57 protein-coding genes (2 of these 57 running past the window's edge) are annotated in these 55,317 nt (G+C 71.8%); 38 read left to right on the top strand and 19 right to left on the bottom strand.

Translation table 11 applies throughout. The features are described 5' to 3' along the window. Positions 1-467, bottom strand: the 5' portion of a protein-coding gene (locus ACH4T9_RS25860; protein WP_396673935.1) for a response regulator transcription factor. The gene continues 196 nt to the left of window position 1, outside the view; only the first 467 of its 663 coding nucleotides appear in the window; the start codon lies at positions 465-467; its stop codon lies off the left edge, out of view. A 132-nt stretch (positions 468-599) separates the two neighbouring features. On the opposite strand from ACH4T9_RS25860, the gene ACH4T9_RS25855 reads away from it, so the two are divergent. The 4 genes from ACH4T9_RS25855 to ACH4T9_RS25840 all read left to right on the top strand — a co-directional run bounded on the left by ACH4T9_RS25855 (position 600) and on the right by ACH4T9_RS25840 (position 4,221). Next, positions 600-1,256 carry a hypothetical protein gene (locus tag ACH4T9_RS25855; protein ID WP_396673934.1) on the top strand — a complete coding sequence of 219 codons (657 nt, stop codon included), beginning with the start codon at positions 600-602 and terminating at the stop codon, positions 1,254-1,256. A 126-nt stretch (positions 1,257-1,382) separates the two neighbouring features. Further along, positions 1,383-2,306 carry a peptidoglycan-binding protein gene (locus ACH4T9_RS25850; RefSeq protein ID WP_396673933.1) on the top strand — a complete coding sequence of 308 codons (924 nt, stop codon included), beginning with the start codon at positions 1,383-1,385 and terminating at the stop codon, positions 2,304-2,306. Continuing rightward, the gene (locus tag ACH4T9_RS25845) at positions 2,303-2,995 is read left to right on the top strand and encodes an ABC transporter ATP-binding protein (protein WP_396673932.1); all 693 of its coding nucleotides are present in this window, start codon (positions 2,303-2,305) and stop codon (positions 2,993-2,995) included. The genes ACH4T9_RS25850 and ACH4T9_RS25845 overlap by 4 nt, the downstream gene beginning before the upstream one ends. Then, the gene (locus tag ACH4T9_RS25840; RefSeq protein ID WP_396673931.1) at positions 2,992-4,221 is read left to right on the top strand and encodes an ABC transporter permease; all 1,230 of its coding nucleotides are present in this window, start codon (positions 2,992-2,994) and stop codon (positions 4,219-4,221) included. Before ACH4T9_RS25845 ends, ACH4T9_RS25840 begins: the two co-directional genes overlap by 4 nt. A 64-nt stretch (positions 4,222-4,285) precedes the next feature. On the opposite strand, the gene ACH4T9_RS25835 is transcribed toward ACH4T9_RS25840, so the two are convergent. The 3 genes from ACH4T9_RS25835 to ACH4T9_RS25825 form a co-directional block, all read right to left on the bottom strand. Then, complete coding sequence (locus ACH4T9_RS25835) at positions 4,286-4,789, bottom strand: hypothetical protein (protein ID WP_396673930.1); 504 nt, start codon at positions 4,787-4,789, stop codon at positions 4,286-4,288. Positions 4,790-4,863: 74 nt separating this feature from the next. After that, positions 4,864-6,495 carry a RecQ family ATP-dependent DNA helicase gene (locus ACH4T9_RS25830; RefSeq protein ID WP_396673929.1) on the bottom strand — a complete coding sequence of 544 codons (1,632 nt, stop codon included), beginning with the start codon at positions 6,493-6,495 and terminating at the stop codon, positions 4,864-4,866. 90 nt (positions 6,496-6,585) lie between these two features. Continuing rightward, positions 6,586-6,711: a hypothetical protein gene (locus tag ACH4T9_RS25825; protein ID WP_256371533.1), complete on the bottom strand. Its 126-nt coding sequence runs from the start codon at positions 6,709-6,711 to the stop codon at positions 6,586-6,588. 148 nt (positions 6,712-6,859) lie between these two features. Here ACH4T9_RS25825 and ACH4T9_RS25820 point away from each other — a divergent pair, with 148 nt between their 5' ends. Further along, the gene (locus tag ACH4T9_RS25820) at positions 6,860-8,401 is read left to right on the top strand and encodes a glycoside hydrolase family 3 protein (protein ID WP_396673928.1); all 1,542 of its coding nucleotides are present in this window, start codon (positions 6,860-6,862) and stop codon (positions 8,399-8,401) included. Positions 8,402-8,511: 110 nt separating this feature from the next. On the opposite strand, the gene ACH4T9_RS25815 is transcribed toward ACH4T9_RS25820, so the two are convergent. Next, positions 8,512-8,796, bottom strand: coding sequence for a GNAT family N-acetyltransferase (locus ACH4T9_RS25815; RefSeq protein ID WP_396673927.1), 285 nt, complete (start codon positions 8,794-8,796; stop codon positions 8,512-8,514). 149 nt (positions 8,797-8,945) lie between these two features. Between ACH4T9_RS25815 and ACH4T9_RS25810 the strand changes: the two genes are divergently transcribed. The 7 genes from ACH4T9_RS25810 to ACH4T9_RS25780 all read left to right on the top strand — a co-directional run bounded on the left by ACH4T9_RS25810 (position 8,946) and on the right by ACH4T9_RS25780 (position 13,222). After that, on the top strand, positions 8,946-9,311 hold the full coding sequence (locus ACH4T9_RS25810) for a hypothetical protein (RefSeq protein ID WP_350882315.1): 366 nt from the start codon (positions 8,946-8,948) through the stop codon (positions 9,309-9,311). Between the two features lie 59 nt (positions 9,312-9,370). Then, positions 9,371-10,195, top strand: coding sequence for a DUF1206 domain-containing protein (locus tag ACH4T9_RS25805; RefSeq protein WP_396673926.1), 825 nt, complete (start codon positions 9,371-9,373; stop codon positions 10,193-10,195). A gap of 80 nt (positions 10,196-10,275) precedes the next feature. After that, complete coding sequence (locus ACH4T9_RS25800; RefSeq protein WP_396673925.1) at positions 10,276-11,478, top strand: mechanosensitive ion channel family protein; 1,203 nt, start codon at positions 10,276-10,278, stop codon at positions 11,476-11,478. A gap of 209 nt (positions 11,479-11,687) precedes the next feature. After that, a complete protein-coding gene (locus ACH4T9_RS25795; RefSeq protein ID WP_396673924.1) occupies positions 11,688-12,122 on the top strand; it encodes a phage holin family protein in 435 nt (144 codons plus the stop codon). Further along, entirely contained in the window at positions 12,119-12,457 is a 339-nt protein-coding gene (locus ACH4T9_RS25790) for a DUF3618 domain-containing protein (protein WP_396673923.1), read from the top strand. Before ACH4T9_RS25795 ends, ACH4T9_RS25790 begins: the two co-directional genes overlap by 4 nt. Beyond that, positions 12,454-12,726 carry a DUF4235 domain-containing protein gene (locus ACH4T9_RS25785; RefSeq protein WP_161691336.1) on the top strand — a complete coding sequence of 91 codons (273 nt, stop codon included), beginning with the start codon at positions 12,454-12,456 and terminating at the stop codon, positions 12,724-12,726. The genes ACH4T9_RS25790 and ACH4T9_RS25785 overlap by 4 nt, the downstream gene beginning before the upstream one ends. A gap of 292 nt (positions 12,727-13,018) precedes the next feature. Continuing rightward, on the top strand, positions 13,019-13,222 hold the full coding sequence (locus ACH4T9_RS25780) for a cold-shock protein (RefSeq protein ID WP_088962828.1): 204 nt from the start codon (positions 13,019-13,021) through the stop codon (positions 13,220-13,222). A gap of 124 nt (positions 13,223-13,346) precedes the next feature. Here ACH4T9_RS25780 and ACH4T9_RS25775 read toward each other — a convergent pair whose 3' ends face one another. Next, positions 13,347-13,541, bottom strand: a complete 195-nt coding sequence (locus ACH4T9_RS25775) for a hypothetical protein (RefSeq protein WP_396673922.1) — start codon at positions 13,539-13,541, stop codon at positions 13,347-13,349. Positions 13,542-13,712: 171 nt separating this feature from the next. Here ACH4T9_RS25775 and ACH4T9_RS25770 point away from each other — a divergent pair, with 171 nt between their 5' ends. Both ACH4T9_RS25770 and ACH4T9_RS25765 read left to right on the top strand, forming a co-directional pair. Then, positions 13,713-14,507: a trans-aconitate 2-methyltransferase gene (locus ACH4T9_RS25770; protein ID WP_396673921.1), complete on the top strand. Its 795-nt coding sequence runs from the start codon at positions 13,713-13,715 to the stop codon at positions 14,505-14,507. Beyond that, positions 14,504-15,529, top strand: coding sequence for an adenosine deaminase (locus tag ACH4T9_RS25765; protein ID WP_396673920.1), 1,026 nt, complete (start codon positions 14,504-14,506; stop codon positions 15,527-15,529). The genes ACH4T9_RS25770 and ACH4T9_RS25765 overlap by 4 nt, the downstream gene beginning before the upstream one ends. Before the next feature lie 246 nt (positions 15,530-15,775). Here the strand turns inward: ACH4T9_RS25765 and ACH4T9_RS25760 are convergent, their stop codons facing one another. Both ACH4T9_RS25760 and ACH4T9_RS25755 read right to left on the bottom strand, forming a co-directional pair. Beyond that, positions 15,776-17,179 carry an ATP-binding protein gene (locus tag ACH4T9_RS25760; protein ID WP_396673919.1) on the bottom strand — a complete coding sequence of 468 codons (1,404 nt, stop codon included), beginning with the start codon at positions 17,177-17,179 and terminating at the stop codon, positions 15,776-15,778. 29 nt (positions 17,180-17,208) lie between these two features. After that, complete coding sequence (locus tag ACH4T9_RS25755) at positions 17,209-17,898, bottom strand: response regulator transcription factor (protein WP_396673918.1); 690 nt, start codon at positions 17,896-17,898, stop codon at positions 17,209-17,211. Positions 17,899-17,970: 72 nt separating this feature from the next. On the opposite strand from ACH4T9_RS25755, the gene ACH4T9_RS25750 reads away from it, so the two are divergent. Further along, positions 17,971-18,891, top strand: coding sequence for an ADP-ribosylglycohydrolase family protein (locus ACH4T9_RS25750; RefSeq protein WP_396673917.1), 921 nt, complete (start codon positions 17,971-17,973; stop codon positions 18,889-18,891). A 218-nt stretch (positions 18,892-19,109) separates the two neighbouring features. Then, a complete protein-coding gene (gene thrS / locus ACH4T9_RS25745; RefSeq protein WP_396673916.1) occupies positions 19,110-21,119 on the top strand; it encodes a threonine--tRNA ligase in 2,010 nt (669 codons plus the stop codon). A 78-nt stretch (positions 21,120-21,197) separates the two neighbouring features. Here the strand turns inward: thrS and ACH4T9_RS25740 are convergent, their stop codons facing one another. Next, positions 21,198-21,935, bottom strand: coding sequence for a D-Ala-D-Ala carboxypeptidase family metallohydrolase (locus tag ACH4T9_RS25740; protein ID WP_396673915.1), 738 nt, complete (start codon positions 21,933-21,935; stop codon positions 21,198-21,200). Positions 21,936-22,156: 221 nt separating this feature from the next. Here ACH4T9_RS25740 and ACH4T9_RS25735 point away from each other — a divergent pair, with 221 nt between their 5' ends. Together ACH4T9_RS25735 and ACH4T9_RS25730 are read left to right on the top strand one after the other, a co-directional pair. Then, entirely contained in the window at positions 22,157-22,669 is a 513-nt protein-coding gene (locus ACH4T9_RS25735) for an HIT family protein (protein ID WP_396674066.1), read from the top strand. 73 nt (positions 22,670-22,742) lie between these two features. Then, positions 22,743-23,801, top strand: coding sequence for an aldo/keto reductase (locus ACH4T9_RS25730; RefSeq protein ID WP_396673914.1), 1,059 nt, complete (start codon positions 22,743-22,745; stop codon positions 23,799-23,801). Positions 23,802-23,948: 147 nt separating this feature from the next. Here the strand turns inward: ACH4T9_RS25730 and ACH4T9_RS25725 are convergent, their stop codons facing one another. Then, positions 23,949-26,111 (bottom strand): elongation factor G-like protein EF-G2, encoded by a 2,163-nt coding sequence (locus tag ACH4T9_RS25725; RefSeq protein ID WP_396673913.1) that lies wholly within the window; start codon positions 26,109-26,111, stop codon positions 23,949-23,951. A 251-nt stretch (positions 26,112-26,362) separates the two neighbouring features. On the opposite strand from ACH4T9_RS25725, the gene pgsA reads away from it, so the two are divergent. The 6 genes from pgsA (at position 26,363) to pdxT (ending at position 31,462) form a co-directional block, all read left to right on the top strand. Then, a complete protein-coding gene (gene pgsA / locus ACH4T9_RS25720) occupies positions 26,363-26,995 on the top strand; it encodes a phosphatidylinositol phosphate synthase (RefSeq protein ID WP_396673912.1) in 633 nt (210 codons plus the stop codon). Next, complete coding sequence (locus ACH4T9_RS25715; protein WP_396673911.1) at positions 26,992-27,942, top strand: phosphatidylinositol mannoside acyltransferase; 951 nt, start codon at positions 26,992-26,994, stop codon at positions 27,940-27,942. The genes pgsA and ACH4T9_RS25715 overlap by 4 nt, the downstream gene beginning before the upstream one ends. 16 nt (positions 27,943-27,958) lie before the next feature. Continuing rightward, positions 27,959-29,119, top strand: coding sequence for a glycosyltransferase family 4 protein (locus ACH4T9_RS25710; RefSeq protein ID WP_396673910.1), 1,161 nt, complete (start codon positions 27,959-27,961; stop codon positions 29,117-29,119). A gap of 82 nt (positions 29,120-29,201) precedes the next feature. After that, positions 29,202-29,702: a hypothetical protein gene (locus ACH4T9_RS25705; RefSeq protein WP_396673909.1), complete on the top strand. Its 501-nt coding sequence runs from the start codon at positions 29,202-29,204 to the stop codon at positions 29,700-29,702. A 162-nt stretch (positions 29,703-29,864) separates the two neighbouring features. Continuing rightward, positions 29,865-30,782: a pyridoxal 5'-phosphate synthase lyase subunit PdxS gene (gene pdxS, locus ACH4T9_RS25700; protein ID WP_396673908.1), complete on the top strand. Its 918-nt coding sequence runs from the start codon at positions 29,865-29,867 to the stop codon at positions 30,780-30,782. Positions 30,783-30,856: 74 nt separating this feature from the next. After that, the gene (gene pdxT, locus ACH4T9_RS25695) at positions 30,857-31,462 is read left to right on the top strand and encodes a pyridoxal 5'-phosphate synthase glutaminase subunit PdxT (RefSeq protein WP_396673907.1); all 606 of its coding nucleotides are present in this window, start codon (positions 30,857-30,859) and stop codon (positions 31,460-31,462) included. A 98-nt stretch (positions 31,463-31,560) separates the two neighbouring features. Here pdxT and ACH4T9_RS25690 read toward each other — a convergent pair whose 3' ends face one another. The 3 genes from ACH4T9_RS25690 to ACH4T9_RS25680 are packed head-to-tail and all read right to left on the bottom strand — an operon-like array spanning position 31,561 to position 34,395. Continuing rightward, on the bottom strand, positions 31,561-32,922 hold the full coding sequence (locus tag ACH4T9_RS25690) for a type IV secretory system conjugative DNA transfer family protein (RefSeq protein WP_396673906.1): 1,362 nt from the start codon (positions 32,920-32,922) through the stop codon (positions 31,561-31,563). Positions 32,923-32,932: 10 nt separating this feature from the next. After that, entirely contained in the window at positions 32,933-33,472 is a 540-nt protein-coding gene (locus tag ACH4T9_RS25685) for a hypothetical protein (protein WP_396673905.1), read from the bottom strand. After that, complete coding sequence (locus ACH4T9_RS25680) at positions 33,469-34,395, bottom strand: hypothetical protein (protein WP_396673904.1); 927 nt, start codon at positions 34,393-34,395, stop codon at positions 33,469-33,471. The genes ACH4T9_RS25685 and ACH4T9_RS25680 overlap by 4 nt, the downstream gene beginning before the upstream one ends. Before the next feature lie 473 nt (positions 34,396-34,868). On the opposite strand from ACH4T9_RS25680, the gene ACH4T9_RS25675 reads away from it, so the two are divergent. Further along, entirely contained in the window at positions 34,869-35,618 is a 750-nt protein-coding gene (locus tag ACH4T9_RS25675) for a YebC/PmpR family DNA-binding transcriptional regulator (RefSeq protein WP_396673903.1), read from the top strand. A gap of 3 nt (positions 35,619-35,621) precedes the next feature. Continuing rightward, positions 35,622-36,245 carry a DUF402 domain-containing protein gene (locus tag ACH4T9_RS25670; protein ID WP_396673902.1) on the top strand — a complete coding sequence of 208 codons (624 nt, stop codon included), beginning with the start codon at positions 35,622-35,624 and terminating at the stop codon, positions 36,243-36,245. 107 nt (positions 36,246-36,352) lie between these two features. Here the strand turns inward: ACH4T9_RS25670 and ACH4T9_RS25665 are convergent, their stop codons facing one another. Genes ACH4T9_RS25665 through ACH4T9_RS25655 form a run of 3 tightly spaced genes read right to left on the bottom strand, consistent with a single transcriptional unit; the run spans position 36,353 to position 38,018 of the window. Further along, positions 36,353-37,300 carry a permease prefix domain 1-containing protein gene (locus ACH4T9_RS25665; protein ID WP_396673901.1) on the bottom strand — a complete coding sequence of 316 codons (948 nt, stop codon included), beginning with the start codon at positions 37,298-37,300 and terminating at the stop codon, positions 36,353-36,355. Then, on the bottom strand, positions 37,297-37,638 hold the full coding sequence (locus ACH4T9_RS25660; RefSeq protein WP_396673900.1) for a PadR family transcriptional regulator: 342 nt from the start codon (positions 37,636-37,638) through the stop codon (positions 37,297-37,299). The genes ACH4T9_RS25665 and ACH4T9_RS25660 overlap by 4 nt, the downstream gene beginning before the upstream one ends. After that, positions 37,632-38,018, bottom strand: coding sequence for a hypothetical protein (locus ACH4T9_RS25655; protein WP_396686862.1), 387 nt, complete (start codon positions 38,016-38,018; stop codon positions 37,632-37,634). The genes ACH4T9_RS25660 and ACH4T9_RS25655 overlap by 7 nt, the downstream gene beginning before the upstream one ends. A 491-nt stretch (positions 38,019-38,509) precedes the next feature. On the opposite strand from ACH4T9_RS25655, the gene dnaE reads away from it, so the two are divergent. Next, the gene (gene dnaE, locus ACH4T9_RS25650) at positions 38,510-42,043 is read left to right on the top strand and encodes a DNA polymerase III subunit alpha (protein WP_396673899.1); all 3,534 of its coding nucleotides are present in this window, start codon (positions 38,510-38,512) and stop codon (positions 42,041-42,043) included. 121 nt (positions 42,044-42,164) lie between these two features. Here the strand turns inward: dnaE and ACH4T9_RS25645 are convergent, their stop codons facing one another. Beyond that, the gene (locus ACH4T9_RS25645) at positions 42,165-42,443 is read right to left on the bottom strand and encodes a hypothetical protein (RefSeq protein ID WP_396673898.1); all 279 of its coding nucleotides are present in this window, start codon (positions 42,441-42,443) and stop codon (positions 42,165-42,167) included. Here ACH4T9_RS25645 and ACH4T9_RS25640 point away from each other — a divergent pair. From ACH4T9_RS25640 to ACH4T9_RS25630, 3 genes are all read left to right on the top strand, one after another. Beyond that, positions 42,442-42,576, top strand: coding sequence for a hypothetical protein (locus tag ACH4T9_RS25640; protein ID WP_396673897.1), 135 nt, complete (start codon positions 42,442-42,444; stop codon positions 42,574-42,576). The two genes, ACH4T9_RS25645 and ACH4T9_RS25640, sit on opposite strands and share 2 nt — an antisense overlap. A gap of 44 nt (positions 42,577-42,620) precedes the next feature. Beyond that, positions 42,621-43,415 (top strand): RNA polymerase sigma factor, encoded by a 795-nt coding sequence (locus tag ACH4T9_RS25635; RefSeq protein WP_396673896.1) that lies wholly within the window; start codon positions 42,621-42,623, stop codon positions 43,413-43,415. Positions 43,416-43,755: 340 nt separating this feature from the next. Next, a complete protein-coding gene (locus tag ACH4T9_RS25630; protein ID WP_396673895.1) occupies positions 43,756-44,793 on the top strand; it encodes an aminotransferase class V-fold PLP-dependent enzyme in 1,038 nt (345 codons plus the stop codon). A gap of 29 nt (positions 44,794-44,822) precedes the next feature. On the opposite strand, the gene ACH4T9_RS25625 is transcribed toward ACH4T9_RS25630, so the two are convergent. Together ACH4T9_RS25625 and ACH4T9_RS25620 are read right to left on the bottom strand one after the other, a co-directional pair. Continuing rightward, positions 44,823-45,683, bottom strand: a complete 861-nt coding sequence (locus tag ACH4T9_RS25625; RefSeq protein ID WP_396673894.1) for an SPFH domain-containing protein — start codon at positions 45,681-45,683, stop codon at positions 44,823-44,825. A 283-nt stretch (positions 45,684-45,966) separates the two neighbouring features. Continuing rightward, on the bottom strand, positions 45,967-46,563 hold the full coding sequence (locus tag ACH4T9_RS25620) for a hypothetical protein (protein WP_396673893.1): 597 nt from the start codon (positions 46,561-46,563) through the stop codon (positions 45,967-45,969). 558 nt (positions 46,564-47,121) lie between these two features. Between ACH4T9_RS25620 and ACH4T9_RS25615 the strand changes: the two genes are divergently transcribed. The 8 genes from ACH4T9_RS25615 to secF all read left to right on the top strand — a co-directional run. Further along, the gene (locus ACH4T9_RS25615; RefSeq protein WP_396673892.1) at positions 47,122-48,693 is read left to right on the top strand and encodes an MFS transporter; all 1,572 of its coding nucleotides are present in this window, start codon (positions 47,122-47,124) and stop codon (positions 48,691-48,693) included. A gap of 11 nt (positions 48,694-48,704) precedes the next feature. Then, the gene (locus ACH4T9_RS25610) at positions 48,705-49,316 is read left to right on the top strand and encodes a TetR/AcrR family transcriptional regulator (RefSeq protein ID WP_396673891.1); all 612 of its coding nucleotides are present in this window, start codon (positions 48,705-48,707) and stop codon (positions 49,314-49,316) included. A 229-nt stretch (positions 49,317-49,545) separates the two neighbouring features. Continuing rightward, complete coding sequence (gene ruvC, locus ACH4T9_RS25605) at positions 49,546-50,073, top strand: crossover junction endodeoxyribonuclease RuvC (RefSeq protein ID WP_396673890.1); 528 nt, start codon at positions 49,546-49,548, stop codon at positions 50,071-50,073. Then, positions 50,070-50,672, top strand: coding sequence for a Holliday junction branch migration protein RuvA (gene ruvA / locus ACH4T9_RS25600; protein ID WP_396673889.1), 603 nt, complete (start codon positions 50,070-50,072; stop codon positions 50,670-50,672). The genes ruvC and ruvA overlap by 4 nt, the downstream gene beginning before the upstream one ends. Beyond that, positions 50,669-51,739 (top strand): Holliday junction branch migration DNA helicase RuvB, encoded by a 1,071-nt coding sequence (gene ruvB / locus ACH4T9_RS25595; RefSeq protein ID WP_396673888.1) that lies wholly within the window; start codon positions 50,669-50,671, stop codon positions 51,737-51,739. The genes ruvA and ruvB overlap by 4 nt, the downstream gene beginning before the upstream one ends. A 140-nt stretch (positions 51,740-51,879) precedes the next feature. Further along, entirely contained in the window at positions 51,880-52,227 is a 348-nt protein-coding gene (yajC, locus tag ACH4T9_RS25590) for a preprotein translocase subunit YajC (RefSeq protein ID WP_396673887.1), read from the top strand. 220 nt (positions 52,228-52,447) lie between these two features. Then, positions 52,448-54,361: a protein translocase subunit SecD gene (secD, locus tag ACH4T9_RS25585; RefSeq protein WP_396673886.1), complete on the top strand. Its 1,914-nt coding sequence runs from the start codon at positions 52,448-52,450 to the stop codon at positions 54,359-54,361. Between the two features lies 1 nt (position 54,362). Continuing rightward, positions 54,363-55,317, top strand: partial view of a protein translocase subunit SecF gene (gene secF / locus ACH4T9_RS25580; RefSeq protein ID WP_396673885.1) — the 5' portion only. Its footprint extends 236 nt past the window's final position; 955 of the gene's 1,191 nt are visible here — the first part of the coding sequence; it begins with the start codon at positions 54,363-54,365; the stop codon falls past the right edge of the window.

The following is a 55,317-nucleotide window of genomic DNA, read 5'->3' as shown; positions in this document are numbered from 1 at the left end:
ACCGCATACTCCTTGGTGCTGAGGCGCACCGGTATTCCACGCCGGGTCACCTTCTGCCCAGCAGTGTCCACGATGAGGTCCGCAACGCTGCGGGAGGTGTCGCCGGGGTCGAGCCGGCGGGCGAGGGCGTTGATGCGGGCGGTCAGCTCACGGTAGGCGAAGGGTTTCGTCAGGTAGTCGTCCGCCCCGAGGTCCAGGCCTTCGACGCGGTCGTCAAGTCCGGCGGCGGCGGTCAGCATGAGAATGCGTACGGGGTGGCGCATGGCCGACAGGGTCCGGCAGACGGTGTCACCGTCGAGGATGGGCAGGTTGCGGTCCAGCACCATCACCTCCGGATCGCTGAGCTGAATCCGGCTGAGCGCGGTCGCGCCGTCGTGAGCGACGTCGACCGTGTACCCATCGGCGCGTAGCCCCTCGGCCAGGCTCGTGGCGAGGTCGATCTCGTCTTCCACGATCAGCACTCTCATCACCCCATTGTCCGGCCGGACGGTAAGGAAACGGTCAGGAACGCGCTGACCGTTCGCTGACCGCCGACCGTCTAGAACTTCTCCTGACCGATCCCGCGACACCGGGATGCAACCCGTCAGTGAGGACGAACCATGTTCAGCAACGACCACCGGCCAGCCATGACGAGGCTGTTCGTCGTGGGCGCCGCGCTTGCCGCGGCTCTCACCCTTGCCGGCTGCACGTCCACGCCCGAGGTGCCTTCCGCCGGCGACGTACCCGTGGGTAAGGGTGATGCGAAGGCGGCGGCGGAAGCGTACGCGGACTGTTTGCGCGCCGAAGGGGTGCAGAACGTGATGGTCGGACCGGACGGCTATGTCGGACCCGGTATCTCGATTGATTCCGCTCAGGGAAACAGCAGCCCCGGCGCGGTCAAGTTTGACGCGGCAGCGGCCGAACTCTCCGCGGCCGCCGAGAAGGTCTGCCGTGCGAAGGTGCCCCAGTACGAGCCGCCACGGAACGGCGACGGGACCGATCCGGCCCTGGCGGAGGCGTCTCGTGCGTTCGCGAAGTGCGCCAGGGAGAACGGCATCGCGTCCTTTCCGGACCCGGAAGGCGCGTCCGCGGAGATGGCAGTGCCGGCCGGGACGACGAAGGAACAGTTCTTCGCCATGTTCGCGGCATGCAAGAGGACGATCGTGCCGGCCGGCGACAAGAAGGGTACGTTCGTTGCCCCGAACTTCACGGGCGCGTTCGACGCAGCCTGGAGCGAGGAACTGTACTCCCGCATCATCGATGGCGCGAACTCCTAGGCGGGGCGAGCAGTGCGAAGCCGTACCCGCGTCGTCGCCGCAGCCGTCGCCCTGGTGCTCGGTGCTGTGGCTGCCGCCTACGTATGGCAACCCTGGCGCAGGGACGCCGCCGTACCGGGCCCGAAGGTGAACACCCAGACGATAGTGCGAGAGGCACTGACGTCGAACACGGTCCTGAATGCACAGCTCAGCTACGGCGACCCGGACACTCTCATCGGTGGCGGCGGTGGCATCCTCACGGTGCTGCCGCCCCCCGGGAGGGTGGTCAAGGTCGGTCAACGCGTCTACGAGACGGACGGGCGACCCGTCGTGCTCCTGAAAGGCGCCCGGCCATTCTGGCGCGAGCTCAGGACCGGAGTTACCCCGGGCGAGGACGTGCGCCAACTCGAACGGAATCTCGTCAAGCTGGGCTTCAGCGTGGGCCTCACCGTGGACGACACGTTCACCCAGTCCACTGCCCTGGCGATCAAACGCTGGCAGGACTCCCTCCGCATGAAACGCACCGGTGTGCTCGCCCCAGGCGATGCCGTCGTCACCCGGGCGAATGCGATCCGTGTCGAGACCGTTCACGTGAAGCTCGGGGCGTCCGCTAACGGCGACATCCTCGACTACACCGACACCACCGTCCACGCAGTCGCCAACCTCAGCACCGCGCAGGCCGGATCGTTGATGCCCGGGAAACCGGTGACCGTAGTCCTGCCCGATGGGTCGACCATCGGCGCTCAGATCACCCAGATCCAGAAGAACCGCGGGTCCGACAAGGACGGAAAACGATTGCCGGACCGTGCGGTCATCGAATTCGCCGACCAGTCCTCGGTCTCAAGGATCGGCCTCTCCGCAGTGCGGGTCACCATCCCCAGTGACACCGTCGATGGAGCCCTCGTCGTACCGGTCACCGCGCTCCTCGCCCTGGCCGACGGTGGGTACGGCGTCGAAGTGCTCCGGAGCGGAAAGCGGGTCCTCGTACCCGTGAAGGTGGGACTGGTCGCCGATTCCCGGCTACAGATCACCGGGGACATCAAGGAAGGGGAGGAGGTGGTGGCTCCATGACCGATTTCGTCCTCACCGTCGAGGAGGTGTCCAAGACATATCCGACAGACCCGCCGACGCACGCAATCAGCGCAGCCACCCTGACGGTGCGTGCCGGGGAGTTGGTCGCGATCGTGGGACCGTCCGGGTCGGGCAAGTCCACTCTGCTCTCGATCATGGGCACCCTTGAGGACCCCACCAGCGGAACGGTGCGTCTGCGGGACTACCCGGTCGCTCGACTCGGCGATGCGCAGCGTGCGGCACTGCGGGCACGACACATCGGTTTTGTCTTCCAACAGTTCCACCTCATCCCCACCCTCACGGCCGAGAAGAATGTCGCGACCGGGCTGCTCTACACCGGCGCCGGACACGCCGAACGCCTCCGTCAGGCCCGAGACGCTCTCGAAGCCGTCGGGCTGGCCCACCGAACCCGGTATCGGCCCGGACAGCTTTCCGGAGGTGAGAAACAGCGCGTCGCGATTGCCCGCGCACTCGTCAAGCGACCGAGCATCGTGTTCGCCGACGAACCCACCGGTGCCCTCGACACGGCCACCGGGGGGAACATCATCCGTCTCCTCAGTGAGATTGCCGGTTCCGGAACGGCGGTCATCGTCATCACCCATGACCACGCCATTGCCGACACAATGCCGCGCCGTGTCCGAATCCTCGACGGCCGCATCACCACCGACACCGGGGTGCCCACCGCATGAGCAACTCTGATCTTCATCCGATCCGGATTCGCATCCGCGACCTCCTCGACGACGCCACCGCCGGAACCTGGGCAAGGCCGCTGCGCACCGTCCTGTCGTCCATCGGGATTGCGATCGGCATCGCCGCACTCGTCGCCATCACCGGCGTCGCCGGCTCCAACAAGGCCCAGTATCTGAACGAACTCGATGGCATGGGCGCGAACCTGCTCACCGTCGAGCCCGGGAAGGACACGGACGACAAGACCGTACCGTTGCCCGCCACGGCGCTGGAGATGATCGAACGCATCGCCCCCGTCACGAATGCCGCTGCGGTATATGCCGTACCCGAGACGGTGCGCGCCTATCGCACCGATCGCGTCCCGATCAACCAGACCAGGGGGCTGCTCGTCCAGGCCGCAGGCCCCGGTCTCCCGGCAGCGATCGACGCCGACCTGGCCTGGGGGCAGTGGTTCAGCAACGCCAGCCGCACCCTCCCGGCCGTCGTGCTCGGATCGCAAGCCGCCACGACGCTGGGCATCGCCTACCCCGGACAGCGCATCTGGGTCGCCGACCAATGGCACTCTGTCATCGGTGTTCTGCGCCCGGTCGTCCTTGCAGACGGCATCGACCACGCTGTCTTCCTCGGCGATGACTGGACCGAAGACGCCATCTGGCCACAATTCACCGACACGACCGGCGCTACACCGGGCAGCATCGCGATGATCTACGTCAACACCCACCCCGGCACCGCCGCTCAGGTGCGTCCCGTGCTCGCCGGTACCGCCAATCCCGCCGCACCCCAGTACGTCGGAGTGTCCCAGCTCTCCGACTATGCCGACATGCGCGAACTTGCCGACACCAGCCTCAGCAACCTTGCCACGGCCCTTGCCGCAATCGCGCTCCTGATCGGTGGGGTCGGCATCGCCAACACCATGATCGTCGCCGTCATCGAACGTCGCGGTGAGATCGGACTCCGGCTCGCCCTCGGAGCGCGACGCACACATATCGCCGCTCAATTCATCTTCGAAGCGCTTACTCTCGCCGCCATCGGCGCGGCCATCGGCATCAGCACCGGCATCCTGGTCACCATCGGCTACGCCGCAGTCAACGCGCAAGCCGCAGCTCTTCCCATCGCCGCGATCGTCGCGGCACCCGCACTCGCTCTCACGGTCGGGATCATCGCCGGGGCCTACCCCGCCTGGCGGGCCACCCGGCTTGCACCCAACGAAGCACTCCGCACCGCCTGACGGGGCGTGAGCGGGCCAGTTCGGCCGCCCCCGGTGCGGGGACGGCCGTCGTGACGCCTCAGGTTCAGTCGTTGAGAACCTGGGAGAGCCGGTCGCGGAACCGCCGCTCGGAGTCGCTCACCTGGTCGCCGCCGAGGCCGAGGATGCCGCCGCTGGACGCCGCACCCACCACGTGCTCGGTGATCTTCATCAGCCAGTGCTTGTAGGCGCCGGCCTCGCCCTCGTCGACCTTGGTGGCCAGCAGTCGGGCCGCCGAGGCTGCCCGGTTCAGCACGTCCTCGATCATCGCCCGCGGGTCGGCCGGCACGATCACCGGCAGCTCCTCGCCGGCCTCCGGGTCGCCCACCCGGGACACGATCTCACCGGCCACGGCGGCGACCAGGGGACTGGCCGACTCCCGGCCGGTGGCGATGGTCTCCAGGCCCGCGGCGTTCTCGGCCATGGTGCGACGGGCGCTGTCGTGCTCGGCGACGCTCGCCGCGGCGAGGACCGCCTGCGGCAGGCCGGCCAGCAGCCCCCACTCCTCGTCGGAGAAACCGAACCCGGTGTACGCCGGCTGCTCGATCACGTCCACGCTCCTCTCATCCTGGTCTCACTCGGCTCGACTGCCACCGCGCCCCGGTCGCCGGGGCCCGGCTCAGGCTAGTCGAGGGTCAACAGCCCTTGTTCGGACACCACGCGCACCGACAGCGTCTTGTAGCCGACCTCTTCGAAGAGCACCGTCATCCGGTCGTCCTCGTAACTGAGCACCATGCCCGGCCCCCACTCCGGGTGCCGCACCTGGCTGTGCACCGGGAACGGCCCGCTGGCACCGTCGTCGGCGACGCTCGTGCCGGCCAGGCAGTTGTCGCAGTGCCCGCACACCTTCGTCATCTGCTCGCCGAAGTACGCCAGCAGCGTCTGCCCCCGGCAGCCGGTGGTCTCGGCGAAGGCCCGCATCATGTCGGTCCGGGACCGGGTCACGGTCTGCTGGCGTTCCGCCTCGGCCCGCGCGGCCTCGCCGGCCTCGGCCGGCGTGGGGGAGTACCGGGGCGCGCCGATCCGCTGCTTGGACCGCGGCTCGGCGGCGCCGATCTGCTCCAGCAGGGCGAGGTACTGCCCGAGCTTGCGCGGCCCCAGGCCGGTCAGCTCCCGCAGCTCCTTCTTCGTGGCCGGCTTCTTGCGCAGCAGGGCGGCCAGGTCGCGCAGCTCGGTGGCGTCCGGCAGGCCGCCGGAGAAGAAGCGTTGCAGGCCGACGTCCTCGGCCTGCCAGAGCAGCAGCACCCGGGCCGGCTCCCCATCACGTCCGGCCCGGCCGATCTCCTGGAAGTAGCTGTCCGGCGAGTCGGGCAGGGCCATGTGCACCACCCAGGCGATGTTGGGCTTGTCGATGCCCATGCCGAATGCGGAGGTGGCCACCATGATCGGCACCTGGTCGGCGAGGAACGCCGTGTGCAGCTCGCCGCGCGCCCCGGCGGGCATGCCGCCGTGGTAGTACTGCGACGGGTAGCCGGCATCCGTGAGTCGGCCGGCCAGCTCCTCGGCCGCGCGCCGGGTCGGCACGTAGATGATCCCGGGGCGCTGGTCCTCGTTCAGCAGCGCGATGAGCCGCCGCCACCGGTAGTCCTCGGTGGGGCAGTGCGCCACCTCGAGGAAGAGGTTCGGCCGGTCCAGCCCGGAGACCACCACCTCGGCGTCGCGCAGCCGCAGCCGGGCGATGATGTCGTCGCGGACCGGCGGCGAGGCGGTGGCGGTCAGCGCGACCACCGGCGGCCGGCCGATGCCGTCGATGAGGTGGCCCAGCGCCAGGTAGTCGGGCCGGAAGTCGTGCCCCCACGCCGAGATGCAGTGCGCCTCGTCGATCGCCACGAGCGCCGGCTTGAGTGACTTCACCTCCGCCATCCGGTCCGGGTTGGCGAGCTGCTCCGGGGTGATGAACAGGAACTCCGCCCGGCCCTCGCGGATCTCGGCGATCGCCTCCGCCTGCTGGGCAGCGGTCTCGTCGGAGCTGATCCGTACCGCCCGTAGCTCCGGGCGTCGGCGCTCGTTGAGTGCCGCGATCTGGTCCTGCTGGAGGGCGAGCAGCGGGGAGATCACCACGGTCGGGCCGGGGATCAGACTGGCCGGGATCTGGTAGATCGCCGACTTGCCGGCACCGGTGGGCAGCACCACCAGGGCGTCGCGTCGCTTCATCACCGCGCGCATGGCGGCGAGCTGGTTGGGCCGCAGGGCGGTCCAACCGAACAGGCTGCGCGCCGCGCGGCGCAGCGTCATCGAGTGCGTTGACAGTTTCATCGAGGGCCGGAGGTACCCGACGCGATCAGCGGCGAAACCCCACGGCATTAGGGTGTCGGCCCGTAGGGCTACGACCGGCGACCGCGGGGGTCAGCGCCGGCGGAACATCGCCCGGATGGCGGCGAGCAGGAGCAGGCCGCCGACGACCAGGCCGAGCAGCCGAACACCGGGTACGTCGGCCGCGCTGGTCGCGTCGGCGAGGGGCGGCAGTGGCATGTGGGAACTCTCCCACGTAGGGCGGCTCCGCGCCACGGATTAACAGTAAGGTTTATTGACTATTAGTGGTGCCCGGTGTGACCATGGCAAGCACCGCCGCAGCCCGCGGCCGGGTCCGAATCGGGAATGACGGGGGTACCGCAGCCGCATGAGCAGCACACCGACGGGAAAACTGGCGAGCCTGGCGGCCGCTGTCCTGCAACCGGGATTCGTCGGCACCACCCCACCGCCCTGGGTCTGCCGGTGGCTCGGCGAAGGGCTCGGCTCGGTGGTCCTCTTCGCCCGCAACATCGTCGACCTCGACCAGGTCGCCGCCCTCACCGCGGCTCTGCGCGCGGAGCGGCCCGACGTGGTGGTCGGCATCGACGAGGAGGCCGGCGACGTCACCCGGATCGAGTCCGGACGGGGCAGCTCCCGCCCCGGCAACTTCGCCCTCGGCGCGGTCGACGACCCGGAGCTGACCCACGAGGTTGCCCGCGACCTCGGCCGCGAGCTGGCGTCGGTCGGCGTCACCCTCAACTACGCCCCGGACGCCGACGTCAACTCCAACCCGGCCAACCCGGTCATCGGGGTCCGTGCCTTCGGGGCCGATCCGGCCCTGGTCGCCCGGCACACCTCCGCCTGGATCCGGGGGTTGCAGTCCAGCGGGGTGGCGGCCTGCGCCAAGCACTTCCCCGGCCACGGCGACACCCGCGTCGACTCGCACCACGACCTGCCCCGCATCGGCGGCACCCGGCAACAGCTCGAGGCCGCCGAGCTGGTCCCGTTCCGGGCCGCCGTGGCGGCCGGGGTGCGGGCGGTGATGACCGGCCACCTGCTCGTCCCGGCGCTGGACCCGGAACTGCCGGCCACGCTCAGCCCGCGCATCCTCGGCGGCCTGCTCCGCGACGAGCTCGGCTTCACCGGCGTGGTGGTCACCGACGCGGTGGAGATGCGCGCGGTCGCCGACCGGTACGGCTTCGCCGGGTCGGCCGTGCGCGCCCTTGCCGCCGGCGCGGACGCGATCTGCGTCGGCGGGGAGCGGGCCGACGAGGACTCCGTCCGCGAGCTGCGCGACGCCATCGTCGCCGCCGTCGTGGCCGGCGAGCTGCCCGAGGAGCGGCTGGCCGAGGCGGCCCAGCGGGTCGGCCAGCTGGCGAGCTGGACGACGACGGCCCAGGCCGCCGGTCCGGCCCGCTCCGACGTCGCGGTCGGCGGCTCCCTGGTCGGGCTGGCCGCGGCCCGCCGGGCGGTCCGGGTGACCGCGCGCACCGGCGCCGAGGCGGCGCTGCCCCTGGCCACCGCCCCGCACGTGGTCGAGTTCGAGCCGCCGCGCAACATCGCGATCGGCCAGGAGACCCCGTGGGGGGTCGCCGCCCCCCTCGCTGGCCTGCTCACCGGCACCACCTCGGTACGCCTCGGCGAGGCCGACCTGCCTGCCGACCCGACCGCCGGGGCGGCCGGCCGGCCGCTCGTGCTGGTCGTCCGCGACCTGCACCGGCACGACTGGATGCGCGCCGCCGTGGGGCGGGCCATCGCCGCCCGCCCCGACGCGGTGGTGGTCGAACTGGGCGTGCCCGTGCTGGTCGCCGGGGTGGTGCACGTGGCCACCCACGGCGCCACCCGGTCCGCCGCCCGCGCCGCCGCCGAGCTGCTCGCCGGCACCCTCGCCGCGCCGCTGGCCGGCCTTGGGAGGCCCGTCGCCGGCTGAGGCCCGTCGCCGGCTGAGGCCCGTCGCCGGCTGGCGCCCGTCGCCGGCTGGCGCCCGTCGCCCGGCGGCCCGTCACGCCGTGGGCGGGTCGGTCGGGCGCGCCAGCCGGTTCAGGCGGAGATGACCAGGTCCGCGTACTCCGGGTGGCGCTCGATGAACGCGGCCATGAACGGGCACCTGGGCGACACCCGGCCGCCACGCTCGCGGACCTGGTCCAGGGTGGCCCGCATCAGCGCGGATCCGACCCCCATGTTCTGGAACCCGGGGTCGACCTCGGTGTGGGTGAAGACCAGCACCTCGCCCCGGGGCAGGTATGCGGTGAACCCGGCCAGCGCGTCGTCGACCAGGATCTCGAAGCGGCGGCGGGCGGGGTTGTCCTCGACCAGGATGCTCACCCGGTCATTCTGCCCCGGGCCCCGGCCAGCTGGTCCAGTTCGGCCAGCAACCGGTCCACCCCGTCGGTCGGAAACCGGGGTGCGAAGACGTTGAGCAGGGCGATTGCGTGCCGGACGGGCGTTCGCGCGGATCTCGTACCCTTGATCGGGTGACGAACCGACCCGGTACCCCCCCGTCCACCCCCGCCCGCCGGGCCGTCGGCCTGCTGGCCGGCCTGGCGCTCGGCGTCGCCCTGCTCGCCGGCTGCAGCAGCGAGGGCGCCTCCACCGACTGCGGCCTGGACGCCTGCACGGTCACCTTCGACCGTGGCGTCGAGGCCAGTGCCACCATCCTCGGCGTCGAGGCCAAACTGGTCGGCGCCCAGGGCGACCAGGTGACCGTCGAGGTCGCCGGCGAACAGTTGTCGCTGACCGTCGGCCAGCAGGCCACCGAGGTCGGCGGCTTCGCCGTCACCCTGGACAGCGTCACCGACCAGGAGGTCAAGATCCGCGTCTCGCGTAATCCCGGCAGCTAGTACGCCGCGGCGGCGGTGGCCGACGTTTGGGGATCTCCGCAATCGGAGATTGTGGCGCCATGTCACTCACCCGGAACGCCGAAGCCACCGCCTCGCAGGCCGCGAACAGCCGGTGGCTCGAACTACTCGCCCGGGCCGGTTTCATCGGCTACGGCGTCGTGCACCTGCTGATCGCCTGGCTCGCCCTGCAGATTGCCTTCGGCAGCTCCGGCGGCAAGAGCGGCGACCAGTCCGGTGCGCTGAGCACCCTGGCCGAGAAGCCGATGGGTAAGTTCCTCTGCGTCGCCATCGCCGTCGGCATGCTCGCCATGGCGATCTGGCAGGCGCTGGAGGCGGCCGTCGGCCACCAGGCCGAGCGGGACAAGGAGCGGCTCTTCGAGCGCGTCGCCTCCGTCGCCCGCACCCTGGTCTACCTCTACTTCGCCTGGACCGCCTGGAAGGTCTTCTCCAACGCCGGCGCCAGCAACGCCGACCAGTCGGAGGCCTTGACCGGCAAGCTGATGACCTCCTCCGGCGGACGCTGGCTGGTCGGACTGGCCGGCCTGGTGCTCGCCGCCATCGGCATCGGCCTGGTGATCTACGGGTGGAAGAAGAAGTTCGAGAAGCGCCTGAAGACCGGGGAGATGAACGCCCACACCCGGACCCTGGCCCGCCGGCTCGGCATGGCCGGCTACATCGCCAAGGGCGTCGCGTACGGCATCGCCGGCCTGCTGGTCGTGCTGGCCGCCGTCAACTACGACCCGGAGAAGGCCCGCGGCCTCGACGCCGCGCTGCGCACGCTGCGCGACCAGTCCTACGGCCCGGTGCTGCTGGTCCTGGTCGCCCTCGGCATCGCCTGCTACGGCGTCTACTGCTTCCTCCAGTCCCGGTACCGCAAGGTCTGACCTGGTCGGATCGGGAAACAGCGGGCACCATTGGGCCTTTGCCCGGTTCCAGGTTGCCCGATGGGGGGAGACAGATACCTGTGCAGAGTTACCTCACGACGGTCGTCGCCGCGCTCGCCGCGGCGGCGATCGCCCTTTTCCTGGTCGAGGTGGTGCACCGCGCGACCCGGCGACTCGGCCGGCGCTCGCTGCTGATGACCGAGCTGACCGACCACACGCACCGCTCGTTCCAGGTCGCCGCGACCGTCGTCGCCGTGCAGTTCGCCGTCCGGTTCTCCACCGGCTACGCCGTCGGCACGCAGTGGCGGCAGGTGCTGCTGCACATGCTGGTGCTCGCCGTCATCGCCGCCGCGGCCTGGCTGGTCGCCTCGCTGCTGGTGGCGGTCGAGGACGTGGCGCTGGCCCGGTTCCGGGTCGACGTGCCGAACAACCGGCACGCCCGCCGGGTGCGTACCCAGGTGGTGATGCTGCGCCGGCTGACCATCGCGGTGATCGTGATCCTGACCGTCGGCGTGATGCTGATGACCTTCCCCAGCGTCCGGGGCATCGGGGCCGGCGTGCTGACCTCCGCCGGCGTGGTCGGCGTGGTCGCCGCGTTGGCCGCGCAGAGCCTGCTCGGCAACGTCTTCGCCGGGCTCCAGCTCGCCTTCAGCGACGCGGTACGCCTGGACGACGTGGTGGTGGTCGAGGGGGAGTGGGGCCGGATCGAGGAGCTGACCCTCAGTTACGTGGTCGTGCAGATCTGGGACGACCGCCGGCTGATCCTGCCCACCTCGTACTTCACCAGCAGGCCCTTCCAGAACTGGACCCGGACCGAGGCGGCGGTGCTGGGCACCGCCGAGTTCGACGTCGACTGGTCGGTCAACGTGCAGGCGATGCGCGAGGAGCTGCGCCGGCTGGCGGAGAGCAGCGACCTGTGGGACGGCCGGGTGTGCGTACTCCAGGTGACCGACGCCACCGGCGGCCTGGTCAAGGTCCGCGCCCTGGTCAGCGCGGCGGACGCCGGCAGTCTGTGGGACCTGCGCTGCCTGGTGCGCGAGCACCTGGTCGGCTGGGTCCGCGATCACCGCCCGACCGCCCTGCCCCGGATGCGCGCCGAGGTCGGCGACTCCTCCGGCGTCCTGCCCTGGCAGTCGGCGCAGCCCCGGCGCCCGGTCCGCCGGCCGGCCGACACCGACGTCCCCGACGACGCCCGGGTCTTCGGCGGCAGCGACGACGGCACGGCCCGCAGCGAAGCCTTCATCGGCCCCGACGACGCACTCACCCCGACCCACACCCGATGAATGCGGCGATCAAGAGGTCTGCGTCGGGATCTGCGGTCCGGCGACGCAGACCTCTTGATCACCGTGGGCCGGCGGGGTGGGGGCTGGGTTTGGGGCGGCGGGTTTTGGGGACTGGTGCGCCGGGTGGTCGGTGTTACTGGCTGCACCGCGCAGGATTGACGGGCGGCGGCTCCGGGCATACAGCGCGGTGATGATGAAAGGAGGACAGCATGGCTGACGTCGCGAATCACCGCACGTCTCGGACCGGGAGCGAGCCGTCCACCGCGGAACTGGTGCAGCGGGCCACGGAGCAGGTTTCGCGCCTCGTCCGGGACGAGCTCGCGCTGGCCCGGGCGGAACTGACGCAGAAGGGCAAGCACGCCGGCATCGGGATCGGCCTGTTCGGTGGTGGCGGGGCCCTGGCGCTCTATGGGCTCGGCGCACTGGTCGCCGCCGTGATCCTGCTACTGGCGCTGGTCATGCCCGCGTGGCTGGGCGCGCTGATCGTGGCGGTGGCGCTCTTCCTGCTGGCCGGGATCCTCGCACTGGTCGGCAAGAAGCAGGTCAGCCAGGCGGTTCCGCCGGTTCCGGCGGCGACGGTACGCAGCCTCCGGGCGGACGTGGACACCGTGACCGCCGCGGTCCGGGACAGGGGACGGGCATGACGGGCAACGGGGCCGGCGACACCGAGGGGCTCCGCGAGGAGATCCGGCGGACCAGGGTGGAGTTGGGCGAGACGATGGAGGCGCTGGCCGCCAAGGCCGACGTCAAGGCCCGCCTGAGGTCCTCCGCCGAGCAGGCGAAGGACCGGATGCGGGAGCAGGCCGCGCAGACGGTGGCCCGGGTGCGGGAGCAGGCGGCGCAGGGGGCGGGAGTGGCCCGGGAGGGGGCGTCCACCGCCGGCGCGGGGCTGCGCGGCCCGGTGCCGTGGGCGGCCGTCGCCGCCGGCGCGGTGGCTACGATGATCGTGTTGTTGATCGTTCGGGGGAGGAACAGGTGAGCAGGGGCATCGGCAAGGCCGCGTACAAGCCGGTCGGGGTGCTGCTCGGCGTGGCCGCCGGCACGGTCGCGGGCGCGATCTTCCGGCAGGTCTGGAAGGCGACCGCGGGCGACGGCGAGGCCCCGAGCGCCACCGACGAGGACCGTGGCTGGGGCGAGATCCTGGCCGCCGCCGCCCTCCAGGGCGCGATCTTCGCGGTGGTCCGGGCCGCCGTGGACCGGGGCGGGGCGGCAGGCGTGCGCCGGCTCACCGGCCGCTGGCCCGATTGACCCGCCAGCACCATGCGAAAGGGCCCTTTCCGGTACGTGGGAAAGGGCCCTTTCGCTCGGGGCGCGACCCGTCCGGGCCGGAATTCGAGCGTCCTTCGGGTCACCTTTCCGAGGATCTCTTCGGGTACGCTGTGCGAAGTTTTCGCTACGTGGTTCGCTGGCCCACGCTGTTGCGAGAAGGCGTGGGTTGAGAGAAGTCTCCTGCACAGGGGGCCGCCTCAGGCGCCGCTGCTCGAAAACGGCCAATCGGCCGCACGGCGTGCTCGGCCGCCAGTTTTAGAAGGAGATTCACATGGCGCAGGGAACCGTGAAGTGGTTCAACGCAGACAAGGGCTTCGGCTTCATCACCGTCGACGGCGGGGGTGCTGACGTGTTCGTCCACTTCTCGGCGATCCAGTCCAGCGGCTACCGTTCGCTGGAGGAGAACCAGCGGGTGGAGTTCGAGATCGCCCAGGGTCAGAAGGGCCCGCAGGCTGAGCAGGTCCGCCCGATCTGAGCAGCCGTGGCCGGCGTGCCGGTCGAGGCCGGGTGATCCGCCCGGATCACAGTGAAACCCCGCGTCCTGTCCGGGATGCGGGGTTTTCCGTTGCCCCGGGACCCGTGCCTCGGCGGGGGAGCGGTCAGGGCCGGCGGCGGCTGCGCAGGCCGCGCCAGGTCGTCACGAGTCCGAGCAGGACCAGCAGCGGGCCGAGCAGCGCCCAGATCCGCTGGTCGGTCATGACGCTGCCGCCGACGTAGCCGAGGCCCTGCACCGTCCAGACGGCGCCCACGACCATGGCGAGCAGGCCGAGGGTGAGCGGAAGCCACCCCTTCATCGCGTTCCTCCTTCGCCGGACGGCCGGGCCCGTCCAGCATGCGGGTCGTCGCCGAGGTGGGCGAGCACCGTCGGCCCCGTGCTGCATGCCCCGAGCCTAGTGATCGGCTTGCCCGGTCGTGCGGCGGGCCGTACCGTTCAACAAGACGAACGTACGGTTTGGGAGGCTGCGATGTGGGACCCGGCGGCGTACCTGCGCTACGACGACGAGCGGGGGCGGCCCTTCCACGACCTGGTCGCCCGGGTCCCGGCCGGGCGGCCCAGGGCCGTCGTCGACCTCGGCTGCGGTCCCGGCACGCTCACCGCCACCCTGGCCGCCCGCTGGCCGGGTGCCCGGATCACCGGCCTCGACTCGTCGGCGGAGATGATCGACCGGGCCGCAGCCCTGGGCGCACCGGTCGACTTCGCGGTCGGCGACGTGCGCGACTGGCACCCCGCCCCCGACGTCGACGTGGTGGTCAGCAACGCTTTGCTCCAGTGGGTGCCCGGGCACCGGGAACTGCTGACCCGCTGGGCCGGCGAGCTGCCCGCCGGGGCCTGGCTCGCCGTGCAGGTGCCGGGAAACTTCGAGGCCCCGTCGCACCGGGCGCTGCGGGAGGTGGCCGGGGCGGGGCCGTGGGCCACCGAGCTGACCCCGCTGCTGCGCGAGGCCCCGGTCGACGAGCCGATCGGCTACACCAGGCTGCTGACCGACGCCGGCTGTGCGGTCGACGCCTGGGAGACCACGTACGTGCATCAGCTCCCGGCCCCGGCGCACGCCGAGCACCCGGTGCTGACCTGGATGGAAGGCACCGCGCTGCGCCCGGTCCGGGCGGCGCTCGACGACGCGGGGTGGGCCGACTTCCGCGCCGAGTTGCGGGCGCGCCTCGCGGCGGCCTACCCGGCCCGGCGGAATCTGGTGTACTTCCCCTTCCGCCGGCTCTTCGTCGTCGCCCGGACCGACGCCAGCGCAAGGGAGAAATCGTGATCGATCTGTCCACCTTCATCGCCGGACTGCCCAAGGTGGAGCTGCACGTGCACCACGTCGGCTCGGCGTCGCCGCGGATCGTGGCCGAGCTGGCCGCCCGGCACGCCGGACGCAGCCCGGTGCCGGCGGACCCGGACGCCCTCGCCGACTACTTCGCCTTCCGGGACTTCGCCCACTTCATCGAGGTCTACCTCAGCGTCGTGGACCTGATCCGTGATCCCGAGGACGTCTGGATCCTCACCCACGAGGTCGCCCGCGAGCTGGCCCGCCAGCAGGTCCGGTACGCCGAGCTGACCGTCACCCCGTACTCGCACGTGCGCCGGGGCATCCCCGCGCCCGCGTTCTGCGAGGCGATCGAGGACGCCCGCAAACGGGCCGAGGCCGACTTCGGCATCGCGCTGCGCTGGTGCTTCGACATCCCGGGCGAGGCGGGGCTACCGGCCGCCGAGGAGACCCTGCGGATCTGCCTGGAGGAACGCCCCGACGGGCTGATCAGCTTCGGCCTGGGTGGCCCCGAGATCGGGGTGCCCCGACCGCAGTTCAAGCCGTACTTCGACCAGGCCCGGGCGGCCGGGCTGCACTCGGTGCCGCATGCCGGGGAGACCACCGGCCCGCAGACCGTCTGGGACGCGCTGCGCGACCTCGGCGCGGAGCGGATCGGCCACGGTATCTCCGCCGCCGAGGACCCGGAGCTGCTCGCCCACCTCGCGGAGCGGCGGATCGCCCTGGAGGTCTGCCCGACCTCCAACCTGCGCACCCGGGCGGTCGCCTCCCTCGACGAGCACCCGCTGCCCCGACTCGTCGAGGCGGGTGTGCTGGTCACCATCAACTCCGACGACCCGCCGATGTTCGGCACCACCCTCGACAACGAGTACGCGGTGGCCGCCCGGCTGCTCGGGGTCGGCCCCGAGGGAGTAGCCGCGCTGGCCGCCGACGCGGTGAACGCCGCGTTCCTCGAGCCGGGGGAGAAGTCACGGCTCACCGCCGAGATCGACGGCTACCTGGCCGCGGCGACCCGCTGACCCGCCGGCGCCACCGCCTGGCGGTCGGCGCCCGGGTCGCGGGGCCGGCGCGCGCGGCGGGAGCCGGTTGTGGGGGGACCGTACTCCCGCCGCGTGCACGGACTCCACCGGCCAGTTGGGTGGATCCGGGGCGGCCGGTGGAACTGGTGGGTTCGCCCCCAGATCCTGTCAGGTCGCGCCCGGCCCGCCGGTGCCGTTAATCCGAATCTAAGAAAGACTTGTGTCTGCCCACAGGCTGCGGGGTGGTCAGTCGTCCGTGGGGCGTTGCCGGGGCCAGCGGCGGCCACCGCTCTTCTGCTCCCGCGCCTCCCGGGCCATCCGGCCGACCAGGCCGAAGCGGCTGACCTGCCGCGGGGTGGCCTCCGGGTCGGCCAGCAGCATCACCACGCTGGCCCCGCCGAGCCGGGCCCGGTCGATGCTCACCGACCCGTTGGCCTGCAAGGCCACCCGCTTGGCGATGTCCAGGCCGAGCCCCGTGGAGCCCTGGTCGCTGGTTCCCCGCCGCAGCGCCCGGTCCGGGTCGGTGATGCCCGGGCCGGCGTCGTCGATGCGGATCGCCACGTATCCGTCCCGGCGGGAGACCGCGAGCTCGAACGCGGTGCCCTGCGGGGTGTAGCGGAACACGTTGCCGATCACCGCGTCGAGGGCGGCGGCCAGCTCGGCCCGGGGCACGGGCGCCGGGATGCGCAGCTGCGCCCCGCTGACCCGGTGCGGCCGGTTCTGGTCCCCCGCGAGGGCCGACCAGAACACCATCCGGTCCCGGACCAGCTCGCTGACGTCACACATCGCCGGGCCGGCGTCGTGGGCGACCGTCTTGCGGGTCGTCTTGATCAGCACGTCGATCTCGCCCTCAAGGGTCACGATGGCCTGCCGGATCCGCCGGATGGTGCGCCGCCGGTCCAGCTCCGCCTCCGTGAACGAGCCCACGCTGGTGTCGTCGGAGTCCAGCCCCTCGGCGTCCAGCCGCAGCACCGTCAGCGGCGTGCGCAGCCGGTGCGACAGGTCCGCCACCAGTTCCCGCTCGTCGGTGCGCGCCGCCGCCATCCGGTCCGCCATCCGGTTGAACGCGTAGCCGGCCTCGGCCAGCTCGCGCGGGCCGCTCGGCTCGACGTGTACCCCGAGGTCGCCGTCGCCCACCGCGAGAGCGGCCTTCACCAGCCCCCGGGTCGAGTCGACCGCGCGGGCGGCCACCCGGTCCACCACCAGCACGGCGGCCCCGACCAGGGCCACCGCCACCGTGGCCAGCAGCAGCCAGCGGCCCCCGGAGCCCTCATCGAGCGCGGAGTCCGGCACGAACACCTCGACCACGACCACCGTGTCGCCGAGCACCACCGGATCCAGCCGGAGCGCCCCGCCGGGCACGTCGACGATCACCGAGCGTCGGTCCGCGGTGGCCCTGGCCAGCGCCGCCGCGTCGGCCCGGCCGGCCGGCGCGGCGCCGTCCAGCCCGTGCACCACCGGTCGGGTCGCCGGGTCCGCGCCGCTGGCCTCCACCGCGCGCCGCACCGCCGCCGGCTCGGTGCTGACCGCGAGCGCGCCGGTCACCAGCGCGCCGCGCCGGGCGGCGTCGGCGAGGGCCTCCTGACGGGTCTGCTCGCCCAGGCTGATGCCGAGGGGGACCAGGAACGCCACCGCGACGAGCGCGCACATGCCGGCCGTGAGCCAGGCCAGCGCGACCCTCAGTCCGGGGCCACCAACCGGAAGCCGACCCCCCGCACGGTGCGCAGGTAGCGCGGCTTCGCCGCGGACTCGCCCATTTTGCGACGCAGCCAGTACAGGTGAACGTCGATGGTCTGGTCCTCGCCGACCGATGGCTGGTGCCATACCTCCTCCAAGAGTTCCCGGCGGGAAACCACCCGCCCCGGTCGGGCGGCGAGGTACGCCAGCAGGTCGAATTCCTTGCGGGTCAGCGCGAGCGCCATCCCGTCGAGCTGGGCGCTGCGCTCGCCGACGTCCACCCGCAGGCCACCGACGGTGTGCACGGCCGGCTGCACCGTCCGGCTGGCCCGACCGGCCCGGCGCAGCACCGTGGTGATCCGGGCGTCCAGGTGTGCGCCGGTGAACGGCTTGACCATGTAGTCGTCGGCGCCCGCCCGCAGCAGGCGCACCACCGACTGTTCGTCGTCGCGGGCGGTGGCGATGATGATCGGCACGTCGGTGATGCCGCGCAGCATCCGCAGCGCGTCCGAGCCGTCCAGGTCCGGCAGGCCGAGGTCGAGCACCACCAGGTCGGGGGTCTCCGCGGCCACCCGGCGCAGCGCGTCCAGCGCCGTGCCGACGGCATGTACGGCGTGCCCCCGGTCGGCGAGGGACCGCAGCATCGCGCCGCGTACGACGTGGTCGTCTTCGACCAGGAGCACCGTGGCCACGTCAGCACCGTACTCGGCAGGGCAAGCTGGCGCGTTGCGGCGCACCCGCGAAGCGGGCAAGCTGGTACGACCATGTCCTTCACGCTCTTCCCGGACACCCGACTGGCGCTCGCCCGGGACAGCCTCGCCGGGCTCTCCGTCGGCGACGCCCTCGGCTCCCAGTTCTTCGTGCCGGGGTACCGGCCCGGGGACCTCGCCGCCGGCCGGCTCCCCGCGCCGCCCTGGCAGTGGACCGACGACACCGAGATGGCGTGCTCCGTGCTGGCCGAGCTGGCCGGCGCAGGGGAGGTCGACCGGGACCGGTTGGCGCTGGCGTTCGCGCACCGGTGCGAGCCGTACCGCGGCTACGGCCCCGGGGCGGTGACCATCCTGCGCCTGATCCGCACCGGCACGCCGTGGCCCGTCGCCGCGGCCTCCGCGTTCGACGGGCAGGGCTCGTGCGGCAACGGCGCGGCGATGCGGGTCGGGCCGCTCGGGGCGTGGTTCGCCGACTCGCCCCGGCGGGCCGCGGCCCAGGCCCGGGCGTCCGCCGAGGTCACCCACGCCCACCCGGAGGGGATCGCCGGCGCGGTGGCGGTGGCGGTGGCCGCTGCCCTGGCCGCCCGGGCCCGCCTCGACGGGGACCGCCCGCCGCCGTCGCGGCTGCTCGCCGCGGTGGCCGCCGCCCTCGACCCGGGCGGCCAGGTGCACCAGGGGGTACGCCGGGCCGCCGCCCTGCTGGACCGCCCGGTGGCCGTCGCCGCCGACGCGCTCGGCAACGGCTCCCGGGTGACGGCGCAGGACACCGTTCCGTTCACGCTCTGGGTCGCCGCCACGCGCCTCGACGACTACCCGGCCGCGGTCCGGGCGTGCGTCGAGGCGGGCGGGGACGTGGACACCACGGCGGCGATCGTCGGCGCGGTGGTGGCCGCCCACACCGGCGTCGGCTCGCCGGGCGGGGTGCCCGCCGACTGGCTCGCCGCCCGCGAGCCGCTGCCCGACTGGGCGGGCTGACCACCCCGCCCGGCCCGGTCGCGGGCCGCCACGCCTCGTGTCCGGGCCGCCGCGGTGGCCGCCTGGGCCCCTACCGGCCCCGCCGTCGGCCCCGGGCGGAAGGCGTCGGGACGGAGCGCCGCCTTCACCGAATGCGACAAGAAGGGGCCCCTTGCTGCCCGCTAGCATCAGCGGGGGCGGTCGCTCGGCCGCGTTCGTCGTCAGCTGAAGGAGTCACCGTGTCCGCACCCCGTACCCCCGTCGTGGCCGACCCCGTCGTCGTCGCCGCCGGGACGACGGCGGCCGACGCGGTGGCCGCGGCCGGCCTGCCGGTCAGCGGCCCCAAGGCGGTCGTCGTGGTCCGCGACCCGCAGGGCCAGCTCCGCGACCTGGACTGGGCGCCGGCCGAGGACGTCACCGTCGAGCCGGTCGGCCTCGACACCCCGGACGGGCTGAACGTGCTGCGCCACTCGACCGCGCACGTGCTCGCCCAGGCCGTGCAGGACGTGTTCCCGGAGGCGAAGCTCGGCATCGGCCCGCCGATCGAGAACGGCTTCTACTACGACTTCGCCGTGGACAAGCCGTTCCAGCCCGACGACCTGGCCAAGCTCGAGAAGCGGATGCAGGAGATCGTCAAGTCCGGTCAGCGGTTCCGGAGGCGGCGGTTCGACAGCCTGGACGAGGCGAAGGCCGAACTGGCCGCCGAGCCGTTCAAGCTGGAGCTGATCGACGTCAAGGGCGAGGGGCTGGACTCGTCCGAGGTGATGGAGGTGGGCGGCGGCGAGCTGACCATCTACGACAACCTCGCGGCCAAGGAGGACAAGGTCTGCTGGTCGGACCTGTGCCGGGGCCCGCACCTGCCGAGCACCCGGCTGATCGGGGCGTTCAAGCTGATGCGCTCGGCCGCCGCGTACTGGCGGGGGAGCGAGAAGAACCCGCAGCTCCAGCGGGTGTACGGCACCGCGTGGCCGACCCGGGACGAGCTCAAGGCGTACCTGAAGCTGCTGGAGGAGGCCGCCCGGCGCGACCACCGCAAGCTCGGTTCGGACCTGGACCTGTTCAGCTTCCCCGACGAGGTCGGCTCCGGCCTGCCGGTCTTCCACCCCAAGGGCGGCATCATCCGCCGGGAGCTGGAGAACTACTCGCGCCAGCGGCACGAGGCCGCCGGGTACGAGTTCGTCAACACTCCGCACATCACCAAGGCGCAGCTCTTCGAGACCTCCGGCCACCTGCCCTACTACGCGGACACCATGTTCCCGCCGATCCAGTTCGAGGGCGTGGACTACTACCTCAAGGCGATGAACTGCCCGATGCACAACCTGATCTTCAGGTCGCGTGGGCGGTCCTACCGGGAGCTGCCGCTGCGGCTGTTCGAGTTCGGCACGGTGTACCGGTACGAGAAGTCCGGCGTGGTGCACGGCCTGACCCGGGTGCGCGGGCTGACCCAGGACGACTCGCACATCTACTGCACCCGGGAGCAGATGCCCGGCGAGCTGTCGACCCTGCTCACCTTCGTGCTGGACCTGCTGCGCGACTACGGCCTGGACGACTTCTACCTGGAGCTGTCCACCCGGGACGACTCGCCGAAGTTCATCGGCGACGACGCCGACTGGGCGGAGGCGACGGAGGCGCTGCGCACCGCCGCCGAGGCGTCCGGGCTGGACCTGGTGCCCGACCCGGGCGGCGCGGCCTTCTACGGCCCGAAGATCTCGGTGCAGGCCCGGGACGCGATCGGCCGGACCTGGCAGATGTCGACGATCCAGGTCGACTTCAACCAGCCGGCCCGGTTCGGGCTGGAGTACCAGGCCGCCGACGGCACCCGCAAGCAGCCGGTGATGATCCACCGGGCGTTGTTCGGCTCGATCGAGCGGTTCTTCGGGGTGCTCACCGAGCACTACGCGGGGGCGTTCCCGGCCTGGCTGGCCCCGGTGCAGGTGGTGGGCATCCCGATCCGTGAGGACCACACCGACTACCTGCACGGGTTCGTCGCGGCGCTGCGCGCCGAGGGCGTCCGGGCCCAGGTGGACGCGGGCGACGACCGGATGCAGAAGAAGATCCGCACCGCCCAGCAGCAGAAGATCCCGTTCATGGTGATCGCCGGCGACGACGACGTGGCTGCCGGGACCGTGTCGTTCCGGTACCGGGACGGCTCGCAGCGCAACGGGGTGCCGATCGCCGACGCGGTGACCCACGTGCTCGACGTGGTCACCTCCCGCAGCAACACCGGTCCCTCCGCAGCCGAGGGCTGACCGGCCCGGCGCACGGCACGGCGGGACGTCCCTGAGCCGGGACGTCCCGCCGTGCCGTCTACGTGCGGGTGATCAGGTTCAGATGCCGCAGCTCGACGCCGACCAGCCCCCGACGGCCCCGACGTGCGTGTGGGTGCTGTGGCCCGGGTAGCCGGGGCCGAGGATGTTCCCGAAACCGTGGTAGCGGGCCTGCTGGGCCATCCGGCAGAACGACGGGGAACCGACCAGGTCCACCCCGTCGCCGTACATGTGCCGGCTGTTGGACGCCCCGCCGACCGCGTTGTTGCAGGCGACGCTGCGGAAGCCGCTGCTGATTTGGATGGACACGTCCCCGAGGGCGTGCCGCATGGCCTGGAGCTTCCACATCGAGACGAGCGCGTTGAACTTGGCGGTGCTCGCCGCGACCGCCCCGCCGGCCCAGGTGCTGTTGCACCGGTTCAGCTCGGCGTAGGTGAAGTTGATCGGCGTGCAGTCGTCGTCCTGGAGCGCGTACAGCTTGGCGAAGGTCTGCGGGCCGGCGGCGCCGTCGGCCGACAGGCCGTACGCCTGCTGGAAGCGGATCAGCGCCGCGCGTGTCGCCGGGCCGAACACGCCGTCGAGGCCGATCGACGAGTTGTAGCCGGGGTAGCCGGCGATCCGGATCTGGAGTTGGCGGACGTCCTCGCCGGTCGAGCCCTGGACGAGCGTCCGGCCCCAGTTGTAGCAGCCGTCGGCCTGCGCGGCACCGGTGGTCACGGTCAGGCCCACCAGGGTGGTGGCGGCGGCGAGCGCGCAGGCGGCAAGGACTCTGCCGATCCGGCGGAATGCGGTCTTCACAGGGTGACTCCCATCGACGAATATCAGTTTCGATTGGAATGGAAGTTTCATTCACCGTCATCTCTGCGTCAAGAACCTTCACACCCCTATTCGTCCCGGTGAGGCCCCATCGCACCCCCAGGCAGCCCCGAGCGGATCCCCCACTCCGGCACTGGGGCGGCGCCGGGCGGGAACGTAGGATCGGTGGCGTGACAGGGGAGGAACGGCACAGGGACAGCGGCATGGCCGACGGGTTGGAGCGACTCTGGACTCCGCACCGGATGGCCTACGTCTCCGGTGGAGACCGGCCCGAGGGTGGGTACGAGAAGCCCGCCGGCTGCCCGTTCTGCCGCGCGCCGGGGCTGCCGCCGGAGGAGAGCCTGGTGGTGGCCCGGGGCGAGCACGTGTTCGCGGTGCTCAACCTCTACCCCTACAACCCGGGGCACCTGCTGGTCTGCCCCTACCGGCACGTGGCCGACTACACCGAGCTGGCCCTGCCGGAGACCGCCGAGCTGGCGGCGTTCACCCAGACCGCGATGCGGGTGGTGCGCGCGGTCAGCAACGCGCACGGGTTCAACCTGGGCATGAACCAGGGCGGGGTGGCCGGTGCCGGGATCGCCGCGCACCTGCACCAGCACGTGGTGCCCCGCTGGGGCGGCGACGCCAACTTCATGCCGGTGATCGGGCGGACCAAGGTCCTGCCGCAGTTGCTCACCGACACCCGCGAGCTGTTCACCCGCGCCTGGCCGAGCTGACCCTACGTAGTCGTCCGCCTCCTTTCGGCCAACCCGCTGCCCTCGACCGGGCCCGGGGTGGCACGATCTGGCGATGGCAGTGACGACACGGACATTGGGTCGCAGCGGCATCGAGGTCAGCGCCCTCGGCATGGGGTGCTGGGCGATCGGTGGTCCCTGGGCCGAGGGCGTCCAGCCGCTGGGCTGGGGCGCGGTCGACGACGACGAGTCCGTCCGCGCGGTGCGCCGCGCGCTCGATCTCGGGGTCACCCTCTTCGACACCGCCGACACGTACGGGGCCGGGCACGGCGAGCGGGTCCTCGGCCGGGCCCTCGCCGGCCGGCGCGACGAGGCCGTGATCGCCACCAAGTGGGGCTACACGTTCGACGAGGACGCCCGCCAGGCCACCGGGGAGGACCCCTCGCCGGAGTACCTGCGCCGGGCGGTCACCGACTCCCTGCGCCGGCTGGACACCGACCGCATCGACCTCTACCAGCTGCACCTGGGCGACCTGCCGGCGCCGAGGGCCGAGGCGCTGCTCGGCGTCTGCGAGGACCTCGTCGCCGACGGCCTGGTCCGGGCGTACGGGTGGAGCACCGACCGGGTCGACCGGGCCACCCGGCTCGGGCAGGGCGCCCGGCACGCCACCGCCGTGCAACACACCCTGTCGGTGCTGCGTGACGCCCCCGAGTTGCTCGCCGTCTGCGACAAGTACGACCTGGCCAGCGTCAACCGCAGTCCGCTGGGGATGGGCCTGCTCACCGGCAAGTACGGCGCCGGCTCCACGCTGCCCCGCGACGACGTGCGGGGGGCCACGGCGAACTGGCTGGAGTGGTTCCGCAGCGGCCGACCCGCCCCGGAGTGGCTGCGCCGGGTCGGGGCGGTCCGGGCGGCGCTCACCGCCGACGGGCGCACCCTGGCCCAGGGCGCGCTGGGCTGGATCTGGGCGCGCAGCGACCGAGCTGTCCCGATCCCTGGCTGCCGCACCGTCGCCCAGGTCGAGGAGAACGCCGCCGCACTGGCCCTCGGCCCGCTCGCCCCCGACCACTTCGCCGAGGTGGAACGCCAACTGGCGGCCCTCCGCGCAGCCGCCCTCCGCTCCGCCGACCGCCCCCGCTGGCCCATGCCCCCCACCCCCTCCGCCCGCCCCTGACCCCCCACCCCTCCCGCCCTCGCCCTCCCGCACCCCACCCAGCCCCGTCGATCTTGCAGTTGTGGCCCCCGGAACGAGGCTTTTGCGCCATTTGCCGGGGCCGTAACTGCAAGATCGCGGGTGCGGGGGGCGGGGTGCGGGGTGGGGTCAGGGGGTGGGGGGGTGCTCGTTGCGGGTCTGGTCGGACAGGTGGGTGGGCATCGGGTCGTGGCGGGTGAAGTGGCGGCGGAAGGTGCCGGTGCCGGAGGTCAGGGCGCGCAGTTCGATCGCGTACCGGAGCAGCTCGACGGCCGGGACCTCGGCCCGGACCACGGTGCGGCCGTCGGCGTCCGGGTCCGGCTCGGTGCCGAGCACCCGGCCGCGCCGGCCGGAGAGGTCGCCCAGCACCGCCCCGACGGTGTGGTCCGGCACCCGGACGGCCACCTCGTCCACCGGCTCCAGCAGGGTCGGCTGGCCCTTCTCGGCGGCGTGGCGCAGCGCCAGCGCCCCGGCGGTCTGGAACGCCGCGTCGGAGGAGTCGACGCTGTGCGCCTTGCCGTCGACGAGGGTCACCCGCAGGTCCACCACCGGGTACCCGGCGACCAGGCCGCGCTCCAGCTGGGCCCGCACGCCCTTCTCCACCGACGGGACGTAGTTGTGCGGCACCGCCCCGCCGACCACCCGGTCGACGAACTCGAAGCCGGCCCCCCGGGGCAGCGGCTCCACCTCGATGTCGCAGACGGCGTACTGGCCGTGGCCGCCGGACTGCTTGACGTGCCGGCCGTGCCCGGTGGCCGGGGCGGCGAGGGTCTCCCGCAGCGCCACCCGGACCGGCTCGGTGTCCAGCTCGACGCCGCCACCGCGCAGCCGGTCGAGCACCACGTCGGCGTGTGCCTCGCCCATGCACCACAGGACGAGCTGATGGGTCTCCGGGTTGCGTTCCAGTCGCAGCGTCGGGTCTCCGGCGACCAGCCGAGCCAGGTTGCGGGACAGGGTGTCCTCGTCGGCCCGGCTGCGCGCGGCGACCGCCACCGGCAGCAGCGGCTCGGGCATCTCCCACGGGGCCACCAGCAGCGGGTCGTCCTTGGCGGAGAGCGTGTCGCCGGTCTCCGCGCTGCCCGACTTGGTGATCGCGCAGATGTCGCCGGCCACGCAGACCGGCACCTCGCGCAGGGTCGCCCCCAGCGGCGTGTGGAGGTGCCCGACCCGCTCGTCCGCGTCGTGGTCGGGGTGCCCCCGCTCGGCCAGGCCATGGCCGGCGACGTGCATCGTCCGGTCGGGGCGCAGGGTGCCGGAGAAGACCCGGACCAGGGAGACCCGGCCGACGTGCCGGTCCACCGTCGTGCGGACCACCTCGGCGACGAGCGGGCCGTCCGGGTCGCAGGTCAGCGGCGGCCGGGGGGAGCCGTCCACGCCGGTGACGGCGGGCAACTCGTGCTCCAGCGGCGACGGGAATGCCGATACGAGGCCGTCGAGCAGTACGTCCAGCCCGACGCCGGTCGCCGCGCAGACCGGCACCACCGGGTGGAAGTGCCCCCGGGCGACCGCCTTCTCCAGGTCGGCGACCAGCACCTGCGTGTCGATCTCCTCGCCGGCGAGGTAGCGGTCCATCAGGGACTCGTCCTCGCTCTCGGCGATGATCCCCTCGATCAGCTCGTTGCGGGACTCGGCGATCGCCGGCAGGTGCTCCGGGTCGGGCTCGCGCACCTGGGCCGGCAGCCCGGCGGTGTAGTCGAAGACCCGGCGGGTGACCAGGTTGAGCAGTCCGACGACGGACTCGCCGTCGTCGCCGAGCATCGTCAGGTGCAGGGGGACCACGTTGTCGCCGAAGACCCGCTGGCACAGCGCCACGGCCTCGTCGAAGTCCGCGCGGGGGTGGTCCAGCCGGGTCACCGCGACCGCCCGGGGCATGCCCACCGCGGCGCACTCCTCCCAGAGCGTGGCGGTGGCGGCGTCCATCCCGTCGACGGCGGAGACCACGAACAGCGCGGCGTCGGCGGCCCGCAGGCCGGCGCGCAGCTCGCCGACGAAGTCGGCGTACCCCGGGGTGTCCAACAGGTTGATCTTGACGCCGTCGTGCACCAGCGGGGCGCAGGCCAGGCTCACCGAGCGCTGTTGGCGCACGGCGGCCGGGTCGTGGTCGCAGACCGTGGTGCCGTCGGTGACCGTGCCGGCCCGCCCGATCGTGTCGGTCGCCGCGAGCAGGGCCTCGACCAGGGTCGTCTTGCCCGCCCCGGAGTGCCCGACGAGCACCACGTTGCGAATACTGGCGGGATCGGTCACCACCGGCACGCCGCCGGTGACCCCCTTGTCCTGATTCCTCTGCGCCATGGGGCGCACCTCCCTCAGCCGGTGGTTGGTGGCGACCGCCGCGCGACGGGGAAGCGGCCCGGTGCGGAAGCTCTGCGGCGCCATCCTCCGGTGATCTGCCGTGCGGCGGGTACGGGACGGTCGGTCGGGTGAGCTGGCTCACCCTCAGGCTCGATCTCACACCCCTCGGGGGGCCGGCACAAGACTTCCCCGGGCGGGTCGGTGACCGTGGCGTGCCCCCGCCGGGGGCCGGCCGTTATCGTGGGACCGCCATGGCGAAGATCTTCCAAGTGTCGGTCCGGGCGGGGATGACCCGTGTCGTTGAGCCGATCGCGCGCGGCCTGCTCCGCGCAGGCGTGTCCCCCAATGCTGTCACCGTCACCGGCACCCTCGGGGTGCTGGCCGGTGCGCTCGGCTTCGGCGCCCGCGGCCATCTGGTAGCCGGCGCCCTCATCGTGACGTTCTTCGCGCTGACCGACCTGCTCGACGGGACGATGGCCCGGATGAGCGGTGGCTCGACGAGATTCGGGGCGTTCCTCGACTCGAGCATGGACCGGGTCGCCGACAGCGCCGTCTTCGGCGCGGTCGCGTACTGGCTGGCCACCGAGGGCGACCACGCCGGGGTCGCCGCCGCGCTGCTCTGCCTGGCCGCCGGCGGCCTGGTCTCCTACGTCAAGGCCCGCGCCGAAGGGCTCGGGATGACCTGCAACGTGGGCATCGCCGAGCGGACCGAGCGGCTGCTCATCGTCGGCGTGGGCGGCCTGCTCACCGGCTTCGGCGTGCCGCACGCCCTGCAGATCGCGCTCTGGCTGCTGGCCGCCGTCTCGATCTTGACCGTGGGCCAGCGGATCGCCCACGTGTACCGGCAGGCCCGCGAGGCAGCCCCGGACGGGTCGCAGGGGTGAACCTGACCGAGCTCGGCTACGTCGCCGGCTGGCGTCTGGTCCGCGCGCTTCCCCGGCCCGTGGTGGCTGCGGCCTTCCGGGCGGGCGCCGACCGCGCCCACCGCTCCGGCGGCGGGGGTACGGCCCGACTGCGCGCCAACCTGCGCCGGGTGGTCGGCCCCGAGCTGCCCGAGGCGGAGCTGGACGACCTGCTCCGGCGCGGCCTGCGCTCCTACGCCCGGTACTGGATGGAGGCGTTCCGGCTGCCGGCGCTGAGCCGGGAACAGATCCTCGCCGGGTTCCGACTCGCCCCCGAGGGGGTCGACCGGCTCGCCGCCGACGTGGCTGCCGGCCGGGGCGCGGTGGTGGCGCTGCCGCACGCCGGCAACTGGGACGCCGCCGGGGCCTGGGTGGCGGCCACCGGCTGGCCGATCACCACGGTCGCCGAGCGGCTCAAGCCCGAGGGCATCTACCAGCGGTTCCTCGCCTTTCGGCGGGGGCTGGGCATGGAGATCCTGCCCACCCACGGCGGCGAGCGGCCCGCGTTCGACGTGCTGGTGGACCGGCTGCGCGCCGGCGCGGTGGTGCCGCTGCTGGCCGACCGGGACCTTTCCGCCCGGGGGATCGAGGTCGACTTCTTCGGCGCGCGGACCCGGCTGCCGGCCGGCCCGGCGCTGCTGGCGCTGCGCACCGGGGCACCGCTCTACGTCGCCTCATTGTGGTACGAACCGGACGCGGCGTGCGCCTCGATCGAGGGTCCGCTGCCCGTGCCCGGCGAGGACGGCGGGCCGCTGGACCAGCGGGTCCGGGCGCTGACCCAGCGGATTGCCGACGGACTGGCGGCGGGCATCGCCCGGCATCCGGAAGACTGGCACATGTTGCAACGGATGTGGCTGGACCAGCGCGGCACCGGCGACGGCGGTCCCCGACCCGTCTCCACGCCGCCGGCCGCCACCGGAACGGTCTGAGGCGGAGGGCGCTCACATGCGGATCGGCATCGTGTGCCCGTACTCCTTCGACGTGCCCGGCGGGGTGCAGAACCACGTGATGGACCTGGCCGAGGCGCTGATCTGGCTCGGGCACGAGGTGAGCGTCCTCGCCCCCGCCGACGAGGACTCCCCGCTCCCGCCGTACGTGGTGTCGGCGGGCCGGGCCGTGCCGCTGCCGTACAACGGGTCGGTGGCCCGGATCGCGTTCGGCCCGGTCTCCACCACCCGGGTCCGGCGGTGGATCGCCCGGGGCGACTTCGACGTGCTGCACGTGCACGAGCCGCTGACGCTGAGCCTGTCGATGCTCGCCGTGCTCTCCGCGAAGGGGCCGGTGGTGGCCACCTTCCACACCGCGATGACCCGGTCCCGGGTGCTCGCCGCCGCGCAGGGCCTGCTGCAGATCGTGCTGGAGCGGATCACCGCCCGGATCGCGGTCAGCGCCCTGGCGCGCAAGGTGCAGGTCGAGCACATGGACGGCGGCGCGGTGGAGATCCCCAACGGGGTCACCGTGGCCAAGTTCAGCCACGCGACACCGCTGCCCGGCTGGCCGGGGGAGTGCGACCTGGCCGAGGGCGGCACGCTCGGCTTCCTCGGCCGGTTCACCGAGGCCCGCAAGGGCTTCCCGATCCTGTGCGACGCGTTCGTCGAGCTGGCCCGCTCCCGCCCGGGACTGCGGCTGCTGGTTGCCGGGCCGGGCGATCCGGACGACCTGTTCGACCAGTTCCCCGCCGAGCTGCGCGACCGGGTCACCTTCCTCGGCCTGGTCTCCGAGGAGGACAAGGCGCGCATGCTGCGCAGCGTCCACCTCTACGTGGCCCCGAACACCGGCGGGGAGTCGTTTGGGATGATCCTCACCGAGGCCCTCGCCGCCGGCACCACGGTGGTGGCCAGCGACCTGGACGCGTTCCGCCGGGTGCTCGACGGCGGCCGGGCCGGGCTGCTCTTCCCCACCGGGGACGCGGTGGCGCTGCGGGCGGCCCTGGCCGGGCTGCTGGACGACCCGGCGCGGCGGGCCGCGCTGACCGCGTGCGGGGACCAGGTGGTGGCGCACTTCGACTGGCCGGTCGTCGCCCGCCGGGTGCTGGAGGTGTACGCGGCGGCGATCGAGGCGACCGACGGGCGGGTGATCGACCAGGAGTGGGCGGGGCTGGGCTGACCGCCGTGACCGGAAGTGCCGGTGGGACGCAGGTGTCGGGGCGGGTCGCGCCCCGGCCGGAGGCGAACGGAGCAGCACTACGATGCCGGGCATGTGGTGGTGGTTGGGCGGGATTCTCGTCGTGGGGCTGCTCGCGGCGTACCTGACCTGGACCGTCGGCCGGGTCGAGCGGCTGCGCCTGCGCGCGGAGTCGGCGGCCCGGGCACTGGAGGCGCACCTGCTGCGCCGGGCGGCCGCCGCCGCGGTGCTGGCCGAGCGGCGCTACGGCGTGGAGCTGTACGCGGCGGCCCGGATCGCGTTGGACGCCGAGCCGGAGGAGCGGGAGGCTGCGGAGAACGACCTAACCCGGCAGCTGCGGGCGGTGCGGCTGGACCCGGCCGACCCGGACTGCGAGGCGGTGATCGCCGCGAGCCGGCGGCTCGCCCTGGCCCGTCAGGTGCACACCGACCTGGTCCGGGACGCCCGCGCGGCGCGGGGCCGGCGGTTGGTGCGGCTGTTGCGGATGGGCCGCCGGCACCCGTGGCCGCGCTACTTCGACATCGACGACCCGACCCTCGCGCTCCCCGCCGACGTGCCCGCCTGAGCGGCGTCTGCCGCAGTCCGGGCCCGTCGACCAGCGGCCGGGCCGGGGTGATGACGGCCACAGAGCAGGCCACCCGGGGTCTGATTGGCTGTCGGACCGGCGTTGACCCCGTCGTAGCATTCAGCTGAGCCACCCCCCGAGCACGCCGAGGAGCGATAACCCGTGCCCGAAACCATCTCCCCGAACGCCAGCGCCACCCCCGTCGTCGGCACCGCCCGCGTCAAGCGCGGCATGGCCGAGATGCTCAAGGGCGGCGTGATCATGGACGTGGTCACCGCCGAGCAGGCCAAGATCGCCGAGGACGCCGGAGCTGTCGCGGTGATGGCCCTGGAGCGGGTGCCCGCCGACATCCGCGCCCAGGGCGGGGTGTCCCGGATGAGCGACCCCGACATGATCGACAGCATCATCAACGCCGTCTCGATCCCCGTGATGGCCAAGGCCCGGATCGGCCACTTCGTCGAGGCCCGGATCCTCCAGTCGCTCGGCGTGGACTACGTCGACGAGTCCGAGGTGCTCACCCCGGCCGACTACGCCAACCACATCGACAAGTGGGCGTTCACTGTCCCCTTCGTGTGCGGAGCGACCAACCTGGGCGAGGCGCTGCGCCGGATCACCGAGGGCGCGGCCATGATCCGCTCCAAGGGCGAGGCCGGCACCGGTGACGTCTCCAACGCCACCATGCACATGCGCAAGATCCGTCAGGAGATCGCCCGGCTCAGCTCGCTGCCGGCCGACGAGCTGTTCGTCGCGGCCAAGGAGCTCCAGGCCCCGTACGAGCTGGTCAAGGAGGTCGCCGAGACCGGCAAGCTCCCGGTGGTGCTGTTCACCGCCGGCGGCATCGCCACCCCGGCCGACGCCGCGATGATGATGCAGCTCGGCGCCGAGGGTGTCTTCGTCGGCTCCGGCATCTTCAAGTCCGGCAATCCGGCCCAGCGGGCCGCCGCGATCGTCAAGGCCACCACCTTCCACGACGACCCGGACGTGCTGGCCAAGGTCTCCCGGGGCCTCGGCGAGGCGATGGTCGGCATCAGCGTCGACGAGATCCCGCAGCCGCACCGCCTGGCCGAGCGCGGCTGGTGACGTGAGAGGAGGGCCCCTGCTCCCTGCCTCAGGCGGAGCAGGGGCCCTCTTTCTGACACCCGAGAGGAGTGAACGTGACGGCACCGGTCATCGGTGTGCTCGCCCTGCAGGGTGACGTCCGCGAGCACGTGGGCGCGCTGGCCGGGGTCGGGGCGGATGCCCGCCCAGTCCGCCGCCCGGGCGAGCTGGACGCGGTCGACGGGCTGGTCATCCCCGGGGGCGAGTCCACCACGATCAGCAAGCTCGTCGACATCTTCGAGATGCGGGAGCCGATCGACAAGCGGATCGTCGCCGGGATGCCGGTCTACGGCTCCTGCGCCGGCATGATCATGCTGGCCACGGAGGTGCTCGACGGTCGCCCCGACCAGCGCGGCTTCGCCGGAATCGAGATGACGGTGCGGCGCAACGCGTTCGGCCGGCAGGTCGACTCGTTCGAGGCGCCGGTGGAGATCGCCGGGGTCGGGGGCGAGCCGTTCCACGCGGTCTTCATCCGGGCACCCTGGGTCGAGCGGGTGGGCCCGGACGTCGAGGTGCTGGGCCGGGTCACCGACAGTCCCGCCGCGGACCGGATCGTCGCGGTTCGGCAGGGCAACCTGCTGGCCACCTCCTTCCACCCGGAGCTGACCGGCGACCTGCGCCTGCACCGCTACTTCGTGGACCTGGTCCGCGCCGCGGCGTGACCCCGCGTACCGGGGGCCGGCACTCCGGCGGGCGGCGTCCGGTTCGTAGGGCAGGGCGGCTGGCGTACGGCGGGCCGGACCGCGGTGGTGCCGCGCGCTCAGTGGTGCCGGGGGTTGGGGCGCGCCCAGCCGTGCAGCACCGGGTCGGTGAGGTGGTTGAACCTGGTCATCCGGGTCGGCCACTCGCTCTTGAAGGCCACCACCTGTTCCTCCGGCGAGAGTTGCAGCAGTTCACCGACGTTGCAGCCGAGCCGATGGGACAGGTCGCGGGCGGCGCCGAAGTTGGCCGGTCCGAAGACCTGCAACACCCCCGAGTTGTTGATCATTGTCTCGCCCGCCACGTCGTAGAGGCTGGTGAGCTGGGCCAGGTCCTGCCAGAAGGTCCAGGTCCGCAGCCCGTACCCGCGCAGCAGGGTGATGGCGTCCTGCAACAGCGAGAACCGGCCCAGCTGGGCCGCCTCGTCGATGAGGAAGAGCAGCCGGGACTGGTTCATCGACCGGCTGTTCATCACGTAGTAGAGCAGGCAGCCGACCCAGGCGCGGAGCAGCCGCTGGTGGGTCCGCAGCTTGTGCGGGGGGATCACCACGTAGATCGAGATCCGCCGGGCCGGGTCGACCAGATCGGTGAGGCGGAAGCTCGTGGTGTCCGTGGCCTCGACCGTGCGTTGGGAGCTGAACGGCGCCAACTGCTGGGCCGCGGTGGCCAGGATGCCGGAGAAGGTCTTGTCGGCGTCCATGCTCACCAGCATCTCGAACTCCTGCCGGGTGCCGGGCGGCATGTGCTTGCCCCGGTTCTCCAGCGCCGCCGCCAGCCGGTAGCGCAGGTCGGTGTCGAACAACTGGGCGCGCAGCTCGTGCAGGGAGTTGCGGCGGTCGGGCTGGCCGGTCATCAGGTCAGCGGTCAGCCCGGCGATCAGCAGTTGGGCCATCTCGTCCCAGAACGGGTCGGTGAGCGAGCGCACCCCACCCATCAGGATGTCGGACAACACCCGGCCGAAGTCCTCCGCCTCCTCGGCGGCGTCGTCGTCGCGGCGCAACACGTCGAACACGTCGAACGGGTTCAACGAGCCCCGCGCGTCCCGGCCGCTGTGACTGGCCCCGAACGGATCCAGCAGGACGATCTCGTTGCCGAGGACGGATCGGCGGTGTTCGTGCGTGACGTCGTAGTTCTCGCCCTTGGGATCGAACACCACGACCGATCCCTCGTACGTCAGCAGGTTGGGGATGATCACGTCCCGTCCCTTGCCGGCCCCGGTGGGCGCGACGGTCATCAGGTGGCTGTCGTCGTCCGAGGCGACCACCGCGCCCAGCGCGGCGTCCTCGACGATGTGCTCCTCACCGACGCCCTGCCGGATCCGCGCACTGGTGACGCTCGGCCGGCGCTGGGCGAAGCGGCTCTTGACCTGTGGCTCCGGTTCGAGGTGGCGGACCGCGGCACGCCCGAGGATCAGCTTCGACACGGGGCTCCTCCTAGCGGGGACGGCGGGTGACCCGGGCGGGCAGGAAGCCGGTCATGGTGCCGCTGCCCGAGCCTGCCGAGACGATCAGGTTGAGGGACTTGTCGTGCTGGTGGCCGAGGACGTCGAAGTAGCGGACCTCCACCACCAGGGAGCCCTGTTCGGGGATGTGCGGCGGTTGGGTGAACCGCAACCGCTGCTCGACGTCGGTCGCCGGCTGCACCACGTCGGCCTTGGGACCGGCCAGCTCGGTGAAGCGCAGCGCGGCCCGGTCGAGCCTTATCCCGGCGATGTGCAGGCCGAGCATCGGGCCGGCCCCGACATTGCGGAGCCGGACGGAGAGCACGATCAGATCCTGACTGCGCCAGGTCAGCCGGGAGTCCTGGATCATCGCCACCGGCACCACCGAGGTCTCCAACTGCTGGCCGGCGATTCGGGCCTCCTGCGCGGAGGCCCGGTTGTTCTGCCAGGAGAGTGCCAGTGCGACGACGCTGAACGTCAGGGTGACCCCCAGCCCGACGACCTGGAGGAGGTTGACGGTGTCCTGGGTCACGGCATCGCCCCGACCGCGCAGGAGAAGTTCCAGTCCTTGAAGAAGTCGGCCATGAAACCCTTGACCACCCGGTCGCGGAAGAAGTCGCGATAGGGGACCTCGTAGTTCTCCAGCAGGAAGTCCGGGCGGGGCGCCAGCCGGGAGCCGGGTTCCGAGTCGTCCCCGTCGATGGTTTCCGCGATGCAGTGGAAGTCGAGCCAGATGCCCCGGTAGCCCTGGTTGCCCGGTGCCTGGATGTCGTAGATCTCGCGCAGGTGCACGCCGGGGGCGGCCTCCCGGAAGTTGGATATCTTGAGGTCCAGTCGGCCGGTGCGCAGCGAACTGGCGGCGTCCCGGCCGGCGAGCACGGGACGGAACCGGCCGTCCTCGTCGGGACGGCGGGCGAGCAGCGGGCCGATCAGCTCGTGGCTGCTCACCGGTTTCTGCGCGCGCACCGGGATGAAGTCGTAGACGATCAGCGAGAAGCGGTAGCCGGCCCGCAGCGGTTGCAGGTCGAAGTCCGAGTCCAGCACCTCGGTCAGGTCGATGGCGATCCGGGACACCAGGCCCTGGAGGTACGGCATCAGGAGCCGGTACCAGTTGTGGAACAGCCGCAGTGACGATCCGGAGCGGCTGAGGGTGATCCGTAGATCCCGATGGATGGCAATGCGGAAACCGAACGAGGGTTCCTTGTAGACCACGCCGATGTTGCCGTCGGACCAGTCGAGCCGCAGGGTGTCGACCTCGTACAGTTCGGAGGCCTCCAGAACCTCGGCCACCGCGCGGTAGAGGCGGGCGCCCACGACGCGTTTCAGCGCGTCGGGCAACTGCAGGTCGTGCGCTGCGGGCAGTTCGACGATAAGGGAGAAACCGTTCAGGGCGTCCACCCCGTCGGCGCCGATCATCGTCAGTCCGGTGGTGAATTCGTCGAAGGTTTCGAGCACAGGCCCTCCCGGTCCGGGTGCACGGCGAACGCAGGTTATCGATCGGTGCGCCGCAATTGCAGGGGTGGAGAAGGTTGCGGGAAGCGACCCGTTGTCGGGTTCGGCTGGCCGTTCGGCGGACGATCCGGTCGGGAGGTCGGGAATCGGCAGGCCAGCGGGGGTGCGGTAGCGCGGTGCGGCGTACCGTCGCGGCGTGGTCCTCAGGTGGCCTTCCGGGTGGGGGCCGCGCGAGTGTCGGATGCCCGTCACCGCTGCGCCGGGCCCGCCGGACGCGGTGGGGCCGGTCGCGGTGGCGGGTGTGACGCCGTCAGGTGCGGCCTCGGTAGGATTACCGGCGGTTCGGCAGGGCCGCCGCCTGTCGCAGCCCTCCACGCGGGCCCGCCCGGTCCGGCCGGTGGCATGCGGTGCCCGGTGGCGGTGTGGAGTTGGCGCGGGCAGTCGACGCAGGCGTGATCAACAGACGGAGGTAGCAGATGTCCGGCCACTCAAAGTGGGCGACCACCAAGCACAAGAAGGCCGTGATCGACGCCAAGCGCGGCAAGATGTTCGCCAAGCTGATCAAGAACGTCGAGGTCGCGGCCCGCATCGGCGGCGGCGACCCGGCCGGCAACCCCACCCTCTACGACGCCATCCAGAAGGCGAAGAAGAGCTCCGTACCCAACGACAACATCGACCGGGCGGTCAAGCGCGGCTCCGGCCTGGAGGCCGGCGGCGCCGACTGGCAGACGATCATGTACGAGGGGTACGGCCCGAACGGCGTGGCGATGCTCATCGAGTGCCTCACGGACAACCGCAACCGGGCCGCGACCGAGGTGCGCACCGCGTTGACCCGCAACGGCGGATCGCTCGCCGACGCCGGGTCGGTGTCCTACATGTTCTCCCGCAAGGGCGTGGTGATCGTGCCCAAGGCCGGCACCACCGAGGACGACGTGATGATGGCGGTCCTCGATGCCGGGGCGGAGGAGGTCAACGACCTCGGCGAGGCGTACGAGGTGGTCTCCGAGCCGACCGACCTGATCGCCGTGCGCACCGCCCTGCAGGACGTCGGCATCGATTACGAGTCGGCCGAGTCCTCCCTCATCCCCAGCATGAACGTGCCGCTGGACGAGGAGGGCGCTCGCAAGGTCTTCAAGCTGATCGACGTCCTGGAGGACTGCGACGACGTGCAGAACGTCTACGCGAACTTCGACATCTCCGACGAGGTGATGGCCGCGGTCGGCTGAGCCGTGGCGACCGGGCGGGACCGGCGGTTCGCGCCGGGCGACGTGGTCGTCCGGCGCGAGATCCTGCGCGGCGAGGTCTGGTTCGCCGCCCCGACCGTCTGCGTGCGGGACTCGCCGGACCTGCTCGCCCTCTACCTGCCCACCGGGGCCGAGTTCGGCTTCCCCGAGCGCGGGAGCTTCCCCTGCGGGCGGCACCCCTGGCAGGTCGCCGGGCAGCGCGCGTGGCGCGGGCCCGGCAAGCTGATGCTGCACCGCCCCGGCGAGGCACACTCCGTCGACGTGTTCTGGGCCGAACCGGGGCAGTCGTTCGCCGGCTGGTACTTCAACCTCCAGGACCCGCTGCGGCGCACCCCGATCGGGGTGGACACCCTCGACCACGAGCTGGACCTGTGGTGGGCGGCGGACGCCGACCGGTACGAGTTCAAGGACGTCGAGATGTTCGCCCAGCGCCTCGTCGAGGGGCGCTATCCGGGCATGGCGGCGACCATCCGCGCGGAGGGCGACCGGATCGCGGCCCTGCTCGACGCGGGGGAGCGCTGGTGGGATCCGGCGTGGGCGCGGTGGCGTCCCGACCCGGCCTGGCCGGTGCCGACGCTGCCCGCCGGGTGGGACACCGTCCCCTGCTGAACCCGGCCGCGCGGTCCTCCGGCCCACCGCTACGAGCCCCCGCTCTGATTCGTTGCGCCGGCCCGACACGCCCGGTGACGACGTGCCGGGCCGGGCGGCGGGGGCGGTCAGCCCGCGCGCCGGGCCTTGACGCCGGAGTCGATCAGGTCCCAGACCAGGATCACCACCGTCGTGATGATCGCGATGACGGTGATCGACTGCCGGTTGCCCTCGTCCTGGAGCCAGACGAAGCGCTCGACCAGGTCCGGGTTGAGCAGCCGGTCGTCCGCCAGCAGCCAGACCACGGGCACCGAGAACGCCAGGTCCAGCGCGGCCTTCACCGCGACCAGCGGCCAGGTCCAGCGCCCGACGCGGTACTTGACCAGTTCGAAGACCACACCGGCCAGCAGCACGGCCATCAGCACCGGCAGCCACGACCGCCACAGCGCCGGGTCGAGCAGCGGGATGCGCTCGCCGTCGATCTGCCGCGCCCACGACCAGAAGTGCTGCCAGGGCAGGAAGGCCGCGGTGAACAGCAACAGGGCGACGGACGCGGCGATGTCGGTCAGGGCCATGTCCTGCTTCGCCGGCACCTCGGGCAGTTGGTCGACCGTCCACGCCGGCAGCTTCAGCGACGGGTCGGCGCGCTCGATGATCGCGAAGGTCAGGGTCACCCAGAACGTGACCTGGATCGCGACCTCGAAGGCGGTGGCGAACCCGGAGCCGATCGCGGGGGCCGGGTCCTCCCCGGTGGCTGCCTTGACCACCCCGACCATCGTGCCCACCAGCGCCGGGACGAAGGTGAGCAGCAGCCGCAGCAGCCGCTGCCAGTGCAGGTAGTAGGTGGGGCCGATGAGCTGCAACCGGCGGTCGGCGTACCGGGCGGCGAGCCGGTCGGGGTTGCCGAGCTCGTTGAGCACCTCGCGCTCGGCGGTGGCGGCGTCCCGCCCGGCCTCCGTCCGACCCTCGATCATGTCCTCGATCGAGCCGCGCAGCTCGGTGGCGATCTCCTCCCGCCGGGGGGCGGGCACCGCGCGCAGGGTGGCGGCGAGATAGCGGTCGGTCAGCGAACTCATCGGTCCACTCCTTCGATCAGGCTCGTGAGGGATTTCTGCACGGCGGAGAGGTCGGTCAGTAGCAGTCGCAGCACCGTCTCGCCGTCGTCACTGGTCTGGTAGAACTTCCGCGGCCGGCGCTCCTCGGTGTTCCACTCGCTGGTCAGCAGCCCCTGCTCCTCCAGTCGGCGCAGCAGGGGGTAGAGCGTGTTGGCGTCCACGGGGAAGCCGTGGTCGGCGAGCCGCTGGAGCAGCGCGTAGCCGTAGCCCGGCTGGCGCAGCGCGACCAGGCTCGCCACCACCACCGTCCCCCGGCGCAGCTCCTGTAGATGGGTCCGCAGGATGTCGTCGCTCACCATGCCTCACACCATACTGTATGCCACACACTATTGTCGCCTGGCACATCGTTGTTCCCGGCCGAGGCTCGTCCGGGCCAAGGATGGCGGACCTGACCACCACCGCAGACCTGGTCCGGGCCGACCTGCTCCACCTGGCTGGAGGAGCGGTCCGGGCCCGTGCGCACAAGCCGTCCGGCGGCGCGGGTTGCGGCGACGACCAGCCCGTATGTGCAGAACGCGCCGGCGCGGATGGAGTTCACCAACTCCGACCGGTGCCTGGTGAACTGCACCACCCAGGACGAGACCACCGCGCTCAACCCGAAGCCTGCGCCGAAGCCGACGAAGAAGCCGGGTCCGGGCACCAGGGGCAAGCCGTCGACGAAGAACGTCGGAGCGACCATTAAAGAAGACCGGCTGCGAGCACAGCTTCGACCCGGCGACGCGCGTGGTCAGTCGGCTGCTGCGGGGGCGCTTGGCGGGGTCTGGCCATTGTCGCTGGCGCGTCGGAGGTGTTCGGGCTGCTGGGCGAAGTTGCTGCGGTCGGCCTGGTATTTGATCACTGACGCGCCGTGTTGGAGTTCGCGTAGCGCGTCGACGCTTGGGGGACATGCGTGGCGCTCGATGCTAAGCGGTGGGCCGCCGGGAGCAAGGCTTGATCATGGCATTGCGTGTGTGGCGGGCGGGAACGCATAGCGAATCGCCTGGCCGGTCAGGTTGGCTCGTGGTGAGTGCTCTGGCCGAGGCGCAGGTGTGGTTCGGGCGCCATCAGGCTGTGGAGGAGACGCGGGCCACGACCCTCGGCGCGGACGGTGGAGCCGGCGAGATCACCTCGGTAGGGTGGGTGCCGGTCGGCTCCGACCATCAAGATCCACATCGCCGGGGGGCGTCACGCATGGCTGATTCGTTCGCGCATCTGCATGTGCACACCGAGTACTCGATGCTCGACGGTGCGGCCCGGCTCAAGGACCTGTTCGCCGAGGCCAACCGGCTGGGCATGTCGGCGGTGGCGATGACCGACCACGGCAACATGCACGGCGCGAACGACTTCTACAAGCAGGCGATGGCCGCCGGGATCACCCCGGTCCTGGGCGTCGAGGCGTACGTCGCGCCGGAGTCGCGGTACCACAAGGCGCGGGTGAAGTGGGGCCGGCCGGAGCAGAAGAGCGACGACATCTCCGGCAACGGCGCGATCACCCACAAGACGATGTGGGCGGCCAACAAGACCGGCCTGCACAACCTGTTCACGCTCAACTCGCGCGCCTCCATGGAGGGTCACTACGTCAAGTGGCCCCGGATGGACATGGAACTGATCTCCGAGCACGCCGAGGGGATCATGGCCACCACCGGCTGCCCCTCCGGCGCGGTGCAGACCCGGCTGCGGCTCGGCCAGTTCGACGAGGCGCTCAAGGTCGCCTCCGCGTACCAGGACATCTTCGGCAAGGAGAACTACTTCCTGGAGCTGATGGACCACGGGCTGAGCATCGAGCAGCGGGTCCGTGAGGGGCTCACCGAGATCGGGAAGAAGCTCGGCATCCCGCCGGTGGTCACCAACGACTCGCACTACACCCACGAGGCCCAGGCCGAGGCGCACGACGTCCTGCTCTGCGTGCAGACCGGCAGCAACATCGCCGACCCGAACCGGTTCCGCTTCGAGGGCGGCGGCTACTTCATCAAGTCCGCCGACCAGATGCGCGCGGTGGACTCCTCCGAGCTGTGGTTGGAGGGCTGCCGCAACACCCTGCTGGTCGCCGAGAAGGTCGACCCGACCGGGATGTTCGAGTTCCACAACCTGATGCCGCGGTTCCCCGTCCCGGAGGGGGAGACCGAGGAGTCCTGGTTCCGCAAGGAGACCTTCGCCGGGCTGGCCCGCCGCTACCCCGGCGGCATCCCCGAGGGCCACGTCGTCCAGGCGGAGTACGAGCTGGGCGTCATCATCCAGATGGGCTTCCCGTCGTACTTCCTCGTGGTCGCCGACTTCATCCAGTGGGCGAAGAGCCAGGGCATCGCGGTGGGCCCGGGCCGTGGCTCGGCCGCCGGCTCCCTCGTCGCGTACGCGCTGGGCATCACCGACCTGGACCCGATCCAGCACGGGCTGATCTTCGAGCGGTTCCTCAACCCCGAGCGCGTCTCGATGCCGGACGTCGACATCGACTTCGACGAGCGTCGGCGCGGCGAGGTGATCAAGTACGTCACCGACAAGTGGGGCGAGGACAAGGTCGCCCAGATCGCCACCTTCGGCACGATCAAGGCGAAGGCCGCGATCAAGGACTCGGCCCGGGTGCTGGGCTTCCCGTACGCGGTCGGCGACCGGATCACCAAGGCGATGCCCCCGGCGGTGATGGGCAAGGACATCCCGCTCACCGGCATCTTCGACCCGAAGCACCCCCGCTACGCCGAGGCCGGGGAGATCCGTGGCCTGTACGAGTCGGACCCGGACGTGCGCAAGGTGATCGACACCGCGAAGGGCATCGAGGGGCTGATCCGGCAGACCGGCGTGCACGCCGCCGGCGTGATCATGTCCGCCGAGCCGATCATCGAGCACATCCCGCTGACGCGCCGGGACGCCGACGGGGCCATCATCACCCAGTTCGACTACCCGACGTGCGAGTCGCTCGGGCTGTTGAAGATGGACTTCCTCGGCCTGCGCAACCTGACGATCATCGACGACGCGGTCAAGAACATCCAGCTCAACCACGGCAAGGAACTCGACCTGCTGGGCCTGGACCTGGACGACAAGCCCGCGTACGAGCTGCTGGCCCGGGGCGACACCCTCGGCGTGTTCCAGCTCGACGGCGGGCCGATGCGCTCGCTGCTGCGGCTGATGAAGCCGGACAACTTCGAGGACATCTCCGCCGTCCTGGCGCTCTACCGGCCCGGCCCGATGGGCGTCGACTCGCACACCAACTACGCGTTGCGCAAGAACGGCCTCCAGGAGATCACCCCGATCCACCCGCAGCTGGAGGAGCCGCTGCGGGAGATTCTCGCCCCCACCCACGGCCTGATCGTCTATCAGGAGCAGGTGCAGCGCGCCGCGCAGATCCTGGCCGGCTACACCCTCGGCCAGGCCGACCTGTTGCGCCGGGCGATGGGCAAGAAGAAGAAGGAGATCCTCGACAAGGAGTTCGTCCCGTTCCGGGACGGCTGCCGCGAACGCGGCTACTCCGACGAGGCCATCCAGGCCGTGTGGGACGTGCTGGTCCCGTTCGCCGGGTACGCCTTCAACAAGGCCCACTCCGCAGCGTACGGCCTGGTCTCCTACTGGACGGCGTACCTGAAGGCGCACTACCCGGCCGAGTACATGGCCGGGCTGCTCACCTCCGTCGGCGACGACAAGGACAAGATGGCGCTCTATCTGGCGGAGTGCCGGCGGATGGGCATCCAGGTCCTGCCGCCCGACGTGAACACCTCCGCCGGGCCGTTCACCCCCGTCGGCAAGGACATCAGGTTCGGCCTCGCCGCCATCCGCAACGTCGGCGCGAACGTCGTCGCCTCGATCATGCGCTGCCGCCAGGAGAAAGGCGAGTACGCCGACTTCTACGACTTCCTGTCCAAGGTCGACGCGGTGGTCTGCAACAAGAAGACCATCGAATCGCTGATCAAGGCCGGCGCGTTCGACGTGATGGGCCACCCCCGCCGGGGCCTGCTCGCCGTGCACGCCGACGCCATCGACGCGTACGCCGACGTCAAGCGCAAGGAGGCCGTCGGCCAGTACGACCTGTTCGGCGCCGGCTTCGGCGACGCCGAGGCCACCGGCAGCACGACGGTCATGCCGACCATCGGCGACAGCGAGTGGGACAAGCGGGACAAGCTGGCCTTCGAGCGGGAGATGCTCGGCCTGTACGTCTCCGACCACCCGCTGTTCGGCCTGGAGCACGTGCTCAACGCCGCGGCCGACTGCACCATCGCCTCACTGTCCGAGGAGGGCACCGTTCCCGACGGCGCGGTGGTCACCCTCGCCGGCATCCTCTCCGGCGTGCAGCGCCGGGTCACCAAGCAGGGCCGGGCCTGGGCCTCGGCCACCCTCGAGGACCTCGCCGGCGGCGTCGAGACGCTGTTCTTCCCGAACACGTACGAGGTGATCGGCCAGTACATCGCCGAGGACGCCATCGTGGTGGTCAAGGGGCGGGTGGACCGCCGCGACGACACCCCGCGCATGATGGCGATGGACATGCAGCTGCCCGACGTCAGCAGCAGCCCGGGCAGCAAGCCGGTCACCCTGACCATCCCGGTGCACCGGTGCACGCCCCCGCTGGTGGAGCGGCTCAAGGAGACGCTGGTGCTGCACCCCGGCGACACCGAGGTGCACGTGAAACTGCTCAACGGCGGCAAGACCACCACCCTGCGGCTCGGGCCGTTCCGGGTCGCCGCCACCACCGCGCTGATGGGCGACCTGAAGAGCGTCCTCGGCCCGGCCAACGTCACCTGACCCCGCCGCCCGCCAGCCCGCCACGCCGCGACGGGTGCACGGCGATACCGCCCCGCCGGCCGGGGCGCGGGGTCTCCTCCCGGAGCCGTGCGCTGTTCCCGGCCGACGGGGCGGCCCGAGGTCAGACCCGGGTCATGGCCGACGGGTAGCCGCCCCCGCCGGGGTAGACCCACTCGCCGGCGACCGTCGTGCCGTCGGCGCTGAACGTGCCCCGGTAGTACGCCGGACTGCCCTTCGCGCCACCCCAGATGGTCAGCGTGTCGCCGGTCAGCTCGTAGACGTAGTCGAGGGTGTTGCCGGTGGAGTCGTAGAACCGTGACACCACATCCGCGCTCGCCGGCTCACCGAACGGGCGCAGGTTGCCGATCACCTCCAAGCCGGTGACGGGCTGGCCGACCATGGGGGAACCGGTCCGCCGGGCGTGCCCTCCGCCGGAGACCGACGACAGCCTCACCCTGCTGCTGCTCTGCTGCCATCCGGCGCTGAGCAGCACCTCCCAGGTGGCCCTCACGCTGCGCGCGGTGGGGGACTGACGACCGCCGAGATCGCGCACGCCCACGGGACGTCCGAAGCCACGATGGGCACCCGGATCAGTCGCGCCAAACAGCAACTGGCCCGCGCCGGTGCCCGCTTCACCCCGCCGACCGACGCCGACCGGCACAGTCGGATGGACGCCGTGGCGCAGGTGCTCTACCTCGTGTTCAACGAGGGCTACACGGCCTCCGCCGGTGCCGAACTCGCCCGCGTCGACCTGACCCGCGAGGCGATCCGGCTGACCCGGATGCTCCGCGACTGCATGCCGGACGACGCCGAGGTCACCGGACTGCTCGCGCTGATGCTGCTCACCGAGTCGCGGCGTGCCGCCCGTACCGGCCGCGACGACGAGTTGGTGCCGTTGGACGAGCAGGACCGGACGCGGTGGAATCCCGACCTGATCCGCGAGGGCACCGAGCTGATCGACAGTGTCTGGAGTCGGCGCGAGGTGGGCCCGTACCAGTTGCAGGCGGCGATCGCGGCCGTGCACGCCGTCGCCGCGTCGCCGGAGAGCACCGACTGGCCACAGATCGCGGCGCTGTACCTGTGGCTCGAACGGCTGAACCCGACCGCGCCGGTACGGCTGAGTCGGGCGGTGGCGGTGGCCAGGGCGTACGGTCCGGCCCGAGGGCTTTCCCTGCTCGACGCCCTCAACCGGCGCTTCCGGCTGGACCAGGAACCGCTGACCCGGCAACGGGAACGCGCGGTGCGCGCCCACCTGCGCGAGATGACCGGCGACGCGGTCGGCGCGGCGACGCTGTACCGCGAGGCGGCCACCCTGACGGGCAACCAGGTCGAGCGGCGGCACCTGCTTCGCCGCGCCGACCGCCTCGACTGACACTGCCCATCGGCGGGGCAGCTCGACACCGTTGGGCCGGCCCGGCGACGGCGATCCGCTCGACTGCGTCCTGCCGCCGCCCTCATGTGCGACAGCGCCCATCGGGCGACCTGCCGCACCGGTGCGGCTGCCTGGCCGGCCTGGAGGTGGTGCGGCTCCTCCGTGCGCGGCATTCGCTGCGCGAGATCGCCTCCGGGGAACTCGACCGCGGTCTCGACGAGGCGCGGCGAGGTCTGCACGCCCTGCGCGCGGCGGCCCGAACGCACCCCGCCGGTCCTTCAGGCCGCGGGCGCGGGATTGGCCATCCCGGTACGCGGCGCGGGTGACTAGCGTCGGCGGGGTGGAGATCACACAGGCGCAGAGGTTGTGGCAGCCGCAGCCGGGTTGGCTGAACACCGCTAGCTACGGGCTACCGCCCGAGCCCGCGTGGGACGCGGTGCAGGGGGCGTTGGCCGACTGGCGGGTGGGGCGGACCTCCTGGGAGGTCTGGGGCGAGGCGACCGAGCGGTCCCGGGCCGCCTTCGCCGGCATGGTCGGGGTGCCGGTCACCGATGTCACGGTCGGCAGCACGGTCTCCCAGCTGCTGGCCCCGGTCGCCGCCGCGCTGCCCGCCGGTGCGACCGTCGTGGCGCCGGAGGTCGAGTTCACCTCCAACCTCTTCCCGTGGCTGGCGCAGGCCGAGCGGGGCGTCCGGGCGCGCACCGTGCCGCTGGCGGGGCTGATCGACGCGATCGATGCCGACACCGACCTGGTCGCGTTCAGCCTGGTGCAGTCGGCCGACGGCGCGGTCGCCGCGTACGACGAGATCGTCGCGGCGGCCCGGGCGCACGGCGCGCTCGTCGCCGTCGACGCCACCCAGGCGTGCGGCTGGCTGCCGTTCGACGCGAGCCTCGCCGACGTGGTCGTGGTCGGGGCGTACAAGTGGCTGATGGCTCCTCGCGGCTCGGCGTTCGCCTACCTCGCGCCCGCGCTGCGCGAGCGGATGCGTCCCGACGCTGCCTGCTGGTACGCGGGGGCCGACCCGTACGCCTCCTACTACGGCCCGCCGCTGCGCCTGGCCGACGACGCCCGCCGGTTTGACATCTCGCCGGCCTGGTTCAGCTGGGTCGGCACGGCCCCGGCCCTGGAACTGGTCGCGGAGATCGGCGTGCCGGCCGTGCACGCGCACGACGTCGCGCTGGCCAACCGGTTCCTCGCCGGCCTGGGCCGGCCGGCGGGGGACAGCGCGATCGTCACCGTGGAGGTGCCCGGCGCGGCGGAGCGGCTGGAGCGGGCCGGCGTCCGGGCGGCGGTCCGCGCTGGCCGGGTCCGGGCGTCGTTCCATGTCTACTCGACCGAGGACGACGTCGACCTCGCGCTGGACGCGCTCACCGGCTGAACCGGGGCGGGGTCAGCGCCGGTCGGCCGTCACTTGGCGCCGGTGATGATCCCGGGGTTGATGCAGAGGCCGGGGTTGCTGCCGTTGCGCTCGGCGATCTCCAGGCACCGCGACACCTTGTCGACCTTCGCGTTCGTCTCGGTGATCTGCTTCTGAATGGCGGCGTTCTTCCGGTCCTGCTCCAGGTTGCGGGTCTGGGCGAGCTTGTCCTGGAATGCCTTGATGTTGCCCTCGGTCTTGTCGTCGTGGTTGACCCGGGTGATCGTGACCGACAGGATGTCGACGTCGGTGGAGAGCCGCGTCTCCGCACTGGTCTTGATGCTCTCCGCGAAGGGCTTCAGCTCGACGTTCAGGTTGCCCGTGTTGGCGTCGATTTTCTCCAGCGGGTTGTAGCTGGCGAAGGCGTCGTTGACGGCGCTGTCGAGCTGGACGCCCACCCGCTGGCCCCGGAAGCTGTCGAAGTCGCCCTTGTAGTCCATGAACTGCTTCGGCGCGTTCTCCGGCTTGACCTGCCACTCGACGAGCACCTCGACGCAGGCGTCGGCGAGCGTGCCGGTGCGGACCCGGACGCAGTGGTCACCACCGATGTGGTCGTACTTCTGCCGACCCGCGTCCCACTCGCCGACCTTCTGCCAGGGGGCGACCCACTTCAGGCCGGAGCCGGTGACCTTGCCCGTCGGCTTGCCGAAGCTGGTGACGATCCCGACCGAGCGGATCGGCACGGAGTGGGCGCTGGAGCCGACGACGAACACCACCGCGCCGACGAGGCAGCCGAGCGCCGCCAGGGTGGCGGACCGCTTCGTCGACCTGTTCGGAGCGGCGAGCGCGAGCAGGCCGGAGATCGCCAGGGCGATGACAAAGATGATCGCAACAGTGAAGCCGATGGGCACTCGCTCGGCTCCTTTCGAGGGGAGTGGGCCATCACCCTAGAGGCGTCTGTCAAGGCGGAGCGCAGGCGGGTCCGAGCTGTTCGGGCTGGCCGGAGAGCTGTTCGGGCTGCTGTTCCCTGCGGCGTTGTCGCCTGCTTCCCGCCGCCCCTGCCCTGAGCACTCCGCCCCGGGTGTGCCAACGGCCGGCACCCGTGTCGGGCGCCGGCCGCTGGTGTGGATGTGCCGCTGGCCGGCACCGAGTCGTCGGTTCCGGCCAGCGATCCCCCTGTGCTGAAAGTCTGGGTCAGCTGTTCCAGTGCTCGGCGACGAGGTCGGCGGCCTGCTGCTCCCACTGCGCGTACGCGTCGGGGTAGGCGGACACCTGGACGGTCTGGGCGGCCTCGGTCAGGGGCATGTCCTGCCATCCGTCGACCTGCTTGAGGCCCTTGAGGAACGCGAGGGTGGAGTATTCGGGGTCGGTGATCTGCTCGGGGGTGCCCCAGCCGGAGGTGGGGCGCTGTTGGAACAGGCCCTGCGAGTCGTGGTCGTTGCGGTCGCCGAGGTGACCCAGGTTCTCCAGCTTCGACTCCTGCAGGGACGTGCCGATGGAGATCACGGCGGCCCGCTCGTCCATGTCGGCCTTCTTCGTGGCGGCGATGATCGCCTTCACGTTGGCGGTCTGCTCGTCGTCGAGGTCGATGCGGGACTGGTCGCCCTGCACGCCGTGCGGGATCAGCTTGGCCTTGTCGACAACCGGCTTGTCGGCCTGCACGGCGACGGCGGTGGTCGGGGTGGTTTCGGTGGTGGGGGTGGCGTGGGCGGTGGCGGGGCCGGCGAACACGCCGCCGGCGAACGCGAGACCGGCGATGCCGAGAACGCTCTTACGCATGATCGTGTTCATGGGGGTGTCTCCAATCGGGGGTCGACACACGCCGCCCCGGGGGAGGGGCGGGGGTGTGAGCACCACGTCGAGGCGCCCAACAGATCAAAGGGGGGGGAAGTCGTCCGGCGGCTCACCCGCACCCGGGGGTGCTGATGGCGGCGGGACCATGTGTAACGACCGGCGGCCCACCCACATTCCCCGACGGGGTCACGGGGGTTCGGGTGGCTCGGCAGCGGGGTGCGCTACTCGATCGTCTGCCATGTGTAACGACCCCGGGCCGGCCCATGTTCCGCCGACCGGATGCCGCCGCTCACACCCTGAAAGCCCCCAAACACCCCACCTCACCCAGCCCCGCCTCACCTTTGGCGCGGCGATCAAGACGGCACGTCGGGTTCGGGGCCAAACCCGCCACGAACCTCTTGATCATCGCGCGAGGGCAGCGGGGTGGGGGGTGTGAGGTGGGGCACATTGGATACGGGTCGGTTCCGTATCGAAAAGGGTTGGCCTAGGCTCGTTCGCGTTACGAGTATGACCCGTTTCGTAATTGCCGCGGGTGGACCTGGGGGAGAGCCGGCCATGCAGCTTGACGAGAACACCGGACACCCGAGGAGGTGGGCGATCCTCGGGGTTCTGGTGATCAGCCTCCTCGTCGTCGTCCTCGACAACACCATCCTCAACGTCGCCCTGCGTACCCTTGCCGACCCGGTGCGCGGTCTCGGCGCCACCCAGGGCGAGCTGGAATGGTCCATCAACTCCTACACCCTGGTTTTCGCCGGTCTGTTGTTCACCTTCGGCGTGCTCGGCGACCGCGCCGGGCGCAGGCGGTTCCTGGTGGCCGGTCTGGTGTTCTTCGGCCTCGCCTCGCTGCTGTCCGCGTACGCGCAGAGCCCGGCCCAGCTGATCGCGGCCCGCGCGCTGATGGGTCTGGGCGGCGCGGCGATCATGCCGGTGACCCTGTCGATCATCTCCAACGTCTTCGACCCCAGGGAACGCGGCCGGGCGATCGGCATCTGGGCCGGCGCGGTCGGCCTGGCCGTGGCGATCGGCCCGATCCTCGGCGGCGCGCTGCTGGAGCACTTCTGGTGGGGCTCGGTCTTCCTGATCAACGTGCCGGTCGTCGTGCTCGGCGTGGTCCTGGTCGCCCTGTTGGTTCCCGAGTCGCGCGACCCCGATCCGGGCCGGGTCGACGTCCCCGGCGTGTTGCTGTCGGTGGTGGGCCTGGTCGCGCTGTCCTACGGCATCATCGACGGCGGCGAGCACGGCTTCGACCGGCCGCTGGTCTGGGCGTCGATCGTCGGCGGGCTGGCCGTGTTGGCCTGGTTCGTGGTGCTGGAACTGCGCAGCGACCACCCGTCGCTGGACGTCCGGCTGTTCCGGGTGCCGCAGTTCGCCGCGCCGGTGGCGATGGTCGGGTTGATCTTCTTCGCCGCCATGGGGGTGATGTTCTTCAGCTCGTTCTATCTGCAGCTGGTCCGCGGCTACAGCCCGCTGGAGACCGGCCTGCTCTTCCTGCCCTTCGCCGCGGCGCAGCTCATCTTCGCCCCGCGCAGCGCGGCGATGGTCCGCAGGTACGGGGGCAGGGCGGTCGCGGTCGTCGGCCTGGCGCTGACCGTGGTGTCGCTGGGGGCGTTCGTGTTCATCGACGCGGGCACGCCGATCTGGGCGGTCCTGGTGTGCTTCTTCCTCCAGGGCGCGGGGATGGCGAACGTCATGCCGCCGGCCACCGAGTCGATCATGTCGGCGCTGCCGAGGCAGAAGGCGGGGGTCGGCTCGGCGGTCAGCAACACGGTTCGGCAGGTAGCCGGCGCACTCGGCGTGGCCGTGCTCGGCTCGGTGCTGTCCGCGCTGTACCGCCAGGACGTCGCCCCGGCCCTGCGGGACCTGCCCGCGGCGGCGCACGAGGCGGCCGCTGAGTCGATCTCCGGGGCGTACGCCGCGGCTGGCCAGCTCGGCCCGGCCGGGCCGGCGCTGGTCACGTCGGCCAACCACGCCTTCGTCTCGGCGATGCACTGGGCGGCGGCCCTCTCGGCAGCGGTCGCCGCGCTCGGCATCGTGGTCGCGTTGCGCTGGATGCCCGGCCGGAACCAGGGGCAGCCGCCGGCCGCGACGCCGGTGGCCGGCAAACCGGAGTTGGCCGGAGCCGCATAAATATGGGAAGAATGTCGGACATGACTTCCGCCGCCGCCGATGCTCCGCGACCGCCCGGCCGACCGCGGAGTGTCCGCGCGGACGAGGCGATCGTGGAGGCCGTTCTCGACCTGCTCGCCGAGGGCAGCACGATCGAGGCGCTGTCCATCGAGGCCATCGCCGCCCGGGCCGGGGTGGGCAAGGCCACCATCTACCGGCGCTGGCCGGGCAAGGACGCGCTGATGCTCGACGCGCTGCGCCGCCTCAAGGGCGTCCTCCCTCAGCCGACCGGGCACTCCGTCCGGGAGGACCTGGTGCTGCTGGTCAGCGCGATCGGGCACAACGTCGACCCCCGGGCCGCGAAGATCATGCCCTGCCTCGTGCCCGAGGTGAACCGCAGCCCGGACCACTTCCGGGTCTACCAGAACATCATCGAGCCCCGTCGGCAGCTCATGCGCGAAGTGCTCCGCTGGGGGGTACGCAGCGGTGAGCTGCGTGCCGACCTCGACATCGAGGTGGTGATGGCCCTGCTCACCGGGCCGATGCTGGTACAGCGGATGCTCCGCTGGAACCCCGAACTGGACGAGGACTCTCTGCCCGGCCGGATCGTCGACGGCGTCCTGAACGGCATTCGGGCCCGCTGACCCCTCCGGGGCGGGCCGACCCGGAAAAGCTCCCCGCCGTGAGGGTCCCGGGAATCCGCCGGGCACACTCGCCACCGTGACCGGGTGGTGGACGTCCCACCGGCCCTCGTCACCGCTGGGGCCCCCGCGCGCTGCGGCCGGCTGCCGGCGTGTCCCCGGCGGAGGGTGTCCGGGGCGACCAGTAGGGTGTCGAACACACGTACTGCTGGCGGCTGGGGGAGGAGGCGGCGTGCGCGTGCTCGGCGTCGACCCGGGGCTGACCCGGTGCGGGGTCGGTGTGGTCGAGGGAGTGCCCGGCCGGCCCTGCACCCTGGTCGCCTACTACGTCGTCCAGACCGACCCGGGTGACGACCTGCCGCTGCGCCTGCTGCACCTGGACCGCTCGCTCACCGACCTGGTCGCCGAGCACCAGCCGGACGCCGTCGCCGTGGAGCGGGTGTTCAGCCAGCACAATGTGCGCACCGTGATGGGCACCGCCCAGGCCAGCGGGATCGCGGTGCTGGCCGGCGCGCGGGCCGGCCTGCCGGTGCAGACCTACACCCCGAGCGAGGTGAAGGCTGCCGTGACCGGGTCCGGCCAGGCGGACAAGGCGCAGATGACGGCCATGGTGACCCGGCTGCTGCGGCTGTCCGAGCCGCCGAAGCCGGCCGACGCGGCCGACGCGCTCGCGCTGGCCATCTGCCACGTCTGGCGCGGCGGCACCCGCTCGAAGCTGGCCGAGGCGGCCGACCGGGTACGACGAGGAGGAGCACGATGATCGCCAGTGTGCGCGGCACGGTGACCGCGACGGGCCCCGATCACGCCGTGGTCGAGGTCGGCGGGGTGGGCCTGGCGGTGTACTGCGCCCCCGGCACGCTCGCCGACCTGCGGGTCGGCCAGCCAGCCCGGCTGGCCACCAGCCTGGTGGTCCGGGAGGATTCGCTCACCCTCTACGGCTTCGCCGACGATGACGCCAAGCAGCTGTTCGAGCTGCTCCAGACCGCCAGCGGGGTGGGTCCCCGGTTGGCCCAGGCGGTGCTCGCCGTGCACACCCCTGACGCGGTGCGCAGGGCGGTCGCCAACGCCGACACGGCGGCGCTGACCCGGGTGCCGGGCATCGGCAAGAAGGGCGCCGAGCGCCTGGTGCTGGAGCTGCGCGACCGGATCGGCCCGGTGCCGGTGGGTGCCGACGGCGCGGCCGGGGTGACCGGGGGCGCCTGGCCCGAGCAGGTCCGCCAGGCCCTGGTCGGGCTCGGCTGGACGGCCGGCCAGGCCGACCAGGCGGTCGCCGCCGTGGCGGAGACCGTCGACGGACCGCCCCCGCCCGTGCCGGTGCTGCTCAAGCAGGCCATCCGCCTCCTCGGCCGGACCCGATGACGGGCCCGGACGGCAACCTCGTCTCGGCGTACGTCCACGACGCCGAGCTGGATGCCGAGGCCAGCGTCCGGCCGAAGCGGCTGGCGGAGTTCATCGCCCAGCACCGGGTCCGCGACCAGCTCGACCTGCTGCTCCAGGGCGCGATGCGGCGTGGCTCCCCACCCGACCACATCCTCCTGTCGGGCCCGCCCGGCTTGGGCAAGACGACCCTGGCGAACATCGTGGCGGCCGAGTTGGGCTCCGGCCTCCGGGTGACCAGCGGCCCGGTGATCGAACGCTCCGGGGACCTGGCGGCGATCCTGACCAGCCTCACCGAGGGTGACGTGCTGTTCATCGACGAGATCCACCGGATCGCCAAGCCGGCCGAGGAGCTGCTCTACAGCGCGATGGAGGACTTCCGAGTCGACGTGATCGTCGGAAAGGGGCCGGGAGCCACCGCCATCCCGCTGGACGTCGAGCCGTTCACCCTGGTGGGCGCGACCACCCGGTCCGGCCTGCTGACCGGGCCGATGCGGGACCGGTTCGGCTTCGTCGCGCACCTGGACTTCTACTCCCCGGCCGATCTGGATGTGCTGCTGCGTCGCTCGGCGCGGATCCTGGGTGTGCCGATCACCGATGACGGCGCCGTCGAGATCGCCGGCCGGTCCCGGGGCACCCCCCGGATCGCCAACCGGCTGCTGCGCCGGGTGCGGGACTTCGCCGAGGTCCGCGCCGACGGCGTGGTCACTCTCGAGACCGCCCGGGCCGCCCTCACGGTGTACGACGTCGACGCGCTCGGGCTGGACCGACTGGACCGGGCCGTGCTCACCGCGCTGGTCGACTCGTTCCGGGGCGGGCCCGTCGGGTTGTCCACCCTGGCGGTGGCGGTGGGGGAGCAGCCGGACACGGTCGAGGAGGTCTGCGAGCCGTTCCTGGTCCGGGCGGGGCTGCTCGCCCGCACGCCGCGAGGCCGGGTGGCGACGGAGGCGGCCTGGCGGCACCTGGGGCGTACTCCGCCAAATGGTACATTTGGCAGCGATGTTCCTGTCGCGCCCGATCTGTTCTCCGCCGCGCCAGATCAGCCGTGATCCGAACGTGATCTGTGCCGCATTCGGCGTTCCCAGGTGCAGGGACTAGACTTCGCCGCGGTTTGTACAGGACGTGAGAATCCGCCTCCGCTCCGGTGCTTTTCGCGCCGAGCCGAAGGCCAATCGGAAGGTCAGTAACCGTGCTCTACGCAGCAGCGGGCGGAGGGGGAGCCGGCGGTCTTACGCCGATCCTCATGATCGCCCTGCTCTTCGGCGTCATGTACTTCATGATGATCCGCCCTCAGCAGAAGCGCCGCCGCGAGGCTGAGCAGATGCAGTCCGCCCTCGGCTTTGGCGACGAGGTGGTCACCATCGGCGGTCTCTACGGCACGGTCACCGAGGTGGACGACGACACCGTCCTGCTAGAGGTCGCGCCCGGCGTGCAGAGCCGGTACGCCCGTCCGGCCATCGCCCGGGTGGTCAACCGGGCCGAGCGGGTCGAGTCGACCGAGCCGGTCAGCGAGGACGTCGAAACCGTCAAGGAGTGACCGCCTCCCCGACGGGGCAGCGGAGACGCCGTTAAAACTGGATAGTTGGGTCGACACCTGACGCCGACACCCGAAGGTTGCCGGTCGACGCCCCCGCGTCGGCCGTGGTCAGCCGTGTCGGCGTCGGGTCGCCGGCCCCGGACAGCCGTCGCCGGGACCCCCGGCCCGACATTCGCGCCGCCATATCGGCGGCGCGACCGTAACAGGGAGACAGACAGCCGTGGCACCACCTCAGGGACAGATGCGGCCCGGACGGCAGCTTGCCGTGCTCGGCCTAATCTTCGTCGTCCTATATCTCATGGTGTTCTTCTCGGGCGGCGCCAGTGGTGGCTTGAAGGATCGGCTCGAGCCTCGGCTCGGTCTGGACCTGATCGGCGGCACCCGGCTGACGCTCGAGGCGACGAACAGCATCGACGGCAAGCCCCCGACGACGGAGAACCTCGAAGAGGCCCGCCAGATCATCGAGAACCGGGTCAACGCGTACGGCGTGGCCGAGGCCGAGGTGGTCACCGAGGGCAACCGGAACATCGTCATCTCCCTGCCCGGTGAGAACCGTGACCTCACCGACGTCGGCAGCGCCGCCGAGCTGCGCTTCCGCAAGGTGTTGAAGGCCGCCGACGGCACCGGCGCGGTGGCCCCCCCGGCGGCCACGCCGACCCCGGCCCCGTCCGGCAGTGCCTCCCCGGCCCCGTCGGGCAGCGCCAGCCCCAAGCCGTCGGGCAGCTCGTCGGCCGGGGCGAAGGCGACCGCGTCGCCGAGCGCCGGCGGTCAGGGCGGCGGGGCTGCGGCCCCGAGCGCCAGCGCCACCCCGCCGGCCTCGCCGAGCGCCGCCGCGCCGTCGCCGAGCGCCAGCGCCGAGCCGGTGCCGGAGGGCGTCGAGAAGCAGCGCACGGCCGTCCAGCAGAAGGTCGGGGCCGCCGCCTGGCAGGCCGCCAGCGGCCTGCAGGCCCCGGCCGACCTGACCACCGACCCGTCGCTGGGCGAGACCCTCAAGCCGTTCGGCACGCTCTCCCCGCGCGAGGTCGCGGTGCTGCCGGCGGAGATGCAGTTCAACGTCCCGACGATCGGCTGCGCCCAGCTCGACCAGCGCCCGGCGGCGTCGATCAAGGACGAGAAGCAGAAGGCCGTCGCCTGCGAGGACGGCACCCAGAAGTACCTGCTCGACGTGGCGAAGGTGCTCGGCACCGACGTCGGCGACGCCAACGCGGTGCTCGACCAGACCAGCTCCTGGGTGGTCAGCCTCGACTTCAAGGGCAAGGGCCAGGAGAAGTGGACCGCCCTGACCCGGGAGGCGTTCACCAACGAGGGCCAGGCCTGCGACCAGACCGCGCTGGGCCAGGACGGCAAGTGCCGGGTGGCCGTCGTCCTCGACAACAAGGTGGTCTCCTCGCCGGAGATCCAGGGCGTGCTCACCGGTGACTCGCAGATCACCGGAAGCTTCGACAACAAGACGGCCAGCGACCTGGCCAGCCAGCTGCGCTACGGCGCACTGCCGGTCACCTTCGAGCAACAGGACAAGGTGAACATCACCGCCACGCTGGGCGCCAGCCACCTGCGTGCGGGCCTGCTCGCCGCCGGTATCGGCATGCTGCTGGTCATCATCTACTCGTTCTTCTACTACCGGCTGCTCGGCTCGGTCATCTTCCTGAGCCTGGTGCTGTCGGCGCTGCTGGTCTTCGGCGCGCTGGTGGTGCTCGGCCGGCAGATCGGCTTCACCCTCACCCTCGCCGGCATCGCCGGCATGATCGTCTCGCTCGGCGTGGCGGCGGACTCGTTCGTCATCTACTTCGAGCGACTCAAGGACGAGATCCGCGAGGGCCGCAGCCCGCGCAGTGCGGTGCCGCGGGCCTGGATCCGGGCCCGCCGAACGATCATCTCGGCCAACGCGATCACCCTCATGTCGGCCGTGGTGCTCTACGTCGTCTCGGTCGGCACGGTGAAGGGCTTCGCCTTCGCGCTCGGCCTGGCCACGGTGCTCGACCTGGTCGTGGTCTTCCTCTTCCGTCACCCGATCATGACGATGTTCGCCCGGACCCGGGCGTTCCTGTCCCCGCGGGTCAGCGGTCTCGGCCGCGCCCTTCCGGCGCGGACCGAGCAGGCCACCCCCCGCACCTCGCGCGTCAAGGAGGCCTGAGATGGCTAAGACTGGATTGGCGAGCCGCCTCTACCGGGGCGAGGCCGGGGTCGACGTCGTCGGCAAGCGCAAGCTGTGGTTCACCGTCGCCGGGGTGCTGATCCTGCTCTCGGTGCTCAGCTTCGCTGTACGCGGCTTCAGCCTGGGCATCGAGTTCGCCGGCGGCAACTCGTTCCAGGTGCCGGCCAGCGTCGGGACGCTGGATCAGGCCGAGGAGAAGGTCGACGCGGCGCTGGCGAGCGTCGCGGGCGGGGCCGAGGTGGCCACCGCGCAGAAGGTCGGCGGCACCGGCGGCGACTACTACGAGATCCGTACCTCGGAGCTCAACCCCGAGCAGGCCGACGCGGCCAAGACGGAGATTGCCCGGGAGCTCGGCATCCAGCCGGACCAGATCAGCGGCAGCCAGGTCAGCGAGGCGTGGGGCAGCCAGGTCACCTCCCGGGCCATGCTGGGCCTGGTGATCTTCATCGCGGTGGTGATGGTCTACCTGATCCTGCGCTTCGAGTGGCGGATGGCGGTGGCGGCCGTCTCCTCGCTGTTCATGAACCTGATCCTCACCGCCGGCATCTACTCGCTGGTCGGTTTCGAGGTGACCCCGTCGACGATCATCGGGTTCCTCACGATCCTGGGCTTCGCGCTCTACGACGTGGTGGTGGTCTTCGACAAGGTCCAGGAGAACACCCGGGGCATCACCGCGAACAACAACCAGACGTACGGCGAGGCGGCCAACCTGGCGATCAACCAGAGCCTCATGCGGTCGCTGAACACGTCGGTGGTCGCCCTGCTCCCGGTCGGCGGTCTGCTCTTCATCGGCGCGGGCCTGCTGGGCGCGGGCACCCTGAAGGACCTCGGCCTGGTGCTCTTCGTCGGTATGGCGATCGCGTTCCTGACCTCGATCCTGCTGGCCACCCCGCTGCTGGTGCTGCTGAAGAACTACGAGCCGCGGATCCAGGCGC

It is taken from the genome of Micromonospora sp. NPDC020750 (genome assembly GCF_044334565.1).
GTDB lineage: Bacteria > Actinomycetota > Actinomycetes > Mycobacteriales > Micromonosporaceae > Micromonospora.
Note: the sequence above shows the minus strand (reverse complement) of the source record. Positions and strands in the feature narration are given on the sequence as shown.

Bases quoted from the DNA above. Each gene is read 5' to 3' on its own strand.
- ACH4T9_RS25805 (WP_396673926.1), top strand. From the start codon at position 9,371: ATGTCACTCACCCGGAACGCCGAAGCCACCGCCTCGCAGGCCGCGAAC.
- ACH4T9_RS25770 (WP_396673921.1), top strand. From the start codon at position 13,713: ATGTGGGACCCGGCGGCGTACCTGCGCTACGACGACGAGCGGGGGCGG.
- ACH4T9_RS25840 (WP_396673931.1), top strand. From the start codon at position 2,992: ATGAGCAACTCTGATCTTCATCCGATCCGGATTCGCATCCGCGACCTC.
- ACH4T9_RS25725 (WP_396673913.1), bottom strand. From the start codon at position 26,111: ATGGCGCAGAGGAATCAGGACAAGGGGGTCACCGGCGGCGTGCCGGTG.
- ACH4T9_RS25610 (WP_396673891.1), top strand. From the start codon at position 48,705: ATGTCGGACATGACTTCCGCCGCCGCCGATGCTCCGCGACCGCCCGGC.
- ACH4T9_RS25825 (WP_256371533.1), bottom strand. From the start codon at position 6,711: ATGCCACTGCCGCCCCTCGCCGACGCGACCAGCGCGGCCGACGTACCC.
- ACH4T9_RS25675 (WP_396673903.1), top strand. From the start codon at position 34,869: ATGTCCGGCCACTCAAAGTGGGCGACCACCAAGCACAAGAAGGCCGTG.
- ACH4T9_RS25645 (WP_396673898.1), bottom strand. From the start codon at position 42,443: ATGGTCGGCCAGCCCGTCACCGGCTTGGAGGTGATCGGCAACCTGCGC.
- ACH4T9_RS25615 (WP_396673892.1), top strand. From the start codon at position 47,122: ATGCAGCTTGACGAGAACACCGGACACCCGAGGAGGTGGGCGATCCTC.
- ACH4T9_RS25620 (WP_396673893.1), bottom strand. From the start codon at position 46,563: ATGAACACGATCATGCGTAAGAGCGTTCTCGGCATCGCCGGTCTCGCG.
- ACH4T9_RS25735 (WP_396674066.1), top strand. From the start codon at position 22,157: ATGGCCGACGGGTTGGAGCGACTCTGGACTCCGCACCGGATGGCCTAC.
- ACH4T9_RS25775 (WP_396673922.1), bottom strand. From the start codon at position 13,541: ATGAAGGGGTGGCTTCCGCTCACCCTCGGCCTGCTCGCCATGGTCGTG.
- ACH4T9_RS25795 (WP_396673924.1), top strand. From the start codon at position 11,688: ATGGCTGACGTCGCGAATCACCGCACGTCTCGGACCGGGAGCGAGCCG.
- ACH4T9_RS25635 (WP_396673896.1), top strand. From the start codon at position 42,621: ATGGGCACCCGGATCAGTCGCGCCAAACAGCAACTGGCCCGCGCCGGT.
- ACH4T9_RS25855 (WP_396673934.1), top strand. From the start codon at position 600: ATGTTCAGCAACGACCACCGGCCAGCCATGACGAGGCTGTTCGTCGTG.
- ruvB (WP_396673888.1), top strand. From the start codon at position 50,669: ATGACGGGCCCGGACGGCAACCTCGTCTCGGCGTACGTCCACGACGCC.
- ruvA (WP_396673889.1), top strand. From the start codon at position 50,070: ATGATCGCCAGTGTGCGCGGCACGGTGACCGCGACGGGCCCCGATCAC.
- ACH4T9_RS25790 (WP_396673923.1), top strand. From the start codon at position 12,119: ATGACGGGCAACGGGGCCGGCGACACCGAGGGGCTCCGCGAGGAGATC.
- ACH4T9_RS25640 (WP_396673897.1), top strand. From the start codon at position 42,442: ATGGGGGAACCGGTCCGCCGGGCGTGCCCTCCGCCGGAGACCGACGAC.
- dnaE (WP_396673899.1), top strand. From the start codon at position 38,510: ATGGCTGATTCGTTCGCGCATCTGCATGTGCACACCGAGTACTCGATG.
- pgsA (WP_396673912.1), top strand. From the start codon at position 26,363: ATGGCGAAGATCTTCCAAGTGTCGGTCCGGGCGGGGATGACCCGTGTC.
- ACH4T9_RS25760 (WP_396673919.1), bottom strand. From the start codon at position 17,179: ATGTGCGCGCTCGTCGCGGTGGCGTTCCTGGTCCCCCTCGGCATCAGC.
- ACH4T9_RS25820 (WP_396673928.1), top strand. From the start codon at position 6,860: ATGAGCAGCACACCGACGGGAAAACTGGCGAGCCTGGCGGCCGCTGTC.
- ACH4T9_RS25845 (WP_396673932.1), top strand. From the start codon at position 2,303: ATGACCGATTTCGTCCTCACCGTCGAGGAGGTGTCCAAGACATATCCG.
- ACH4T9_RS25830 (WP_396673929.1), bottom strand. From the start codon at position 6,495: ATGAAACTGTCAACGCACTCGATGACGCTGCGCCGCGCGGCGCGCAGC.
- ACH4T9_RS25705 (WP_396673909.1), top strand. From the start codon at position 29,202: ATGCCGGGCATGTGGTGGTGGTTGGGCGGGATTCTCGTCGTGGGGCTG.
- ACH4T9_RS25780 (WP_088962828.1), top strand. From the start codon at position 13,019: ATGGCGCAGGGAACCGTGAAGTGGTTCAACGCAGACAAGGGCTTCGGC.
- ACH4T9_RS25665 (WP_396673901.1), bottom strand. From the start codon at position 37,300: ATGAGTTCGCTGACCGACCGCTATCTCGCCGCCACCCTGCGCGCGGTG.
- ACH4T9_RS25655 (WP_396686862.1), bottom strand. From the start codon at position 38,018: ATGGTCGCTCCGACGTTCTTCGTCGACGGCTTGCCCCTGGTGCCCGGA.
- ACH4T9_RS25660 (WP_396673900.1), bottom strand. From the start codon at position 37,638: ATGGTGAGCGACGACATCCTGCGGACCCATCTACAGGAGCTGCGCCGG.
- ACH4T9_RS25730 (WP_396673914.1), top strand. From the start codon at position 22,743: ATGGCAGTGACGACACGGACATTGGGTCGCAGCGGCATCGAGGTCAGC.
- ACH4T9_RS25750 (WP_396673917.1), top strand. From the start codon at position 17,971: ATGTCCTTCACGCTCTTCCCGGACACCCGACTGGCGCTCGCCCGGGAC.
- ACH4T9_RS25710 (WP_396673910.1), top strand. From the start codon at position 27,959: ATGCGGATCGGCATCGTGTGCCCGTACTCCTTCGACGTGCCCGGCGGG.